This is a genomic window from Paraburkholderia bryophila (genome assembly GCF_013409255.1).
In the GTDB taxonomy this organism is placed as follows: domain Bacteria; phylum Pseudomonadota; class Gammaproteobacteria; order Burkholderiales; family Burkholderiaceae; genus Paraburkholderia.
The window spans coordinates 800610-858280 of sequence record NZ_JACCAS010000002.1 but is presented as its reverse complement, the minus strand read 5'-3'; the positions used below and the strand labels follow the sequence as shown (position 1 = coordinate 858280).

The following is a 57671-nucleotide window of genomic DNA, read 5'->3' as shown; positions in this document are numbered from 1 at the left end:
TAGGCATTCGCTCATACGACAATCCGGACGATATGTTCGATCTTGCCGGAGTCGTGATTTTCTTCGCCTGCCTGATCGTCGTCGGGCTGACCGTGTGGCTCGTCAACATCGGTGCGCGGCACTACCGGAAACAGCGGCAGGCGTAAGCGCCGGAAGGCCGGAAATGCAACCGTGGGGAAGGTCGCGCTTATTCCTGCAACCGTACCGGCGCTGCGGGCGTCTTCATTCATCAATGTCAGATAGGGAACGTCAAAGCTCCGTTCTTCATCCGATGCATCAGTCGGGTCGGGCTGGCGGTCTGTCATCCCGCCGGGTTCCCAAGTCTGCACTGAAGTGCATTAACACGCTCCAGCCCGTCTAACTCAGCGCTCGATTTGCCGGTTCCAGCGCGTATCCCACTGCGCGCGGTGCGCATTGATCGCGTCCCAATCCACCACCGTCACCTTGCGGACCATGTCGTCGATATTGCCGAGGCTTTGCTGCATCGACGGCGTCATCTTCGCGAGGCGGTTGGTCGGAATCTGCTTGCCGGCTTCGGCGGCCTTGGTCTGCGCCGGCGCGGAAAGCAGGAATTGCGCGAGTTTCTGCGCCAGTTGCGGATCGGGGTTGTTGTTGACCACGCACAGATCGACCAGCAGCAGCACCGGCCCTTCCTTCGGATTCACATAAGCCACCGGCAATCCCTTGTCCTGCAGGTCGCCCACGCCGGTCGGCGTCAACGGGAACAGGCCCGCTTCGCCGGTCTGGACCATTTCGGAAATCTTCGCGGAGTTCGGTACGTACTCGACCACGTTCGGTCCGACCGTGGTCGCCCATTTCGTGAAACCCGGCTCGACGTTCTGCTCGCTGCCGCCCATCAAACGGTTGATCGCGAGAAAGCCGTGCAGGCCGAACGTGCTGCTTGAGGCCGACTGGAACACCACCTTGCCCTTGTATTTCGGATCGGCGAAATCCATCCACGAAGTCGGCGGCGCCCAGCCTTTCTCAGCGAACAGCTTCTTGTTGTAAGCAATGCCGGTCATGCCGAGTTGCACGCCTGCGCCCATGTCGTCCTTCATGTGCGCGAACGGGTAGAGCTCTTTCAGGACCGGCGCGTCGTCGAGCTTCTTGCACACACCCATGCTGACCGCGCGCGCCATCACGCCATCGTCGAGAAACACCACGTGGATTTGCGGATTGGCTTTGTTCGCAAGCAGTTTGGCGAGAATATCCGACGACGTGCCCGGCACCACCACCACCTTCACATTGTTGGCTTTCTCGAAGTCGGGCAGCACCTGGCTCGTATAAGCCTTTTCCATCGGCCCACCGTTCATGCCGATGTAGATGGTTTTGGTCTCCGACCACGCCGGCGCGGCCGCGCCGAACGCACACAAGGCGGCGAGCGCCGCAATCGTCTTGAACAGTTTCATGGTGGGGCTCCTGAGTTTCACTAAACGGGACTTAAGCAGTGGAAGAGGTGGCGGATGGCGTGGCCACGAAGTTGGCAGCCGAGTTGGCAGATAAGGCGCCAACGCCGGCAAAGCGGTCAATCGAAAAGGCGTGCAGCGGCGTGGCAGTCTCACCGTCGATCACGAGATCGGCCAGCACTTCGCCCACGCCAGGCGCTAGCAGAAAACCGCCGCCCGAAAAACCGAACGCATGCAGCAGACGCGGCACCGTACGACTCGCGCCGATGATCGGATTGTTGTCCACGGTCTCGCCTTCCACGCCGCTCCAGGTGCGGATCAGCAGCGCCTCGCGCAACGCGGGCAGCAGCGCACAGGCGTCGCGCATCACGGCGCGCGTGGTGTCGGTGGAAGGGTGGCCGTATTCGCCGTCGCCATGTCCGCGTCCGCCGCCGATCACGCAATTGCCGCGCGCCACTTGCCGCGCGTAGATGCCGCCGCCGTACACGCCGAGGTTGTGCGTGATGAAGGGCGGCAAGGACTCGGTGACCCACATGTTCGGGTAAATCGGTTTCATCGGTACGTTCTCGCCGAAGTAACCCGCCACCGTATTCGCCCACGCGCCGGCGGAATTGATCAGCCAGTCGGCGCTGATGCGTGCGTCGCCGGCGCGCAGTTGAAAGCGCTTGCCGTCGTGATGAATCTCGCTGAGTTCGGTTTGCTCGCGCACATCCGCGCCGGCCGCACGCGCGGCGCGAGCGAACGCGGGTGAGACGAGACGTGGATTCGCATGCCCGTCGGTCGCGCACAGCGAGCCGCCGATGGCGGCCGGCCCGAGCCACGAATAGCGCTCACGGAACGCGTTGCCGCTGACTAGCTGCGCGTGCAGTCCGTAATCGCGCGCCATGTCGGCCCACGCTTGCAGCGCGGCGAGATCGGCTTCGCTGCGCGCCAGCCGCAAGTGTCCCGACATCGTGAATTCGCCGTCGATGCCGATCAATTCCGGCAAGCGGTCCCAGATGCGTCGCGCGCGCATGGCGAGCGGCATCTGTTCGACGGAGCGGCCCTGGCAGCGCACGCCACCGTAGTTCACGCCGCTTGCCTGAGCGCCGCAATAGCGCCGCTCGAACAGGCCGACGCGCAAGCCGCGCCGCGCCAGCGCCAATGCCGCCGATGAACCGACCAGCCCGCCGCCCGCAATCGCGACGTCGTAGTGTTGCGTGTCACTCATCGCGTGCCTCCTCGGGGATCTCGGCGAGGTCGTCGTCGGCCACCATCTCGGCTGAGAGGGGAATCGGTTTGATCGGCGCCTGACCGCGCAAGCGGCCCACTTCGGCGAGCGGTTTGCCGGTTTCCTCGGCCAGCAAGGTCAGCGCGGCTTCGCCGCACATGCGTCCCTGGCAGCGTCCCATGCCGACGCGCGTGAGCGCTTTCAGACGGTTGATCTCGCTCGCCTCGCCGCCGCGAATGCAGCGCCGCAACGTGCCCGCGTCGATTTCCTCGCAGCGGCACACGGTCATGTCGTCGGGCCATTGCGCGGCGCAATGCTTGGGCGGCGCGAAGGCGGTTTCGATGCCCTGGCGAAATACGGCGATACGTTTGAGACTGCTTTCGAGCGACGCCGCGTCGCGCATGCCCGCGCCTCGTGGGTGCGCCATGCCGAGGTCGTCGAGCAGCGCTAGCGCAACGCGGCGGCCGGCGAGTTCGGCGGCGTCGGCGCCGGCAATACCCGCACCGTCGCCGGCGAGATAGAGACCTTGCACCGAGCTGCGTCCGGCGGCGTCGAGCTCGGGCAGCCAGCAGCGGTTGGTGGCGTCGAAGCGGAAGCGGCAGCCTGCCAGATCGGCGAGTTGCGTTTCGGGCTTCAGACCGAAGCTGATGCCGACCGCGTCGCAAGCGAGGGTTTCGGTTGACGAGCCTGTTGTTGACGCGCGAAATTCGATTGCGCACACACCTTGTTCGCCGTGAACACCGACCAGCGTCACGTTACGTTCGATCCGCACGCCGCGCGTTTTCAACCAGCCGACGTAGTAAAGCCCTTTGGCAAACGTCGACGGTTGCCGCGCGAGTTTCGGCGCGGCCGCGATCTGCCGCGAGAGCGGGCTGGTGTCGAGCACGGCCAGCACTTGCGCACCCGCTTTCACGTATTGATACGCGACCAGGTACAACAACGGCCCCGTACCCGCCAGCACGACGCGCTGTCCGATCGCGCAACCTTGCGACTTCAACGCGACCTGCGCCGCGCCGAGCGTATAGACGCCGGGCAAGGTCCAGCCGGGCACCGGCAACACGCGATCGGTCGCGCCGCTCGCGATGATCAGATGCGAGAACGGCACGCGAATCTCGCGCCCCGCATGCAGCGTATCGAGCCGGCCCGGTTCGCAGGCCCAGGCGAGCGTGTCGGGCCGATAGTCGAGTTGCGGCAGCAGCACGGCCATCGTCGTGTGCAACGCGTCGGCCTTGTGCGCTTCGAAACCGTAGAGCGTTTTCTTCGAACGTTGAAAGCCGCCATTCGCGGGCGGTTGCCGATAAATCTGGCCGCCCCAGCGCGCGTTTTCATCGAGTACGATCGGGCGGAGGCCGGCCGCGACCAGTGTCTCGGCGGCGCGTACGCCGGCCGGTCCCGCGCCGACGATGACGATGCGGCGTTCGTCGCTCATGAGGCGGCTCCGTTGTCGAGCACTGAAGCCGCCGGGTTGCCAGCTTCAACGCCGAATCGCGACACCACGCGCATGCCCTCGGTCACCTGTGTCGAACACGCGCGCAAGCGCTTGCCGTCTTCGCTGCGCATCCAGCAGTCCTGGCATGCACCGATCAAACAGAAGCCGGCGCGCGGCGCGCCGCTGAATTCGCTGTCGCGCACGCGCCGTTGCTGCATCAACACGGCGGTCAGCAACGTATCGCCTTGCAGCGCGTCGACTTCCCGGCCATCGAGAAAGAACCGCAGCGGTTCACGCTGCATTTCGGCAACACGAACGAATTGCGGTCCGGCGCAGCCGGCAGCCGCGTCAGCGGCATGAGCGGGCGGCAAGTTGGACGACGGATTGGACTGTGAGTCGGACGGCATGGGAACGTAAGCGGAAGAAGACATCAATGCTGGCCGATCAGAATGCGGTTGAGCCCATACACGCGATCGAGCAGCAGCATCGCGCCGGCCGTGATGAAAATCACTAGCGCCGAAACGGAGGCCATCATCGGATCGATCGATTCGGTCGCGTACATGTACATGCGCACCGGCAGCGTGACGGTTTGCGGCGACGTGACGAAGATCGACATGGTCAATTCGTCGAAGCTATTGATGAAGGCCAGCAGCCAGCCGCCGGTAATACCCGGCAGAATCATCGGGAAGGTAATGCGGCGAAACGTGGTCCACGCATCCGCGCCGAGCGAATGCGCCGCATGTTCGACGCTGCGATCCAGGCCGCTGACCGACGCCAGCACCAGCCGCATGACGAACGGCGTGATGATGATCATGTGCGCGAGCACGAGCCACGCGAACGAACCGGTCGCGCCGATCAGCGCGAAGAAACGCAGCAGCGCGATGCCGAGCACGAGGCCGGGAATCACCAGCGGCGACAGCAGCAGCCCGTTGAGAAAGCCGCGGCCCGGAAAACGCGCGCGGCCGATCGCCAATGCGGCGGGCAGCGCGACGATCAGCGACAGCGTGGCCGACGCAAACGCCAGCTTCAGACTGTTGAAGAACGCGGAAATGAAATCGGGGTAGTCGAGGATCGCGCGGAACCAGCGCAGCGAGACGCCATGCGTGGGCAACGTGAGCGTTTCGTCGGGCGTGAACGCGACCAGCACGACGATCACGAGCGGCGCGAGCACGAACGCAATCACGAGCGTGTGGAAAATCAGTGCAATAGGGCCGTTCTTTCTCATGATGATGTCACTCAAGGGGCCGATGAATTAACCCAGGCTTCTGGCGTACTTACGCTCCAGAACCCGGTAGTAAGTGAGCATCACGATCAGATTCGCGACCAGCAGCAGGAGCGCGATGGTCGCGCCGAGCGGCCAGTTCAGCGAGCCGAGGAATTCGTCGTAGACGGCGGTGGCGGCAACCTTCAGGCGTCGTCCGCCGAGCAGGCCCGGAATCGCGAAGGCGCTCGCCGACAGGCCGAACACCATCAGACTGCCGGACAGAATGCCCGGCGTGAGCTGCGGCAACACGATCCGGCGCAGCGTGGTGGCGGGCGACGCCATCAGCGACAGCGCGGCGTTTTCCGTTTGCGGGTCGATTTTCTGCAGCGCGGTCCACACGGGAATCACCATGAACGGCAGCATCACGTGGACTAGCGCAATCACGATCGCGAAGGTCGTGTATTCGAGCTTGTAGGGCCCAAGGCCGATCAGACCGAACGCCTGATTCACGAGACCGTTGCTGTTGAGCAGCATGCTCCAGCCGAACGCGCGCACCACCACGGAGACCAGCAGCGGCGCGAGAATCACCAGCAGGAACAGCGAGCGGTACGGGTCGCGCATGCGTGACAGCACGTAGGCTTCCGGCGTGCCGATCACGATGCATAGCAGCGTGACCAGAAACGCAATGCCGAAGGTGCGCAGAAAGATCTCGTGGAAATATGACGAGCCCAGCACTTCCGCGTAATTGCCGAACTGGAACGCGGCGAGCGGCCCGCTTGCCGGATCGAAGCGATAGAAGGTCAGCACCAGCGTCATCACGAGCGGCACCAGCACCAGCGTTGCGAACAGCAGAAAGGCCGGCGCGCACATCAACCACAGCGGCAGGAACGCATGCCACGGCGCGCGCCGCGCGTCGCGGGTTGTCGTGTTGCTCTTGTCGGTCGCAGGGAGCGTGCTAGACATGTTGCGCGTCCCGTTGAATGAAGCGGATCGCTTCGCTGTTCCAGTCCACGCCGACCGCCGCGCCTTCGGGCAGCGGTTCGGTGCCTTCGTTCTGGCAGCACACCAGCACTTCGCCGAGACGGCTGTCGAGGCGATACAACCATTGGCTGCCGAGGAAGAAGCGGCTCGTCACGGTGGCCGGCACGCGTCCGGCGTCCGGTGCGCACAGGCGCAGCTTTTCCGGACGAATGCACAAGGTCACCGCGTCGCCGACGCCGACCGCACGCTCGCGCGCCGGCAATTGCGCGGTGCGGCCGGTTTCTTCGATGTCGTGGCCGAGGTCGATACAGATCGACTCGCCGTCGCAGGCCACCACGGTGCCCGCCAGCATGTTGGCCTTGCCGATGAACTGCGAGACGAAGCGGTTTTCCGGGCGCTCGTACGCTTCGTACGGCGTGTCGATCTGCGTGATCCGGCCGGCTTCCATCACCACCACGCGATCGCTGATCGACAGCGCTTCCGACTGGTCGTGCGTGACCATGATGGTGGTCGTGCCGATCTTGCGTTGAATGCTGCGCAACTCGAACTGCATGTCTTCGCGCAGCTTGGCGTCGAGATTCGACATCGGTTCGTCGAGCAGCAGCACCGGCGGCGCGATCACGATCGCGCGCGCAAGCGCCACGCGTTGCCGTTGACCGCCGGACAGTTCGCGCGGAAAGCGGTGCGCGAGCGTGTCGAGACGCACCAGTGCCAGCGCTTCGCGCACGCGCTCCTTGCGCTCGGCCTTGTCGACGTTGCGCATTTCCAGCCCGAAGCCGACGTTCTCCGCCACGCTCATGTGCGGAAACAGCGCATAGCTCTGGAACACGATGCCGAGGCCGCGCTTGTTCGGCTTCATATGCGTGATGTCGCGGCCGTCGAGCGTGATACGCCCGCGCGTGGTCTCGACGAAACCCGCGATCATCTGCAAGGTGGTGGTCTTGCCGCAGCCGGACGGCCCGAGCAACGAAACGAACTCGCCTTTTTCCACCGACAGGTTCACGTCGGCGACAGCGTGCAGATCGCCGAACGATTTCGTTACGTCCGTGAGTGTGAGGAACGACATGATTCTCGCCTTTGGATGAGTCGACGCCGGATCGAGCGGGATTGCCTCGATGAAGCCGACTCTAGCTAGCCAAATTACGGGACGTCAATTTCAAATTCCGATCAACGGTATAAGATTTTAAAAAATTCCGTTGATCGGAATTTGTTTGGAGAATCGTCACGAATCGTTCCGCTGCATGGCGTACGGACAATCCCTATGAATTAGCACTCGTTACGCTATACGACGGAATCGGCCCACTATTCCGCTCATGGATAAAACGCTTTATAGTGTTCCGGTCAATGAAATAAACGAGAGCAACCGAGATGAAAGCAGCCGCCCAACGAGATACCGATCACGCCCCGGCCGAAACCGGCGGCGCGCCCGGACCGGGCATGCTGGAACGCGCGTTCGCGGTGATTCGCGCGTTGTCCGAGGCGCAACCCGACGGCGGCCGCGTCACGCGACTGGCGAAAGCCGTGGGACTGACGCAGGGCACCGTGCACCGCATCCTGCATGCGCTGATTGCCGAGGGCATCGTCGAGCAGGACGACAACTCCAAGCTGTACCGGCTGAGCGTCGACTTCTTCGCGCTGGCCGCGCAAGCGGGGAACCCGAGCGGCATGCGCACGCTGTGCCGCCCCGCGTTGCTGCGGCTGTGCGCGAGTCTCGGCGACACGATTTTTCTGCTGGTCAAAAGCAGTTTCGACGCGGTGTGTCTCGACATCTGCGAAGGGCCGTTTCCGATCCGTTCGTTCACCGGCGATATCGGCGGGCGCGTCGCGTTAGGTGTGGGTCAGGGGAGTCTGGCGATTCTCGCGTTTCTGCCCGAGGCGGAACGTGAGGAGATCATCCGCTTCAACGTGCCGCGGATTCGCGGCTACGGCGTGCTCGACGAAGTGTATTTGCGCACCGAGATCGAACGCGTGCGGCGACTCGGCTACGCGGCGAACAACACGGGTGTGCTCGACGGCATGGCGGGCGTGGCCGTGCCGGTTCTGGATCGCACGGGCCTCGCGGTGGCGGCATTGAGTGTGGGCACGCTGGCTTCGCGTCTGGGCGACGACCGTCTGCCGATGGTGGTCGAATTGCTGCGGCGTCAGGCCGACGCGATCGGCCCGCAAACCAATCCGTTCGACGTGGCGTTGCGCCGGCCGATGCACGGTTTGTCGCGGGCCATGACCACTTAGAACACCTTCACCGGCACATTCACCACCAGACGGTATTCCATGTTGTTGCCGTCCGAGTAGTGCGACTGCGCGTTGTGCCACATCGCGATGAACGTGATCTTCGTATCCTTGAAGCGCCCGCTTTGCAGCGTATAGCTAGGAATGAAGCCGAACTCGTGATGATGGCCATGCACCGGCTCGCCGTTCTTCCAGTACAGATTGTGCAGCGACGCCGAAGGCGACGCGTTTTCCGCAGCGCCCGCCGAACCATCCGCGTTCCAACCGTATTGCCCCCAGAACATCGCCTTCAGGCCCGGCAGACCCGCGTATTTACCGTCGAACGTGTAGCGCAATTGCAGCGATTGCTCGTGCGGCGCGTTGTAGTCCACATCCATCGAGTTGGTCAGGTAGATACCGTTGGTCTCGTTGACGTAGTCGAAGAACTGATCGCCGAGCACCTGCTGGTAGCCGAGCAGCAGCGCATGCGGGCCGTGCTGCGCGGAGACCGACACGCTGTACGCATTGCTGTTGATGTGCCCTTGCTTCGACGCGCCGGTGTCGTGCGTCGAATAGATGTTGGCGAGGCCGCTCCACTTGATCGTGGTCGGATCGCCGAACGACTGCGCCACCGAGCCGTAGTACTGACGCCAGACGTCGTCGGCCTGATCGACGTACAGCGCCATTTCGCCGTTCTTCGCGTAGTGCCACGTGCCGCCCACATAAGTCAGCCGATCGATGCGCGTGCCGCCGTACGAGGTGGTCAGATTGCTCAGGTTGGTGTGGCCGCGGGCGTCGACCTTGGTGAAGCTACCGGCTTCGAGCGTGGTGTGCACGAGGTCGTTGCTGACCATCGACACGCCGAGGAAGGTTGGCGGCAGCGCGCGGTTGTCGTGCGGTTCGAGGAACGGGTTCGTGACGGTCTGCAAACCGTACTTCACGACCGTCTCCGAAATGCGTCCCTTGATGTCGACCATGCCGGGGTAGGCCCACGCGAGCTGCTGTGAACCGCCGCCGTCCTTGCCGACGTGCACCATGTTGCCGGCGCCGTTGCCGCCGTCGAGCTTCAACGCGGCGAACAGCGACGCATCCACGCCGAAGCCGACCAGACCCTGCGTAAAGCCGGATTCATAGTTGGCTTGCGCGCCCTGGATCCACGCGTGACGGTAGGTCGTCTTGGGCGCCTGGAAGTAGTCGGAGTAATTGCGGAACTGCAGGTTCAGATGGCTATCGGCGATAAAGCCCTTGCTGGCGGCCTGGCTCGACGGCGGGCTTGGCGGCTCGACGGTCTGGCTGGCTTCGGCATTGACGATCGCATTGGTCGTGTCGGGTTGATCGTTACGCACCTGACCGCCTTGATCCGCACGGCGCTTGCCGGAGGATTTGGCAGACCCAGTGGACTGTGCCGAAGACTCCGGCGAGTGCGAGGCTGAGGCCGTAGGCGAGGGCGACGCTTGCGCGAGCGTCTGGGTTCGCGACGTTCCGGAGGTGGGCTCCGTCACGCCGTCGTCGGCATAAGCACTGGCAGCGAGAGTCAGTGCGGGAAGCGTGAATGCGCAATAAAAAAAGGTGGCAGCTCCGGTTTTTTTTGTCCGGATTTTTGTTCGGCTATCTTTCATTGAGTACGTCTCTGATTATTGTGGTGCTACTTTGGCTGGCGGTTAGCCAGTCCACGCTTATCGCTCGCCCTGCGGATAACAGGGCGAGCGAATCCAGCGGCGCGACGGCCCGTCGCGCCGGGAATACGGTTTTATCGGTAGAAGCTGGGTACTTTTGCGCTGCCTGAGCGCGAGGACTTCAAAGACACTTACTTCGCGACGTCCCCCACGCGAATACAGGCGACGCGCGTTGCGCTCGCGCCATGCGTGATGGCCTGCGGAATTTCCGAGGCGCAGGCTTCGATCGCCTCCGGGCAGCGCGTGCGGAACGCGCAACCGGAAGGCGGGCTGAGCGGCGAGGCAATCTCGCCGCGCAACAGCAGATGACGCCGCGCGCGTTCCACGGCAGGATCGGGAACGGGCACCGCGGACAGCAACGCGCGCGTGTACGGATGACGCGGCGCGCTGTAGACGTCGCGCTTATCGCCGAACTCCATCACGCGGCCCAGATACATCACCAGCACGCGGTGACTGATCGCCTTGACGACCGCGAGGTCGTGCGCGACGAACAGCAGCGACAGCGACAACTCCCTTTGCAGGTCACGCAGCAGATTGACGATCTGTGCCTGGATCGACACGTCGAGCGCCGACACCGGCTCGTCGCAGATCACCAGTTGCGGCTCGCCGATCAGGGCGCGCGCAATGCCGACGCGCTGACACTGGCCACCGGAAAACTCATGCGGATAACGGCGCAGATGCTGCACATTGAGGCCGACGCGTTCGAGCATGGTCAGCACGCGGCGCTGCACGTCGGCACGGGCCACATTCTGGCCGTGCGTGAGCAGCGGTTCCGCGACGATCTGTTCGATCGTCATACGCGGATCGAGCGACGCGAGCGGGTCCTGGAAAATCATCTGCACGTCCCGGCGCAAGCGCGAGGTATCGCGGCGCGCGTTAGGCTGCACGGTTTCTTCGCCGAGCCAGCGCACGCTGCCGCTCGCCACCGGCGTGAGACCGATGATCGCGCGGGCGAGGGTGGACTTGCCGCAACCCGACTCGCCGACGAGCCCCACTGTTTCGCCGCGCCGTACGCTGAACGACACGCCGTCCACCGCACGCAGCGTGGCTTTACCGGACCACGGATAGCCGCCGCGCGGCACGCCGAATTGCACCTTGAGATTGTCCACGGACAGCAGCGTCGCCGCGTCCTGGTTTGCGATAGGCGTGGCGTTCATACGTGTTGTGCCTCCAGGATTTCGCCGACCGGTTTGAAGCACGCGCGCAGCGCGTCCGGATAGCCCTCCACGGCCGCGAGCGGCGGGCGTGCTTCGAGGCAGTGCTCGGTGCAGTACGCGCAGCGCGGCGCGAACGCGCAGCCCTGGCCGACTTCACCGGGCAGCGGCGGATTGCCGGGAATGGTTTGCAACGGCTGGTCGTCATCGTCGTCGGTGAGACGCGGCAGCGCGTTCAGCAGGCCGAGCGTGTACGGATGCGTCGGCGCGGCGAACAGCGCGGCGGCGCTCGCCTGCTCGACGGTCTGGCCGGCGTACATCACCATCACGTCATCGCACAGGCCGGCGACGACGCCCATGTCGTGCGTGATCAGAATGATCGCCGTGCCGCGCTCGCGGTTCAGCTCGCGCAGCAGCTCGATGATCTGTGCCTGCACGGTCACGTCGAGCGCGGTGGTGGGTTCGTCGGCGATCAGGATTTCGGGCTCGGAGAGCAGCGCCATCGCGATCATCACGCGTTGCCGCATGCCGCCGGAGAACTCGTGCGGATACATGGCGATGCGGCGCGCGGCGTCGGGAATGCGCACCGACTCCAGCGTTTCGATCGCACGGCGGCGCGCTTCGCGGCGCGACATCTTGCGATGCAGTTGCAGCGTCTCGGTCATTTGCCGTTCGATCGTCAGGAACGGATTGAGCGAGGTCATCGGGTCCTGAAAGATCATGCCGATGCGGTCGCCGCGAATCTTGTTCAGCGCCGCTTCGTTCATGGTCAGCAGGTTTTCGCCGCGATAGGTGGCGCTGCCCGACACCTTGCCGTTGCCGGCCAGCAGACCGAGCAAGGCCATCACGGTCTGGCTCTTGCCGGAACCCGATTCGCCGACAATGCCGAGCGTGCGGCCGGCTTCGAGCGAGAACGACACGTGTTGCACTGCGTCGACCGGTGCGCCTTCGCGGCGCGTAAAGCGCACGCTGAGGTCTTTGACTTCGAGTAGGGACATGTCAGCGGTCCTTCGGGTCGAACGCGTCGCGCAAACCGTCGCCGACGAAATTCACGGAATACAGCGTAATGCACAGCATCACGGCCGGGCACAGCAGCAGCCAGGGCATCGAATCGAGTTTCTGCGCGCCGTCCTGAATCAGCACGCCCCAGCTCGTCATCGGCTCCTGCACACCGAGGCCGAGGAACGACAGCACCGATTCGGTCAGCACGATATTGGGCACGGTCACGCTCGCGTACACGACGACCACGCCGAACAGATTCGGCACGATGTGACGCGAGATGATGGAGCGCGAACTCACGCCGATCGCGCGGGCGGCGTCGATGAATTCACGCGAGCGCAGCGACAGCGTCTGGCCGCGCACCACGCGCGCCATGTCGAGCCACGAGAACGCGCTGATGGTGAGCACGACCAGATAGAACGCGCGGCCGAACAGCGTCATCATCAGGATCGCGATCAGCATGTAGGGGATCGCGTACATCATGTCGACGATCCGCATCATCACTGCGTCCACACGGCCGCCGAGATAGCCGGCGGTCGCGCCGTACGCGACGCCGATCAGTCCCGACACCAGCGTGCCGAGCAGGCCGACTTCGAGCGACACGCGCCCGCCTTGCAGCGCACGCGCGAGCAGATCGCGGCCGAGTTCGTCGGTGCCGAACCAGTGCATGTTCTGCCACGTGGGCGGCAGGCTGATCGCGCTCCAGTCGCTGTCGATCGGATTGTTCGGCAGCAGCCACGGACCCACCACGCAGGCGATCACGACCAGCAGCAGCACGATGAACCCGGTGAACGCCGCGCGATTGCGCACGAAGCGCGCGGCGGCGGTGGCGAGCGGTCCGCGCGAACGCGGTGCGTTGGCAATGGCCGCGAGCGGATCGAGCGCCGCGGCAGCCGTTTGAAGAGAGCGCGCCATGGATCAGTACCGGATGCGCGGATCGAGCCACGCATACGCGAGGTCGACCAGCAGGTTGAACAGCACGGCGACGGCAGTCGTCAGCACGACGAGGCCGAGCACGAGGGTGTAGTCGCGGTTGATCGCGCCATTGACGACCAGTTGGCCGAGACCCGGCAGCGCGAACACCGACTCGGTGACCACGGCCGCCGTGATCGACGAGATGCAGATCGAGCCGAGCAGCGACACGACCGGCATCAGCGCCGGCTTCATCGCGTGGCGCAACACGATCGTGCGGCCCGGCAGGCCCTTGGCGCGCGCGGTGCGGATGAAGTTGCCCGACAGCACTTCGATCATGCTGCCGCGCATCACACGCGCGATTCCCGCGACGTTGATGATCACGAGCAGCACGATCGGCAGCACGCGATAACGCCACTCGCCGTCGCCCCAGCCGCCGGCCGGCAGCCAGCCCTGGCCTTCGGAAGTCTTCAGCAGGATCGCGAAGATCCACACCAGCACCGGGCCTAGCACGAACGGCGGCACCACGTTGCCGAGGTTGCCGAGCACCATCACGAAGTGATCGATGAAGCGATCGCGCCGCACCGCGGCCAGCGTGCCGAGCGTGACGCCGATCACCAGCGCGATCGGCACCGACACGCCGCCTACGCCGAGACTGACCGGCAACGCTTTCCAGACCAGATCGTTGACGGTCCAGTCGGCGTAACGGAACGATGGGCCGAGGTCGCCGTGTAGCAACGAACCGAGGTAGTGGAGGTACTGCAGCCACAACGGTTCGTCGAGGTGATATTTGGCGTTGAGGTTCGCCATCACGGCCGCCGACAGGTGTTTCTCCGTGTCGAACGGGCCGCCCGGGGTGAGATGCAGCAGCAGATAGCACGCGGTGATCACGGCGAGAATCGTCGGGATCGCCCAGAGCGTGCGGCGCAGCGTGTAAGCCAGCATGACGGTGCTCCCGCGCTTAGTGCTTGATCAGATACATGTCTTGCGTGGCGCGCATGTCGAGGTAGTTGGTCGACTTGTAGCCGCCCACATACGACTTCACCAGGCGGTCCGCCGAGTACTGGAACAGCGCGACCAGCGGGTAGTCGTTCATGGCCAGATCGTGCGCCTGCGTGAGCAGCGCGGTGCGTTTCGCGTCGTCGAGCTGCTGGTTGCCTTCGTCGATCAGCTTGTCGACCTGCGGGTTGCAGTAGTGTTGATCGTTCTGCACGCTGTTGCAACGGATCAGATCGAGGAACGAGTTGGCGTCGTTATAGTCGACGAACCAGCCGTCGCGCGAAGCCTGCACCTTGCCGTCGTGGCGTTGCTTGAGCAGCACCTTGAATTCGACGTTTTCGAGCTTGGCGGTCACGCCGAGCTTGGTGCGCCATTCCGACGTGGCGAACAGCGCGACCTTCTTGTGCAGGTCGTTGGTGTTGTAGGTGAGCGTGAACGTCAGCGGCTTCGCGTCCGAATAACCGGCGGCCTTCAGCAGGTTGCGCGCGTAGTCGACGCGTTTGGCCATCGGCCAGCTTGCCCAGTCCGGCGTGAACACGCCCGCGCCCTGGGTGCCCTTGGCGATCAGGCCGTACATGGGCACTTCGCCGTCGGCGGTCAGACGCTTGGTCAGCAGGTCGCGGTCCAGCACCATGGCCAGGGCCTGGCGTACGCGCTTGTCCTTGAAGGCGGGGTCGTCGTTATTCAGGCTGTAGAAGTACGTGGCGATCTGCAGACCGGTTTTAAGCTCATCGCCTTGGCTCTTGCTCACCTGGGCATAGATGCCCGACGGAATCGCGTACGTGTAGTCGAACTGGCCGGCCTGGAACATGCGCATGGCCGTTTCGTCGTTTTCGATCGGCAGGTAGGTCACTTTCGCGATCACGACCTTGCCGGCGTTCCAGTATGTCGGGCTCTTGGTGGCCACCAGACGGTTGCTCGGCTGCCAGTCGGTCAGCGTGTACGCGCCGTTGCCCACGAAGTTGCCCGGACGGGTCCACTCGCCGCCGAACTTCGTCACCGTCGCACGATTGACCGGGGTCATCGTCGCCATGGAAACCAGTTGCGGGAAGAAGGCGGCGGGCACTTCGGTCGTGACTTCGAGCGTGTACGGATCGACGGCGCGCACACCGAGGCTCGTCAACGGCATCTTGCCGGCGAGAATCGCCTTGGCGTTCTTCACGAATTCGACCAGCACCGTGTACTTCGAACCGGTCTTCGGATCGAGCACGCGCTGCCACGAGTAGACGAAGTCCGCTGCCGTGACCGGCTGGCCGTTGCTCCAGCGCGCGTCGTGGCGCAGCTTGAAGACCCACGTCGTCGGCCCGGTGCGCGTCCACGACTCAGCCACGCCCGGCACGATCGCGCCGCTCGCGTCCATCCGCGTCAAGCCTTCGAACAGGTCGAGTCCGATCGTATTGCCGGTCCACGATTCGATATGCGCGGGGTCGAGCGATTCGGTTTCGCCCGGCACCTGGCGGGTCATCTCCTGGCTGGCAGCGAGGGTGACGCCGGCGGGCACCGTGACGGCGAAGGCGGAGGGCTGAAACGACAGGACGAGCGCGGACAGCGCCGTCGCGAGGACGAACGGGGTTTTCATCGGATGAGATCGCAGGAAAGGTCGAGAGAAGAACGCGCTGGCGCCGGGGCGCCCGGTTATCCGCGGTGCTCGGGCCAGGGCGGCCCTTGTTGTTTGCCCGACATACAGGATTCCTTGCATGTTGTAATGCAGGCAAACCCTGCCGGATCAACCGGAAAAGGCGCCTGCCCTTTAAAACAGTCTTGGCGTGCCCACCCAGACGACGACCGACTCGACCCGAGCCGTGTTCACCCAACTGTGCGGCACCGTCGATTCGTAATGCGCGCTGTCTCCCGCGTGCAACACGAACGTCTTGCCTTCCAGCGTCAACGACACCTCGCCGTCGATCACATACACAAACTCTTCGCCGGCATGCGTGGTCACTTCGGAGCGCTTTTGCCCGGGCGGCATCCTCACGAGGATCGCTTCGAGCTGACGGCCGCCCGTCAGATTGGTCAATCGAGCGAACAGATTGGCCGAGTCCGCAAAACCGAAAAACCTCAACTGCTCGCCGCGGCACACCGAGCGTTCTTCGCTAGGCGTGTCGACGAAATACTGCACCGTGACCCCAAGTGCGTGAGCAATTCCAGCCAGCGAAGTGATGGACGGCGACGCCAGGCCGCGCTCGACTTGCGACAGAAACGGTTTGGAAATACCCGCGGCGGTTGCCGTGTCGTCCAACGTGCGCTTGAGTCGATGCCGAAGCGCGCGGATCTTGCTGCCGATTTCGAGTGCCGGATTGCTCTTTTGAATTGTCGTGACCATAGCAGGAGGAAATTAGCCCGTCAAAATTTGTTTGATATAAGTAAATATGGTTTGATTGCGGTCCCGGCTAGGGCAGTGGGCTGGTTTAGCCCTCCGGGACGCAAGAGCCCGCATTTTGGAGACAACACTCTATGTTGCCAGAACCGAAAACCCGCGAGCCAAATCGACCGGATTATTGTGAAAAAGAAGCTATGAAGCCGGTAAAAGTTGCCGTTTTAGATGACGATTCAGGCATTTATGCAGTACGAGTATCAGGATGAGTAAACCTATGACATCAAAGACTATTTTGGGCGGCGTCGGTCCACATGGTGACGACAGTTGGCGTGTAAGGGCGAGTAATTGACTCCGATTAGGTGAATTCCCTGAGTGACGCGAGATGCTTCTATTCGGAGAATCTGCCCCGCCTGGCGAACGGCGTGCGCATGACCATCCTGTGCGAAGCCTGCCGCTGTTTAACCTTCCGCCCGCAGCGATCCTGCGGGGTGGAGCATTGTCCGACGCGTTCCATCCGAACGGCAGCCGGCTTGAGGACATGACCATCACCGCCGATTTTTTCCGCAGCAGGCGCGCAGTCTGCCACCGCCCAACGAGGCCGCTCTGTTCCGCGTGGCGTGCCTCTATCCCATCCCCTGGTTTTTCTGCTGGTGCCGGCGCATGAGCGTTCTCGCGCGCGCCGGACAATCCGCGAGCGCACAAGCCGCATGGCGCGTGTTTCGCCGACCGTTTTTCCAGATCCAGCTTTTCGCGTCGCGCGGCTAGTTCGCGCGTCGCCGCAACCGTTTGAACAAGAGGTACACGATGATTTCATCCAATCCGCCCGGCGCACGCGTCTCGCAGACCCGTTCGTTTTCGACGGTCTTTCTGATCGAACTGTGGGAGCGCTTCGGCTACTACGGCATGGCCGCACTGCTGGTGCTGTTCATGATCGACAAGCTGGGCTTCACCGACAGCCACGCCACGCTCACGTGGGGCGCGTTTACGGCGCTGGTGTACGCGGCGCCGTCGATCGGCGGCTGGATCGGCGACAAGATTCTCGGCGCGCGCCGCACGATGATCTTCGGCGCCGGCGTGCTGTCGGCCGGCTATTTCATGCTGGCGATGCCGAACGAGCAACTGTCGTACATGTTCGCGTCGCTCGGCGTGATCGTGGTGGGCAACGGACTCTTCAAGGCGAACGCCGCGAACCTCGTGCGCCGCATTTACGAAGGCGACGACGCGCGCATCGACAGCGCATTCACGATCTACTACATGGCGGTCAACATCGGCTCGACGGTGTCGATGCTCGCCACGCCGTGGATCAAGGACCATTGGGGCTGGCACACGGCGTTCGCGGTCTGCTGCGCCGGCATGCTGCTGTCGATGCTGAATTACTTCATCATGTTCCGCACGCTTGCGCATATCGGTTCGGCGCCGGACGCCGAACCGGTGCGCTGGAAGCGCGTCGCCGCGGTGGCGCTGGGCGGCATCGTGCTCGGCACGGTGACGATGTTCGTGCTGCAGCACAAGGCGATCGCGGTGGCGTGCGTGTACACGGCGGGCATCGCGATTCTGGCGATCTTCGGCTACATGCTGCTGAAGTGCGAACGCTCGGAGCGCTCGGGTCTGCTGGCCGCACTGATTCTCACGGCCCAGGTGATTCTGTTCTTCGTGTTCTACGTGCAGATGTCGACCTCGCTCACGCTGTTCGCGCTGCGCAACGTCGATCCGCGTTTCATTCTGTTCGGCCAGACGTGGTTCACGTGGAGCGCCGCGCAGTTCCAGGCGCTCAATCCGATCTGGATCATGTTGCTGAGCCCGCTGCTCGCGCTGCTCTATACGAAGCTCGCGAAGAACGGCAAGGACGTGCCGGTCGCGGTGAAGTACGCATTTGGTTTCGCCGTGGTGGCGGCCGGTTTCTTCGTCTATGCGGCGAGCGGTAACTACGCGGTGAACGGCCGGGTGTCGTCGTGGTTCATGGTGGGCGGCTACGGGTTGTATTCGCTCGGCGAACTGCTGGTGAGCGGCCTCGGCCTCGCGATGATCGCGCGCTACGTGCCGGCACGGATGAGCGGCTTCATGATGGGCGCTTACTTCGTGGCGACCGGCGTATCGCAGTATCTGGGTAGCGTGGTGGCGAATTTCGCGCAGATGCCGGCCGGCAATCTGGACCCGCTCGAATCGTTGCCGCTCTACACCAAGCTGTTTACCGGCCTCGGCTGGCTCGCGGCGGCGGGCGCGCTGGTGGCGGTGCTGCTGTTGCCGCTGATGCGCAAGCTGTCGCGCGAACATCAGCGTTGCACCGACGAAGCGCGCGCGGACGCTCGCCAGAATGCGGCGATGAGCGGCGCGGTGGCGGAGTAATTCGCACGAGCGTGGCGCATGGCGCGAAAGCGCCTTGGTACCGACGTAAAAGCTCGATAGAGAAATGGCACGCCTTGCCTAGCAAGGCGTGCCATTTTGCTTTTCAGGCCGCGCCCGGATGAAACGGTCCTTATCGGTGATGTCCGCGCTTCGCAGGCGACGGCGGAGGTAAGCTTACGGCCGTCAATGGTCACTCGACATCACCCTTTGCCGGATCTTCAAGGTAACCAATCGGATGGACATTCATATCGTCGTCGAGGGACATCACGACCTGTCCGGACAGATTTATCGCCAGTTGCGCGCGGGTATTCTCGAAGGCCGTCTCGGTGGCGGCACGCGCTTGCCCTCCACGCGCGATCTCGCCACGCAACTGGGTGTGTCGCGCAAGACAACGCTCGATGTGTTCGAGCGGCTGCTTGCCGAAGGCTATCTAAGCGCCCGCGCCGGCTCGGGCACCTTCGTCGCCGACGGTCTCGAACGTTTGCCGGTGGCGCGCTCCGCGCAGGCACGCGATGTGGAAGCGGCCCGCGAGCGCACGAAAGCCGGCGCCAGGACTGCCGCGCGCGCCCGGCCGCTGTGGGAGGCGATGCCGCAGAGCTTGCCGTTGCCGCGGCCTACGGTGCCGTCGCCGCACGATTTCATCGGCGGCGCGACCGACAAGACGCTGTTCCCCTTCGACGTCTGGCGCCGCTGCGTGAACCACGCGTTGCGGTCGCAGGCGCGCAGTCCCGGCACCTATCGCGAGCCCGCTGGCGAGCAGGCGTTGCGCCTTGCGATCTCGCGCTACCTCGCGTTCAACCGCGCGGTGTCGAGCAATTGGGAGGACGTGATCGTCACGCAAGGCGCGCAGCACGCGCTCGACCTGATCGCGCGCATCATGCTGGGGCCGGGCGAAATCGTGGCGCTCGAAGACCCCGCTTATCCGCCGGCGCATGCCTGCTTCAAGGCGACCGGCGCGCGCGTCGTGCCGGTGCCGGTGGACCGCGAAGGCCTGATCGTCAGCAAGCTGCCGGATAAGGCGAAGCTCGTCTACGTGACGCCCTCGCACCAGTTTCCGCTCGGTATGCCGATGAGTCTGGAGCGCCGCGTCGAGTTGCTCGAGTGGGCGCAAAAGCGCGGCGCGGTGATTATCGAGGACGACTACGACTGCGAGTACCGTTTCGAAGGCCGGCCAATGGAGCCGCTGAAAAGCCTCGATCGCGCGGGACTGGTCGCCTATGTGGGGACGTTTTCGAAGACGATCTTCCCGGAGCTGCGCGTGGGGTATGTGGTGCCGCCCGCGTCGCTCTACGGGGCGCTGCTCAAAGCACGTCAGATCGTCGACGGACACGGCTGCACGCTCACGCAAACCGCGCTCGCGACGTTCATGCTTAACGGCGATTTCGCCAAGCATCTGCGGCGCACACACAAGGCCTACGCCGCGCGTCGCGCGATGCTGCTCGATCACCTGCACGGCGACCTCGCGCGCTGGTTCGAGCCGATCGTGCCGACGGCCGGCATTCACATGGCGGCGCGTCTCAAAGCACCGCTGACGGAAGACGCCGTGATCAGCGCGGCGCGTGACGTCTCGGTCGGCGTGTACGGGCTCGCGCCATTTTATTTGCGCGTGAAGCCGCAGGCGGGGCTGATCTTCGGCTACGGCAGCATTGCGGTCGACCACATCGACGCCGCGCTCACGAAGCTCGCGACAGCGTTACCGCGTCTCGCGCGATAACACGATCACGCTAACTTGAACATTACTTAAACCTATCTAAAACCATACAAATCAGTGTCACAAAGCGGCCTTACGCTGACGCCTCTGTAATTGTTTGTAATGAAAAGCCGGTCTCACAGCCCGGCACAACAACACAACAAACCGGAGGGCAGTAAGGATGCGAGTGAAGTCGACGGCAGGACAAGGGCTGCGTACGCGCGGCACAGTGGGCACGTGGGGTGCATTACGTGCATGGGGCGCTGTCAGCGCATTGAGCGCGATCGGTTTGAGCGCGTGCGGCAGCAATCTCGACGCCGCGCCGCCGCAAGCCGCGGTGGCGAACGGCACGACCGCGACGCTCGCGTTGCTCGAAACGACCGACATCCACACCAATCTGCTCAGCTACGACTACTACAAGCTGGCCGAGGACAAGTCGCTCGGTCTCGAGCGCACGGCGACGCTGATCGCCGCGGCGCGTAAGGAATTCCCGAATACCATGTTGCTCGACGACGGCGACACGATCCAGGGCACCGCGCTCGCGGATTATCAGGCGCAGGTCGCGCCGGTCGATTGCAAGACCACGCTCGGCGTCTACAAGGTGATGAACCTGCTGAAGTACGACGCGGGCACGATCGGCAATCACGAATTCAACTACGGCCTGCCGTTCCTCGCGCAGGTCACCGGCAATACCTTCGACGTGCCGAACATGAGCCCGGTGGCGTCGCAGCCGAGTTGCGCGGGACCGCAATTTCCGCTGGTGCTCTCCAACGTGCTCGGCGCGAAATCGCAGCAGCCGATCTTCAAGCCGTACACGATTCTCGAGCGCACGCTGACCGCGAAAACGCCCGACGGCAAAACCGTCAGCGCGCCGGTGAAGATCGGCGTGATCGGCTTCACGCCGCCCGCGATCATGGCGTGGGACAAACGCTGGCTCGATGGCAACGTTTACACGCAAGGCCTCGTGGAAAGCGCGTCGAAGTACGTGCCGGAAATGAAGGCGAAGGGCGCGCAGATCATTGTCGCGATGTCGCACGGCGGGCTCGACAACTCGACCTATTCGCCGTCGATGGAAAACGGCAGCTACTATCTGTCGAAAGTGCCGGGCATCGACGCGATGCTGATCGGCCATTCGCACCAGGTGTTCCCCGACAAGAACAGCACGGTCTCGCAGTTCAATCTGCCGGGCGTCGACAAGGTGAAGGGCACCGTCAACGGCGTGCCGACCGTGATGGCGAATTTCTGGGGCAAGCATCTCGGCGTCATCAAGCTCGCGCTGAACTATACGAACGGCACGTGGACCGTGGATCGGAATTCGAGCACCGCGGAAGCGCGCTCGATCCAGAACGCGGATAACAGCTACGTCGCGGTCGATCCGTCGATCTCGCAGGCGATCGCGGCGGAACACGCGGCCACCATCAACTATGTGAAAACGCCGATCGGCGCGACCGATTTCCGCATGACCACCTACTTCGCCGACGTGGGCGACGTGTCGGCCATCGAGATCGTCAACCAGGCGCAGGCCGCGTACACGCAGGACTACATCAGTGCGAATCTCCCGCAATATGCAGGTATTCCGGTGCTGTCGGTGAGCGCGCCGTTCAAGAGCGGCTTTGGCGGCGGCAACGATTTCACCGACGTCGCGCAAGGCAACGTGGCGATCAACAACGCCGCCGATCTTTATCTGTACCCGAACACGATCTACGCGGTGAAGGTGACGGGCGCCGGTCTGAAGGCGTGGCTCGAAACCGCCGCCCAGCGCTTCAACAAGATCGATCCGGCCAACACGGCGGCGCAGGCGTTGGTCAGCAACTATCCGGGCTACAACTTCGACATGATCACGTCGAAGGATTTCAGCTACGAGATCGATGTGACGCAAGCGGTGGGCAGCCGGATCCGCAACCTGAAATATCAGGGTGCCGCGATCTCGGACACGCAGTCGTTTATCGTCGCGACCAATAACTATCGCGCGAGCGGCGGCGGCAATTTTCCGGGCCTCGACGGCAGCAAGACGATTTACGCGTCGCCGGATGCGAGCCGCGACGTGCTGATCGCGTACATCAAGAAGGTGCAGGCCATCAAGGCGGCGAGCAACGGCAGCGATCGGATCTGGCGCTTCACGAAGATCGCGACCGCCGGCCCGGTGACGTTCAAGGCGGCGCCGAATCTGGTGGCGCTCGCCCAGGCCAACGGCATTACCAACGTCGCGCAGGTCCAGGCCGACGACGGCACCGGCAAGGGACTCGCGGTCTACTCGGTGAACCTCAACCAATGAAAACGCGTTTTTCCTTGACGCTGGCGGCGGCCGTCGCCGCTGTCGCGATTGGCGCCGGCACGCTCGCGACGGTGGCGGCGACCCACGTGTCCAACGCGCAGATCGACGACTGGCAGATGCAGGGCAGCTCCACGCATGCGGCTTCGCCGGTGTGGCGGCTGCGGCTGACGGCGGCGTTCGGCAATACGGCGGCGCGCGAGGCGTTGGCCGACGTGCTGGTGAGTTCGGCGCAACTCGACGAACGCCGCGAAGGCGTCGAGTTGTATCGGCAACTTGCGCTCGACGGCGCGCCGGGCGCGCAAGCCACGCTCGGTCGCCTGCTGCTGCGCGGCTTGCCCGGCATCGCGCCGGACTACGCGGAAAGCCGTCGTTGGCTCGCGCCGGCGGCGTTGCGTGAGCCGGTCGACGCCCAGGCCGCCTACGATCTCGCGACGCTTTACCGCAACGGCTACGGCATCGCGCGTGACAACGCGTTGGCGATTCATTGGCTGACGCGGGCGGCGCAAGCCGGTCTGCCGCTCGCGCAATTCCAGCTCGCCAACGAGTATCGCTTCGGCACGACGCTGCCGCACGACGACGCGTTAGCGCTGCAATGGCTGACGCGCGCAGCCAATGCGGAGTTACCCGAAGCCAACCTCGCGCTGGCGATCGCGTATCGCAACGGCGAACTCGGCATGGCCCGCAACGACGACGAATACTGGGCGCATGTGAAGGAAAGCGAGCACGATCTGAAACACGTCAGCCGGCAGTAATCGCGCGTCGAAACCGTCTGCGATTTTCTGTCGCAGATCAAATTTAGCCGCCCCCTGCAGCGTATTTCGCTGCCGGGGGCGTGTTTTTTCCGCTGCGTGACCCGATGTAACGCGCCGGTGTAACGCGCCGGTGTAACGCGCCGGTGTAACGCGCCGGCGTAACGAGCGCTTCTGTTAGCTATCTTTTGCCGTTCTGCCGCGCCGGATTGACACTTGGCCGCAACCCGGCCGACGCGAAATGTGCCGTTATGCATGCATCGAAACGGCTTGTAACGTGCGTTACGAGTTGGTGTTGTCGACCCCGCCGACGCACGTTTACCCGCTAAAACAAGCATCAAAACGCGTTTCGCAGTCTGCGCCGCGCAACAAACCTTGGGCGTTATACACAAAAGAGTCGCGCAAATCGTATTAGCGCTTGTAGAATCCGGCGTTGAAGCGTGCACATACCGTGTGCGCTTCGTGCTATTCACTGACCACAACAGGTAGGAGAAACATGCCGACTTCCGCAAAAAAGGTGGCCAAGAAGGCTGCTGCCCCGGTACCCGCCAAGAAGGTTGCTGCAAAGAAAGTTCCTGCGAAGAAAGCCGTCGCAGCTAAGAAGGTCGCCGTGAAGGCGTCCAGCGCTCCGTCGCCGATCAAGGACACCTTCACGAAGGCCTCGCTGGCTGCACACGTCGCTGAACGCGCCGCGGTGGAACCGAAGACTGCCAAGGCCGTGCTGGCCGCGCTCGAAGACACGATCCTCGGCGCAGTGCACAAGAAGGGCGCTGGTGAATTCACGCTGTCGGGTCTTCTGAAGATCGTCGTGCAAGCTGTGCCGGCGAAGAAGAAGCGCTTCGGCAAAGACCCGTTCTCGGGCGAAGAGCGCTGGTTCCCGGCCAAGCCGGCTAGCGTGCGCATCAAGGCACGTCCGCTGAAGAAGCTGAAAGACGCTGCTGCAGGCTGAGCGTGTTTCATGCGTTGGCGAGTTGAGCCTTCCATGGTTTAACAATGCGGGTTTAACTATCGTTAGCGCTTGAGCCGTTCCGCAGTGCAAGTTGTCCGAATCCCCGTGGGTGCGAACCCATGGGGATTTTTTTTGGGGCGTCCGTTACGGTTCGCGAATCGCGCCGGCTACGCACCGTGTTGCTGCGGGTGCACCGTACTAGCGCATCATGGGCCACCGCAGTACGATGGCAGCGACGCCATGCCGGCCGGGATGCGCTGTTAGCGTGCACGTGTCGTCGTTTCGCACGCGAAAAGCTGAATGGCATAGCGCTTGCTTGATCGATTGTCGAAACACCGAATGCGCAGCGCATTCGCCTTCTATCCGACAACAAGAGCGGGGCGTGACATGCGATGCTATGACGAGATGCGTCATCATGACGATGCCGTGCGGCCACACTACGCGCGCTTTGAGCGGTGGCTGGTGAAGCAGGGCAACGAGGCGATCGCACGCAAGCGTGCGGAAGCCGACCTGCTGTTTCGCCGGGTCGGTATCACCTTCGCGGTGAACGGCGACCTGTCCGGCACCGAGCGGCTGATCCCTTTCGACCTGATTCCGCGCATCATTCCGCGCGGCGAATGGCAAACGCTGGAAGCCGGTTTGCGCCAGCGCGTGCAGGCGCTCAACCTGTTTATCCACGACGTCTATCACGATCGCAACATCGTGCGCGCCGGTATCGTGCCGGCCGAGCAGGTCTATACCAACGCACAATATCGTCCCGAGATGCAGGGCGTGAATGTGCCGCTCGGTGTTTACGCGCATATTGCCGGTGTCGACGTAGTGCGCGCGGGCGACGAGGGCGAGTTCTACGTGCTCGAAGATAATCTGCGCGTGCCGTCGGGCGTCTCCTACATGCTCGAAAACCGCAAGATGATGATGCGGCTGTTCCCCGAACTGTTCGTGCAGAACCGCATTGCGCCGGTCGCGCATTACCCGGATCTGTTGCTCGATACGTTGCGCTCGGTGGCGCCGGAAGGCGTCGACGATCCGGTCGTGGTGGTGCTCACGCCGGGCATGTACAACTCGGCGTACTTCGAGCACACCTTCCTCGCGCAGCAGATGGGCGTGGAACTGGTGGAAGGTAAAGACCTCTTCGTCGACGACAACTACGTGTTCATGCGCACCACGCAGGGGCCGAAACGCGTCGACGTGATCTATCGCCGTGTCGACGACGACTTTCTCGATCCGCTCGCGTTCCGCAACGATTCGGCGCTGGGCGTGCCGGGTTTGCTGACCGCGTATCGCGCGGGCCGCGTCGCGCTTGCGAATGCGATGGGCACCGGTATCGCCGACGACAAATCGATCTATCCGTACGTGCCGGAAATGATCGAGTTTTATCTCGGCGAAAAGCCGATCCTCAACAACGTCCCCACGTTTCAGTGCCGCAAGCCCGACGATCTGGCGTACACGCTCGCGCATCTGTCCGAGTTGGTGGTCAAGGAAGTGCACGGTGCGGGCGGCTACGGGATGCTGGTTGGCCCGGCCTCGACGAAAGCCGAAATCGAGTCGTTCCGCGAGCGGCTGATCGCGCGGCCGGCGGGTTATATCGCGCAGCCCACGCTCGCGCTGTCCGCGTGTCCGACCTTTGTCGAAGCCGGTATTGCGCCGCGCCATATCGACTTGCGGCCGTTCGTGCTGTCCGGCAAGACCGTCAACATGGTCGCCGGCGGCCTCACGCGGGTCGCGTTGCAGGAGGGCTCGCTGGTCGTCAATTCGTCGCAGGGAGGCGGCACTAAAGATACGTGGATGGTCGACTGACGCGGTTGTCGACACGCTTGCCGAGGTAGCGCATGCGAATCATGCATGCGCGCAGCCAGCGAATCATTTTCGCCAGCCAGGCAAGCGCGATTGCAACCCAGCGCGCCGGGGCAGCACGCAACAGGCAGCATGCTCGCCACTGGCGCATACGGATAACCAGCGCGGACCTTTTACTTCGACGAAGGCCTCGCGTCATCAGATACGGAACGCCGTCATGCTAAGCCGCACCGCCGATCACCTTTTCTGGATGGCCCGCTACGTGGAGCGCGCGGAGAACACCGCCCGCATGCTCGACATCAACCTGAAAGCGCTGCTTTTGCCGCAGACGACCGAACAGGAGGCGCGCACGCAACGTTCGGTGCTGCGCATCTCCGAACTCGAAACCGCGTTCGCGCAGCGCTACGACGAGCCGACCCGCGAACACGTGCTCGATTTCATGGTGGCGGATGCCAACAATCCGTCAAGTATTCACTCGTGTCTGCAGGCCGCGCGCGAAAACGCCCGTGCCGTACGCGGCACGTTGACAACCGAATGGTGGGAAACCATCAACGACACGTGGCTCGAATTCAACGAGCGCATAGCGTCAGGCCAGGCGGCCAGTAATCCGGGCGCGCTGTTCGAGTGGGTGAAATTTCGCTCGCACCTGTCGCGCGGCGTGACGATCGGTACCGCGTTGCAGGACGACGCGTTCTTCTTCACGCAGCTCGGCACGTTTCTCGAACGGGCCGACAACACCGCGCGGATTCTCGACGTGCGTTTCGCGGACGTCGAACCGAATTCACGCGACGCCGCGCGCCAGCTCGAAGACTTCTATTACTGGACGTCGATTCTGAGTTCGGTGTCGGCGCTGGAGATCTATCGCAAGGTGTATCGCGACGTCGTCACACCGGCGCGGGTGGTCGAGCTGATGATCCTGAACCAGCAGATGCCGAGGTCGCTGCTGGCGTCGCTCGAAGGCGTCTGCGCGAATCTGGCGATGCTGCGTACCTCGGGCTCGAACCAGTGCGAACGGTTCGCCGGCAAGCTGCGCGCCGAACTGGTGTACTCCGACATCCGGCAGATTTTCGAAGCCGGCCTGCACGCCTATCTGACGCAGTTCCTTGCTCGCGTGTTCGAGCTCGGCAATCTGGTTGCGCGTACCTATCTGATGCTGCCAGTCGCCTGACGGAGTTTTCCCATGTACCTGACGATCCGCCACGACACGTCCTATCGCTACGAAGCGACGGTCCATTATTCGATCCAGCAATTGCGTCTGACGCCGGCAAGCGGCGCGTCGCAGGTGGTGCGGCGCTGGAGCATCGACGCGCCCGGCAAGCTCGACGCGACCTTCGACGCCTACGGCAACGTGCTGCATACGCTGGTCATCAACAAGCCGCACAACGAAATCCGTCTGCATGTGGCGGGTGAAGTCGACACGATTCCGCTGGTCGACGGCCATTTGCCCGACGGCGTCGGGCCAATTCCGCTCGAACATTTCACCTGCTCGACGCGCTTGACCGAAGCGGACGCGGCGATCCGCGAACTGGCCAATACGGTGCCGGCGCTGGCTAGCGCGGCCAACCTGATCGCACTGTCCGAGCAGATCGTGCAGCGCGTGCAATACAACCCGGGCGTGACCGAAGTCACGAGCACCGCCGCGCAGGCGCTCGCGCTCGGCAACGGCGTGTGCCAGGACCATGCGCATCTGATGCTGGCCTGCTGCCGGGCGCGTGGCATTCCGGCGCGCTACGTGAGCGGCTATATCGAACCGGGCGACGTCGAGCACGGCGCGAGCCATGCGTGGGTCGATGTATGGCTCGACGGCAAAGGCTGGATTTCCGTCGACGTCACGCACGCCGCGTTTGCCAGCGAAATCTACTGCCGACTCGCGGTTGCGCGAGATTACGAAGCCGCCGCGCCGGTGCGTGGAAGGCGGATCGGCGGCCTGGAAGAGCAGTTGAAGGTGTCGGTGACGGTGAGTGGGCAGTTGGCGCAATAAAGCGGCTCAGGGGCCGCAGAGGGCCCCTTGAGCGAGCCGCCTGAGCGGCTCCGCCGGCGCATTCAGAGAGCGCCGGCCCACATATCCATTCAGTTTGGGCCTGCCGGAGCCGTAATACGGACAGTGGCGCATGCGCGCCGCATTACAATAGCGCCGTTCAGTTGGCTTTTTAGCAGGTACCTTTTCCTATGACTTACTGTGTAGCGATGTCCGTCGACGACGGGCTCGTGTTCCTGTCGGACACGCGCACCAATGCGGGCGTCGATCACATCAGCACCGCGCGCAAGATGTCGGTGTTCGAGCAAGCCGGCGAGCGCATGCTGGTGCTGCTGGGCGCGGGCAATCTGTCGCTCACGCAGGCGGTGCTGCACGAGCTGTCCGAGCCGCTCGACCCCACCTTGCCCACGCTCTGGAACGCACCCACCATGGCCGACGCGGCCCGCGTGATCGGCCGCGCGGTGCGCAGCGTGCATCAGCGCGAGGCGGAGGCGTTGCAGGAATTCGGCGTCGACTTCAATTGCAGCTTTATTCTGGGCGGGCAGATTGCCGGCAACCGGCCGCGCCTGTTCATGATCTACGCGGCGGGCAATTTCATCGAAGCGTCGGCGGTGAATCCGTATTTCCAGATCGGCGAGGCCAAATACGGCAAGCCGATCATCGACCGCGTGCTGACACCGTCCACACCGCTCGACGAAGCGGCCAAGTGCGCGCTGATCTCGATGGATTCGACGCTGCGCTCGAACCTGTCGGTCGGGCTGCCGCTCGATCTGCTGGTGTATGAGAAGGATTCGCTGCGCGTCACGCGCTTCGTCTCGATCGACCACGACAACACGTACTTCGAGATGATTCACCGCACCTGGGGCGAGCGCTTGCGTCAGGTATTCGGCGAGATTCCCGATCCTGACTGGCAGGAATCGCCGAACGTGCCGCTGTTGCAGCGCGAGCGTGCGCTGGTGCTGCATCGCGCGCCGGTTGGCGCCGACGGCGTCGAGCATGAACTCGACGCGAAGCCCGCGCAGACTTTGGCGCAGGCGGAAAAGGGCAAGTCGCAGCGGCGGTAGATCTGTGGCGCGTCAAGGTCAAGGCGCGCGCAACTGCAACGCGATCAATACCAAAGAAGGTCGTCACGAAGCGCGATAAGCGCTGACTGACGGCCTTTTTTGTTGCCGCGGCGGCTCGCGTGAATGCAAAACCACCGGACGAAAAAACCCAGCCACCGGCTTGCGCCCGTGGCTGGTTTTGAACTGCGTGGTGCTTCAGCAGTCCGTCAAGTTCGCTTAGAACTTGTGGCGGATACCCAGGCTGACGATCGTCTGGTTGATGCTGCTCGAGCTGAAGCCATAGTCAGCCACCGAAGCGACTGCCGACACGACTTGACCCGCTGCATTGCGCTGGTTGCCGTTAGCATGTTGCCATGCGCCGACCAGGTAGACGTCCGTACGCTTCGACAGGTTGTAGTCGCCACCCAGCGAAACTTGATGGTACGTCGCGGTCGAATCGCCGTTGCCGTGCGTGTACGTGTAGCCCAAGCCCAGCAGAGCTGCCGGAGTGACCTGGTAGTTCACGAAACCAGCGCCGACGTTGTACTTCTCGGTCGTGCCGAAGCCCGATGCTGCATCCGGCTTGTACTGAACGTTGCTGTAGCGCAGACCGGTCGTGATCGGGCCAACGACGTATTGCGCTGCCACCGAAGCGATACCGATCGACTTGGCCGTCTGGTACGCGATGTTCTGGATGCCGTCGAACGTGCCGTCCGACGTGCCGCCCCAAGTCGTGCGCGGTACCGAGCTGGCCGCATTGTCCAGGCGGAAGTAACCGGCTGCGACGCTGAACGGACCCGTTGCGTACGTTGCCGCGCCTGCCCACGATTGACCCGAGCCCGTTTGACCTGCAACGCCGCCCAGCGCGTACATGCCTTCGAACTGGAAGCCGCCCCACACCGGCGAAGTGTACTTCACTGCGTTGTTCGTGCGCGAGCTGTTGTCGTTGTTGTCGACGTCGCCTGCGGTCGTGAACGTGCTGCCCCAGTAGTTGTCACCCGTCAGCGGCTGAACCAGGTCGACCAGCGGGTCGTACTGGCGGCCAACCGTGACCGTGCCCCATGCATCGCCTGTCAGGCCGACGTAGGCTTGACGACCGAACATGCGGCCACCTTGACCGAGCGAGCCGTTGTTCGGGTTAAAGCCGTTTTCCAACTGGAAGATCGCCTTCAGGCCACCGCCCAGGTCTTCCGTGCCCTTCATGCCCCAACGGTTGCCTTGAAGGTTGCCTGCAGCCATGTTGTACAGGCTCTTGCCGCCAACATTCGACACGTATTGGATCGAGTCATCCAGCACGCCGTACAGGGTAACGCTGCTTTGAGCATGTGCCACGCCGGTGGCGCCGAGGAGCGCCAGCGAGAGGGTAGACAGTGCGATTCGTTTCATCCATTTCTCCACGCAGATGATTAGTTTCGTTGTTGCGAATCGCAGAATAGCGCAGGGGGTCTACCCGCACGAACTGGAAAAAAAAGACTGTCTCCAAAAACTGACAAAACACGCAAAGCCTTGTATTTAAAGCCTGTTAACGATTATTTCTATTTTTGCAATATTTATTCATCGAGCAAGCATTATTGTTGTTTTGTAGACAGTGAGTGCCTCGGTACCCGCACTTTTGGCACTTGTTTGAATGGCATTTGTAAGTTAGTCGTCTAGTCGTCCTGAGCGCTTTGTAGCGGTCGTATAAAAATGAAATGTGCACCCTTGACCGGGACGCTAGACAGACGTTGTGGGGTGTGAGTTGAAGCAACCCGGTGGACCACCTGAGTGCAACCTTCGCGGTTGCATTCCTCAAGTATTACGGGGCGCGCGTACTGTGGTCGGCGTTGTCGTCGGCGTTGCGGCGCGCGATGGTGGCGGCGGCGAGTCCCGCGGCAGCGGCGAATAACACCGAGGTCCACGGGTGGCGCCTGACATAACGGTCGGCCGCCACCGCTGTGCGGCTTGCCTCGATTAGCGTGACGGCGGCAATGCGAGTGGCCTGAGCTTCGGCCTGTACCACGGTGCGTCCGACCTTGAGCGCGGCTGCGCGTGCGGAAGCCCTGGTGCGCGGCTTCACCCGAAATACCGATGCCGACGCGGGGGTTGCACCGGGCCATGCTCCTGCGGCGCCTGCCGCTGCCGCGCGCGCTGCGGGTAGGGCTACGGCGTTATCGATTGCGGGCTCATCCCTATGCGGCACCGCATTCGCCGAAACGGTCGACGCCGCCAGCACCGAAGCCAGTTTCGCGCGGCTGCCGGGCGGCATGTTGTCCTGCATGCCCCAACCGCCTCGGGGATCGTGCATGCGCCCGCGCGCCGCCGAGAACTCCGCGCCCAGCAGCAGCACCGCCGCCGAGAAGTACAGCCACATCAGCAGCACGGCGAGCGAGCCGGCCGCGCCGAACGAACTGGCCATGCCGGCGTGCGCGATGTAGAGCGCGAAGAGTTTCTTGCCCGCCGAAAACAGAACAGCCGCGACGATTCCGCCGACCAGTGCATCGCGCCAGCGCACGTTGTCGTCCGGCAAGAACTTGAGCAAGCCGGCGAATGCGAACGCGAGCACCAGCAGACCGACGGCGAGTTGCATCAGGTTGCCGATCACCACATACGGCGAATTGCCCCACAACCACTTGCCGACGAACGTGATGACCGTATCGAGCACCAGCGAGACGATCAGCAGAAACGCGACGCCGAGCACCAGCCCGAACGAGATCAGGCGGACCCGCACCATCGCGATCACGCTCGACGAGCGCGGTCCGCTGTAGGGCCACACTATATTGAGTGCGCTATTGAGCGAGGAGAAGGTGGCCGACGCGCCGATTGCCAGCATGCTGAACGAAATGATCGCCGCGACGCCGCCGGCGCTGCCGCTGTGATGCGCGTTCTCGACGATGGTCTGCACGCCCGCGGCGGCCTGGTCGCCGAGCAGGCCGTGAATATGATTGAACAGTTCGCCGCGCGCGGCTTCGGCGCCGAAGAACCAGCCCGCCACCGCGATCACCATGACCAGCGTGGGCGCGAGCGAAAACGCCGCATAGAACGCGATGCTGGCAGCCATGGCCGCGCAGCGGTCGTCGGAAAACTGTTTGAACGCGCCGATGGCCCAGTTCGCCTGCCTGCGGGCCACGTGTTGAAGGTTCTCGGCGGAGAGCGTGTCGATGTCCATGGTGGTGTTTCTCAATGGGGTTCCGGCGCCGCGACGGGCGGATGCGAGAGCCGTTGAGGTCGCCTCGACGCGGAGTTCGCCTCGAAGTCTTTCGCAAACCTTGTGCCTGTCACTATAACAAGCGCGGCAGGCGTGCGCCGCCGCTGCGATGCATCGCAAACGCACCCCTGGTTAGAATGCCGGGGCACCCTCACTCACATCGATCACTATGCACTCGCACGAACTCGACCCGCGGCTCGACGTCATTCCTTCCGGGCAATTGCAAGCACATTTGCCCGCTCACGTCGTCGAGCAGTTGCCCGCTGAAGGCGTGACGGTTTTCGCCGTCAGCGACGACGCGTCGGACACCGCCGCATTCAGCGCGCGCTACGGCTTCGGCCTCGAAGACTGCGCGAACACGATCGTGGTCCGCTATAAGAAAGACGGCGGCGAGCATTACGCGGCATTGGTCTCGCTCGGATCGCTGCGGCTCGATATCAACGGCGCGGTGAAGGCCGCGCTGGGCGCGCAACGGCTTTCGTTCGCCAAGCGCGAGGCCGCGGTCGAGCACAGCGGCATGGAATTCGGCGGTATCACGGCATTCGGCTTGCCTGACGATTGGCGCGTGCTGGTCGACGCCGAGGTGATGGCGCGCTCGCAGATCGTCATGGGGGCGGGCGTGCGAGCCGCCAAGCTGCTGCTGGCGCCCGACGTCTTGCGGCAATGGCCGCGTTGCGAAGTCGCTGCGCTCACGTTGCCGGCGGAGTGACGTTTCGCAGATCGTTGCGCATGCAATCAAAACGGACGACCCCGCGCCGGCGTTCGAACCGCGCGTCTATTTCTACTCGGAACGCTGCTGCCTGAAGGCGGCGAGCAAGGCATCCGTCGACCCAGCCTGAAGTTTTCCCCCGTTCCGCCGTTAATCCGGAGAGTGACATGCACCGCCGGGGCGTCCGCCTCGCGCGGCGATCATAAGGACAAGGGACACGGAGATGGAACGGTTTCGCCTGAAAGTGCGGCTTTGGCTTGCGCTAGCGGTAATGTGCATGGGCATTCTGGCGATCGGCCTATGGGGTGCTTTCAAAACGCGCGACACGATGATCGCCGACCGCCAGGCTGAATTGAAGAGCGTGGTCAGCGTCGCGTACAGCGTGCTCGACCGCTATAACGGCCTCGTCGCGGCCGGCACGATGCCGCTCGCCGACGCGCAACGCACGGCGATGGCCGACCTGCGCGCCATGCGCTACGACGGTGCCGGCGGCTACCTCGTGATCGAAGACGCGCACGCCCGGGTCCTGATGCACGGCGTGCGCGGCGACCTCGAAGGCAAGGACATGAGCGGCTTCACCGATCCGCAAGGGCGTCACGTCTTCAAGGACGGTTCGGATCTCGCCGAACGCGACGGCGATGGATTCATCCATCTGGAGTTTCTCAAGCCGGGCTCCAATCAGATGGCGCCGAAGATCAACTACGTGCGGCTTTATAAACCGTGGGACTGGACGATCGTGACCGGCGTTTTCACCGACGACATCGATGCCGCGTTTTATTCGACGCTTCTGCAATACGTCGGCGCCGCGCTGATTTTGTGTCTGCTGGTGTCAGTGGTGATCGGTGTGATCCTGCGTAGCATCTTGCGGCAACTCGGCGGCGAACCCGCGTACGCGGCGCAGATTGCCGCGCGAATCGCCGACGGCGAACTCGATCTCGTGGTCGACACGAAACCCGGCGACGAAACTAGCCTGCTCGCCGCGATGCAGCGCATGCAGCATCGTCTCGCGCACGCGATCACGCAGATTCGCAGCGGCGCGACGCTGATTTCGTCGGTGTCGCACGAGATCGCGGCGGGCAACGCCGATCTGTCGCGTCGTACCGAACAGCAGGCTAGCGCGCTGGGTGAAACGGCGTCGAGCATGGAGCAGATCACCGCGACCGTGAAACAGAATGCCGACAACGCGAAGCAGGCCAGCCAGCTCGCGCACAACGCATCCGAGACGGCGGCGCGTGGCGGCGAAGTAGTGGGTCAGGTGGTCGAGACGATGCGCGGGATTTCGCAGTCGTCGCATCGGATCGGCGACATCATCGGTGTGATCGAAGGGATCGCGTTTCAGACCAATATTCTCGCGTTGAACGCCGCGGTCGAGGCGGCGCGCGCCGGCGAAGAAGGCCGCGGTTTCGCGGTGGTGGCCGGCGAAGTGCGGACTCTTGCGCAGCGCAGCGCGGCGGCCGCCAAGGAGATCAAGGCGTTGATCGAGGAATCCGCGGCACAGATCGCAGGCGGCTCGCAGTACGTGGGACGTGCCGGCGAAACCATGCAGGAAGTGGTGCATGCGGTGCGCCGCGTGACCGACATCATGGGCGAGATCAGCGCGGCGTCGGTCGAGCAAAGCTCGGGCATCGAGCAGGTCAACATCGCGGTGGCGAGCATGGATCAGACGACCCAGCAGAACGCCGCGCTGGTCGAGGAAGCGAGCGCTTCCGCCGAGGTGTTGAAGACGCAGACGGGCCAACTGGCCGAAGCTATCGCGGTGTTCTCGTTGCCGCCGGTGCGTTGAGTGGGGTGGGGTGTTAGGGGCGCGTTTGCGTTGAACGCGCGTCAGGCGTGAACGAAATATTCTTCGAGGATGTCCGCCACGCGCCATAGCGAGCAGGGGCGCCGACAGTGGCCGTCGAAACCGGCTTCTTTCAGCGGCCCGATCGGATCGAGCGGCCAGATGTTGCTCATGGCCAGCATAAGGATGTCGGCATTCGCGGGTTCGGCGCGCAAGGCGCGGGTGAATCCGTAATCCGAAACCGAATCGAGCCGGGTGTCCAGCAGAATGGCGTGCGGTCGCCACCACGTCAGAAAGGACTGCAGTTTGTGCAGATCGACGACGTAGATTGCGTCGTAGCCCTTGAGCGAAAGCAGTAGCACCAGCGACTCGCCGATCGCCTTGTCGCGATGTCCGATCAGCACGCGGCGCGATACTTTCACGTCCGCTGCGTGCCGGCGTCTCCAGATCGCGAACTCGGATTCATCATCAAGCGAAACGCGTCTTGTCACAGTGGACTCCAGAAGACGGCGGCCGAACGTCTAATGTAGTAAAAAAGAAAAGGCTTCGGGAGAATTTACCTTCGATGAACCGTTGCATAACGCTTATTGCTTGACGATACGCAAAGAAAAACGCGAAGCACGTTAAATGCGTTTCGCTAGGGCTCGGGGGATTTGTCTGTTTAGTGAGCGGAGTGCTCGGGGAATGGGGCAACAAGCTGACGCCGCGCGCAAGGGTTAACGCTGGCTTACTGCGGGGTTGGTGCGATTTTAGCGCGCGGCCTGAGCGAGTTGGGGAGGGCACCACGCAACCGCCCTGCGATTGCGTGGCACGACGTTCAACCTCAGATCATCAGGCGCGAAACTTTGGTGCCTTCCAGCGAGACGCCCGCCATCAGACCACCGTTCGTCAATACGAAAGCTTCGACAGGGCTCGTGGCCGTCGACGTATCGACCGCACCGTTCGCGCCGACTTTCAGCACGGCAACGGTTGCGTCCGCACCGGCTGCCCAACCCTGGCTGCCGAGGAATTTGTCGAGCGCGTCTTGCGTCATGAACAGAAACACGAGCGCTTTGGATTGCGCGCCGATCTGCAAACCGAACGAACCCGCGACGGTGCTGTAGTAGCCCGACGTGCGGCCGCCCACGCGCAGTGCGCCTTCGCCATACTGGCCGCCGACCCAGAAGCCCGCTGAGATCACCGACGGGAATACCAGCACGCCACGTGCTTTGCCCACCAGTTCACGCGAACCGGCGACGTTGGCAAAGAGTCGGGACATCGTCGAGTCGACGCCTGCGTTGATCGTGTCGCGCTTGCCCGCGTTTGCCGACGGCGATGCGCTCGAGGACGGCGACGTCGTCGTACAGCCGGCGAGGCTGAGGCCGGCGGTGGCGAGAGCGGCGCTGCCGGTGAGGATGAATTGTCGTCTGCGCATGATGGTTTCCTTTGCGTTATTGAAATTGTGTTTGCTTATGTGCTGTCGTTGTTGCCGCTCTGCGAGAGAGCGGTCGTGCCGTGACGTTAACAATAGCCTACGTCGCCTCTTAACCAGCATTTCGCGTGCCTGACCTCGGCGCATGAATGGGGTTTGCGTGTTGAGCGGCTGGAAGGGCGCGCCGTGTTCTCGTGCTCTCGCGTTCCGTGGCGCGCGGCGTTTGTCTAGCCCTTCACGAGGCCGCCGTCGACGATCAGATTCTGGCCGGAGACGGCGGCCACGGAGACGGCGGCCACGCCGAAACCCAGCCACCTCCCCGGAGGCAAAAAAAGAGCGGACAACTCACCGTCCGCTCTTCTCCGACCAAAACCCCACACTCTTCACCCGCCCACTACACAGCAATCACCCTTTCCTCCACCACCAGAAAAACCTTCTCCCCCTCCACCGGTTCATGCGCCCGCGCCCCACCGGTAAAACTCCCAAACGCCGGCAGCACCGCACACACCGCCCCAAATCGAAAACACGGCACTCGCACCGAATCGACCCGCGTCGTCACCCGATAAACCGGATGCACATGTCCCGCGAGCACATACGCGCCGTCCACCGTCTGCGGGAAATGACATGCCGCCCAAGGCCCAATCCGCCACGGCTCCTGCACACTTTGAACATCCATCGAATCCGGCAACGCGCCGGCATGCCGATCATGATTCCCTTCAACCAGTACGACCCGCAGCCCAGCATGCCGCGCACGCCAGCCCTGCAACGCGTCCAGCGTCTCAGCGGAGTGCGCCTCGCGCGCGTGCAGCAGATCGCCAAGAAACACGAGCATCGCCGGCTCGAACTCGCTGATCAAAAGATCGAGCCGCCGCAGATTGTCCGCAGTCGAGCCAACTGGCACGGGAATGCCGCGCGCGCGAAACACTGCGTCCTTGCCGAAATGCGCATCGGCGACGAACAAACACCGCAACGCGGGATCAAAAATCGCACGTAAGCTCGACAACACAAGAGCCTGTCCGGCAATCTCCATCCTCAACGACGCAGTCTTCATACACGAGCCGCCTTCTCAAGCTCCGCCAACATCCGCTCCACACGATCCGCGAGCTTCTCCGTACTGACCTTCTCACGCAAGCGTCCGACGATCAACGGAAACGCGAACGGAGTCGGTTTTTTAGGCCGCATCACCACCACGCGGCTGGCATTCATCCGTTCGAGCGCAACGCGAATGCGCTGGGCGTCGAGCTCCTGCAGCAGTACTTCGGCATCGGCCTGATCGAGCAGCAGATTATCGCTATCGTGATTGCGGAAGATCTCATAGAACAGACCACTCGACGCCTGCAACTGCCGCGCGCTTTTCTGCTGCCCAGGGTGTCCTTGAAAAACCAGCCCCGACACGCGTGCAATCTCGCGAAAACGCCGCATCGAGAGTTCCGACGAATTCAGGCTCGCGAGAATGTCATGCTCGAGCGCATTGGAAGAAAGCAATCCGCTTTCGAGTTGCGCGGCCCAATCGAATGGTTGCGCGGACAACAGCTCGAAACCATAGTCGTTCATTGAAATCGAAAAAGTACCGGGCTGCTCACGCGCGACTCGCCACGCCAACAACGCACCGAGACCGATATGCGCCGTGCGCCCCGCGAACGGATAGCAAAAGAAATGGTGTCCCTCGCGCGATTTCAGCAACTCCACCACCAGCACGCCCGGCTCGGGCAACGCCGACCATTTCTGCTGCAAGTCGAGCAGCGGCCGCACGGCGCGCATTTCGGGTTCGTCGTAGACGCCGGCGGCAGCACGCGCCAGCATCGTCAGCGTTGCATCGGCGAGTTCGGACGATAACGGCATGCGGCTGCCGGCCCATTGCGGCATCGCTCCGCGTGACGAGGTCGCGCGACGCACCCACGCGGTCATGTCCTGCACGCGAATCAATTCGAGCGCGCGTCCACCGAAGGTAAAGATGTCGCCTGGTTTCAGACGCGAAATGAACGACTCTTCAATCGCGCCGATTCTCCCGCCCGACAGATAAGCGACATGCAAGGTGCCGTTCGCGACGATCGTCCCGATGTTGTTGCGATGTCGGCGCACCAGATCGTCGCGCGGCACGCGGTACACGCCGTCGCTGTCGCGCATCACGCGATGGTAGTCGGGATAGGCGCGCAACGCGGTGCCGCCGCCTTCCACAAAGCCGAGCGCCCAGTCGAACTCGGCCTGCGTCAAATGCCGGTACGCGTACGTGCTGCGAATCTCGCCGATCAGTTCGCGCGCGTCGAAACCGCCGCCGATCGCCACGGTCACCAGATGCTGCACGAGAACATCGAACGGTTTGTCGGGCGTGTCGCGGCCTTCTATCTGGCGCTTCGCGACGGCCTCCCGGGCGGCGGCGGCTTCGATCAGTTCGAGCGCATGCGTCGGCACGATCGTCACGCGCGACGGTCGGCCGGGCGCATGCCCCGAGCGTCCCGCACGCTGCATCAACCGCGCGACGCCTTTGGGCGAACCGATCTGAAACACGCGCTCCACCGGCAAGAAATCGACCCCGAGATCGAGGCTCGATGTACACACAACCACCTTCAGCAAGCCGCTCTTCAGGCCGCGTTCGACCCATTCGCGCACTTCCTGATCGAGCGAGCCGTGATGCAATGCGATCAGGCCGGCCCATTCAGGCCGCGCTTCGAGCAACGCCTGATACCAGACTTCGCATTGCGAGCGGGTATTGGTGAAAACGAGCGATGTCCGCGCGTCGCCGATCGCATCGGCGACCGCGCCAACCTGGCGCATGCCGACGTGGCCGCCCCACGGAAACCGTTCGATGGTGTCGGGAATGATCGTGTCGACAATCAGCGCTTTGGGCAGCGCACCGTGCACGTCGACGCGCGGCGTGTTGACGGGCGCGAGCAGAACATCGGCGGCGAAAGGCAGGTTGCCGAGCGTGGCCGACAGCCCCCACACCTGCAATTCAGGCCGCCAATGCGCGAGACGCGCGAGTGCGAGTTGCGTCTGCGTGCCGCGTTTGTTGCCGAGCAGCTCGTGCCATTCATCGACAACCACTAGACGCACCTGCGCGAGCACGCCGCGCGCGTCGGGCCGCGTGAGCATCAGCGACAGGCTTTCGGGCGTGGTGACCAGCGCCGACGGCATGCGCCGGTTCTGCCGCGCGCGCTCGGCCGACGACGTGTCGCCGGTTCGCAGCCCGACGCTCCACGGTACGGCCAGTTCGAGCGCCGAACTCTGCAAGGCACGGGCGGTGTCGGCGGCGAGCGCGCGCATCGGCGTGATCCAAAGCACGGTGAGCGGGGCCGGTTGCGTGCGTGGGGGGCTGCGTTGGGTAGAGGGTCGGACAGCGGACCCAGCCGCGCACTCAATCGCGCCGGAAGTAATACCCGAAGTAGCGCCCAAACCAGCATCGGAACCAGCACCTGAACCAGCACCTGAATCAGCGCTTGCACCCGCACGCGCACCTGCGAAAGTTGCAAGCGCACCGAACCACACCGCCCAGGTTTTACCGGCACCCGTAGTCGCGTGCAGTAACCCGCTCGCACCGCGACTAATCTCGCGCCAGACCTCGCGTTGAAACTCGAACGGCTGCCAGCGGCGCGCCTCGAACCATGCATCGAGTTTGTCGGCGAATGGACGGCGCGCGGCGGCCTCGTCGAGTGCAAAGGGAATCGGTTCGAAAGCCGGTTCGCGCGCGTCGAGCCGCGCTTGCTGCTCGCGGCTGCGTGGAATCCGGCGAGCCCTGGGCGCGCGCCGCCTTTCGGGCAGCACATCCGGCCCGGAAGCCTCAGGCTCGTCGGGATCAACCGGCTCGATCATCGAAAGCGCTCTTTAGCATGGGATTCGCGGCGTGATGAATGCCTCGCGGTGCGTGTTCTCTGTGGACACAGGGAACGCGCCGCAAGTTCATCATCATTACACCGGACGTATCGCCGTGTTTAAATGCCAGAGCTTCGCGCGCCAGATGTAGAACATAGAAAGCGGGCGGGCAACCTGCAACCTACCGCCCATTCAAAACGGAGTTCGCGTTGAATCGTAATCAGGCATCGCTGCCGCAAACGTCCCTGCGGATTGCCGCCGCGCAAGCGCAACCGGTATCCGGCGACATCGCCGCCAATATCGCCAGAACGGTCGAACTGACCGGTCTCGCCGCCGACCGTGGCGCGAAACTGGTGGTTTTTCCCGAGAAATTCCTGAGCGGCTACGAACCGGACCTGATCGCCGGCGACCCTGCGAAGTACGCTTTCGAAGCCCACGACGCGCGCCTCGATCCGATCCGCGAAGTGTGCCGCCAGCGCGAGATCGCCGTGATCGTCGGCGCGGCGACTCGCCATGCGGGTGCCCTGCACATTTCATCGCTAGTATTCAACCGGTCCGGCGAGCAGATCGAGCCGTATCACAAGCAGTACCTGTATAGCAGCGAGACGAGCATTTATCAGCCTGGCACACAAGGCTGCATGCTGGAACTCGACGGCTGGCGGCTCGCACTCGGCGTGTGCTACGACTCGGGTTTTCCGGAGCACGCGAGACTCGCGGCGGTCAACGGTGCGCACGCTTATCTGGTGAGCGCGCTATTCAGCCTGAAGAGCGGCTACCACCAGTCGCGCATCTGGTTCCCGGCGCGTGCTTTCGACAATACGATGTACGTGCTGCTGTCGAATCACGTCGGCACCACCGGTGGCTGGTCGACGTGTGGCGCGAGCGCAATCTGGAGCCCATACGGTGACGTCGTGGCGGAGGCGAGCCGCGATCGCGACGACGTGATTACCGCGCTACTCGACCCGGCGGTGCTCGCCGACGTCCGCGAACGCGAAACCGTGCTTGCGGATTTCAACGCGCGCGAAGAAGCGCCGGCCGGCAGCTATACGGTGCACACTCTGGGCTGACGCACGGCGGCCGCCCGCTGTCGTTATGTCGAAAGTTACTTCGAAACAGCAGCCCGCACCGCGCCAAGCGTTTTTGATTGCGGCGCGGGCACGGCCCACAGCAACGCAATCATGCCCGCAATCAGCAGCACGGCGACTACCGCGAAACCGGCATAAACGCTGCCGGTTTGCGTCTTCAGCATACCGATCAGCGAAGGACTCACGGCGCCGCCAATCGCACCGATCGCGGTAATCGTCGCAATGCCGGCTGCCGCGGCCCCGCCATCGAGATACGCGGTCGGGATCGTCCAGAAGATGCTGAGCGTCGCATAGATGCAGATCGACGCGACCACCAGCAACGCGACCGTGAACGGCACGCTATGCGCGGCGAGCGGCAGCAACAGAAAACTGGCGGCTACCGCGAAGCCGCAACCCGCGACATGCCAGCGCCGTTCCGCGCGACGATCCGAACTATGGCCGATCGCGACAATGCCGATTGCCGTACACACCGAAATGCCACCGCTCAGCCAGCCGATATGATCGAGTTGCTGCACGCCGACGTGCCTTAGCAGCGTCGGAATCCAGAAGCCGATCGCATTGAGTCCCATGAACACGCAGAAATAAATCGCCGACAGCAGATAGATGCGTGGATTGCGCAGTACATCCGCGAGCCGTGCCGGCGGCGCGTGATGTACGCCACGTTGCTTGCGGTCCGCTTCCAGCGCGGCGCTCACCTGGGCCTTTTCGGCATCGCTCAGCCAGTTAGCGTTCGCGGGACGATCGTCCAGATAGAGCAGAGCCATGATGCCGAGCGCGATAGCCGGTACGCCTTCAATCAGGAACAGCCACTGCCAGCCGCGCAAGCCGAGCGTGTCGTGGAAATGCACCATGATCCAGCCCGACAGCGGGCCGCCGATAATCCCAGCGAGCGGCACTGCCATGATGAATAGACTCGTAATACGTCCGCGGTGCCGGTCGGGAAACCAGTAGGTGAGGTACAGAATGATGCCGGGAAAGAAGCCGGCTTCGGCGGCGCCCAGCAGAAAGCGCAGCAGATACAGCATGTTCGCGCTCTTCACGAACATCAGCAGTACCGTCAGGCTGCCCCACAGCACCATGATGCGCAACAGCGTCTTGCGTACGCCGACCTTCTCCAGCAGTAGATTGCTCGGTATCTCGAACACCAGATAGCCGACGAAGAACATGCCCGCCGCGAGTCCGAATACAGCGTCGTCGAGTTTGAGGTCTTGCAGGAACTGCAGCTTCGCGAAGCCGATGTTGACGCGGTCGATGAAATTGACCACGTAGCACATGAACAGAAACGGAACGATGCGCCGCGCGATCTTGCGATAGATCGCGTCTTCGGGCGCGAGGTCTGACGAACGCTGCATCATGTGTCTCCTGACGTGCCGGCCGGATCGGCCGGCACGCCTGTGGTGTGATCTTATTGACGGACTGGATTCGTTGTTATTGCCGCCTACGTCGCATTGCTCTTTACCATTCGCCGAAAAAAACGCCCCAATCCTTGTGCGTGTTGGTCTTGCTTTCCACGGTCGGATTGTCGATCGTGACGCGCTGTTTCAGCGAGCCGTACCAGTCCGCGAGTTTTGCGTGCATCCGCTCGCGAATCGCGGCATGACTGGCGTCGGCGCCGAGGTCGGCGTATTCGTGCGGATCGTTCGCCAGATCGAACAGTTGCGGCCGGTAGCCCAGCCAGTGAATGTACTTCCAACGCGAGTCGCGCACCATCCAGCCGCGGCATTCGTCCGGTTGACGTCCGAGCGCGAGCCGCGCGCCACGGAAACTGTAGTCGAGTTCGGCGACCACGTAATCGCGCCAACCCTGCGCGCCATCCGCTTCGTTGCGTGTGAGCGGTAACACTGAGCGTCCTTCGATACGCTCTTCATAAGCCGGCAGACCAAGCGCGTCGAGTACCGTCGGCACCACGTCGATACCGGACATAAAGCGCGTTTCGACGCTACCACGTGTTGCGTCGGCTTGGGTCGACGGATCGTAGACGATCATCGGCACGCGCTGCACGGTGTCGTAGAACAGTTCTTTTTCGCCGAGCCAATGGTCGCCGAGAAAATCGCCGTGGTCGGCGGTGAATACGATCAACGTGTCTTCCCAGCGGCCGAGGCGTTGGAGGGTTTCCCACAATTGGCCGAGATGATCGTCGATCTGCTGGATCAAACCCTGGTACACCGGTCGTACCGTGTTCGAGACTTCTTCTCGCGCGAAATTGACGCACTCTTCCTGGGTACGATACGCGGCGACGACCGGATGCGCGTTGTCGAGTTCGGCGGCCTGGCGTTCGAGCGGCAGACATTGGTCGAGCGAATAGAGGTTGTGATACGGGCGCGGCGCAACATACGGCCAATGCGGTTTTACGTACGACAAATGCAAGGCCCACGGCTCGTCGCCTTGTTGCTCGATATAGCGGATCGCCTGATTGGTCATGTACGCGGTTTCGGAATGAGGTTCGGACACGCGCGCGGGCCAGCGAACGTTGCGCATTTTCCAGCCGGAGTGGACCGCGCCGCGATCGTCTTCCACGCTGATGGCGAAATCGCTCCACGGTTTGTCGCTCACGTAACCGTGTTCGCGCAGAAAGGCCGGATAGCCGCTTTCCTTGCCGGGCTCGTGGTGACCGTCGTAACGGTCGAGTTCGTCGAACGATCCTGTCGACAGGCGGCGGCCGAGCGGACTTTGCCGGGCGATATCGAGCCGTTCCATGCCGTGGGCGTCGGCCATGACGTGGGTTTTGCCGGCCAGCGCGAGCGAGCGGCCGTTGAGCCGCAAGTACTCGCCGAGCGTCATTTCGCCGATCGAGAGCGGCACGCGGTTCCAGTTGGCGCCGTGACTGCTCATCGTGCGGCCGGTGTAATACGACATGCGCGACGGACCGCAAACACCGGAACTGACGAAGGCATTGTCGAAGCGCACGCCGCGTGAAGCGAGTGCGTCGATATGCCGGGTTCGCAGGTAAGGGTGTCCGTAGCAGCCCAGATGATCGCGGCGTAGCTGGTCGCACATGATAAAGAGAACGTTGCGGGTGTCCGCCATCTGTAAGCACCGTCTGCGGCCTTGCGGCCTGAATGGAATAGAGAGAAGAAGCGGTAACGAACCGGAAAGATGTTCGATGCTAGAAACGAACGCCACGATTGACCTAATCAAATATATGTGCGGATGCACAATAGGCCGGGGCTGTTGCGGGAAAAGCGCGTCATAATGGCCGGCGAGCCAACAATTTCCCTACACTCACCGTGTCCGATCCTTCATTGCCGCCTGTGTTGAAGCATCCCGAGCACATCGACGAATTCCTGCTGTACCGGCTGCATAACCTGGCGCGAGTGGCGGTTCAGGGTGCCGGCCTGATGTTCCGGCGAGAACTCGGCATTACCCGACGTGACTGGCGCATTCTCGCGTTCGTCGGTAAATACCCGGATGCGAGTCTGACGCAGCTCGCCGAACAGGCAGCGCTCGATATGGTGGTCGCAAGCCGCTGCGTCGCGAACATGGTCAATAAAGGCCTGATTGCGAAAACGCGCCTGCCGGAGAACAAGAGACTGACCGTACTCGCGCTGACCGAAGCCGGCCGTCAGGTCTACGAGCACGCCCGAAAGAGCGGGCAACGCTATAACACCGAGTTCGCCGCCTGTCTGAGCGATGAAGAAGCCGTTCTTCTCGACGGACTACTCAAACGGATGGAACAACAGGCGGTGGTATTGAATCAGCGTGAAATGGCGAAAAGCGGTCCACTGCTGGACCACAACGAGAACGAAGACACCGACGCCGAATAGATCCGTGCCGGTGAAAGCGCTGCCAGAACAGGGCTCTCATTGGGTCTTTCGCGAAGCCCCCTGGCGACGCGCCAATGCATGGACTACCCGGCGCGGGGTGCACGCCAGGCGATCCGTTACAATGAGGCGCACCCTTCACCTGGAGACTTGCTTTGAAATCTATCGTTGCTTTGGTCGCCGCAGCCGTGTTGTCTTCGACGGCAATGGCCGCCGCGCCCACCACCGAAAAACTGCCTTCCGGCGTGATCGTCGAACAACTGAAGCAGGGCACCGGCGCCCAACCGGCCGCGACCGACGTCGTCAAGGTCAACTACCGTGGCACGCTAGCCAACGGTACCGAGTTCGATAGTTCCGCGAGCCACGGCGGCCCGGCTACGTTCCCGCTGAACCGCGTGATTCCGTGCTGGACGCAAGGCGTGCAGAAGATGAAAGTGGGCGGTAAGGCGAAGCTGACCTGCCCGGCGGCGACCGCTTATGGCGATCGTGGCGTCGGCGCGATTCCGCCGAATAGCGACCTGACGTTTGAAGTTGAGCTGGTCGACATCGTCAAGCAATAAAGCGCGACCTGCGCAAAGAGAAAGCCCCGCTGCGGAAATCGCAGCGGGGCTTTTTTTTATTCAACGTACTGTGCGTGTCAGAAGGGTGTCTGAAACGTGTCGACGCGAGAGGGCTTTATTTAAAGTCCGGCCGGACTTCTTCGTTTACTCTCTACCCGTGCGCCGACGCGGATTCTACCTGGCCGCACCAACCTGTACGATCCCACCGTCATTCGACGCGCGTCTGGAGCGCCTGCCATGAATATCGACTTTCACTATGGTGTGGTCTATATCGCCGCTCGCATTGGCGGCATGGCGGCAAGCGACGCGCTTACCGTTGCGCACGCCTGCCAGTATGTCGACGATGCGACGACGGCGGGAATACTGCGCTTCGAAGGGGGCGAGACGTTCGAACGCTTCGCCACCGCGCACAAGATGTTCGACTATGCCAACACGGAGAATGACCAGAACCGTCTCGTCTGGGCGCCTTTTCATTTTCTGCCGGCAGGCGAGGGCGACACGCTGCAGGAAAAAGCCGTGTGCCGTCCGGATAGCGAGGTGGCGCGCGAAATGGTGCGCAGGGCGATCCGGCAGCGGGGCGCCGAAACGGCATTGCACCGTCTGGGCGTGACGCTTCACACCTACGTCGATACCTGGGCGCACCAGGGATTCTCCGGTATCGAGAGTCCGGCGAACCGGGTTCATTTACTGGAGTCGCAGGATTGCACGCGTAAAGGCTGGTTTGCCAGATTGAAGCTGGCCACCCAACATCTGATCGAGAACATCGAAGAAGACGTGCTCACGGTGGCGCTACCGGTCGGTCACGGCGCCGCGTTGCACTATCCCGACCAGCCGTGGGCCAAATGGCATTACATCGACGGCAGAAACGAGTTCATCGAAAGACACAATTTGCCGGAGTTCGTGCAGGCGGCCGAGATGGCTTGCCGCGCGGTGCGCGCCTATGTCGCTGACCGGGAAGACTTTGAAACGCAACCCGGTTTGCCGCCGAACGTGAAAGAGGCACTCACCGAGCTTCTCGATACCAATCGGAATCTGGACGATAACGAGCGTCTGAAGACGATTTGCGACGCGGTGAGCTCGGGTGGCATTCCGGGTTTGCAGGAATCGATTCCGCAGTATGTGGCCAAAGGCCCCGGTTCCTGGAAGTGCAACGCCACCGGTTTGCAGTGTGATGACGACACGGGCGACAAGCCCCAATGGACGGATGCGTTTGAAAAGAGTGATTACCGTCTATTTCATGACTCGGTCAAAGAACACCGCTTCGTGACGACGCAGGAGATTCTGCCGGCTCATGGCGTGCGCATAGCGTAATTGCGCTGGCCTGTTGGCCGGTTCGCCAGTGTTCGCCGGGACACGGCGGCGGCCGTGCAAACCGCCGCCGCCGCGCCGCCGTTTTAGTACTTTCCCGCTATTCCGCTCGCATCTGTTGGCGCTGCGCCGCCTGTTCCTGCGCGTGTTTTTTGGCCAGATGGTGTCCCACGATGCAGCCACCCACCGCGCCCACTACCGCATGATGCCCGGCGTAGTGCCCCGCCACGCCGCCCACGACTGCCCCCTTGATACAACCCGCCGCATTTGCCGTGCCGATCGCCGCCAAAGTGAGTGCCGCCGCCGCGAGGGTCGTTTTGATGTAACCAGCTTTCATCTGAAAGTACCGTTCTGTTGAGTTGTCCCAAGGTGGCGCTAATCGACGCCATTTCAATAGCCCGTTCAGCAACCCGGCTTGCCGGCAATGGGATTTTTTAAAGCCGTTCAGCGTGCAAACCCACTCAAACGATAAAAAAACGACCGCTCTCCTTTGAATCTCCGAATGCTTGCCTATAGTAGAAGCGACTATTGCCGCCGCACGCGGCGGCGGCCTTCGCTTGACGCGTGACACGGGGAAACGCAAATGATGTTATCGAACGCTGCAATCTATCAGTCTCAGACTTGCACGCCGGAGTCGTTGCGAACGCTTGCCGGCTATCTCGAACTGGCGCTCGATGAGGGAGAGAGCGTGGTCCTGATGCGGATCGGCACGCACGTGCGCAGTGTTTATATCGGCGATCCGTCCGGCGCGCTGGAGCAATTGACCGGTCACGGCGTAGTGGCCGCCACCCAGGCGGACGATATGCTGGCGCTCACCCGCCTGGGACTCAACCGGATTACCGCCGACGATCAGCAATACCGCTTCATACGCAGCGTGAGGTACATCGCGGATCGCCAGGCGGTAGTGTTTACGCCTGCATGAGTCGTTCGGAAAAAATGATCGGAAGCAAAAAAGAGGCGACAGACAACGTAACGGGTAGGGAAGTAAAAGGATGGCTATCGAGTAGTGACGATTAGAGAACCCGAAAGGTTCGGACTCCACGGCATGCATGATCGGGTAAGGCTGCTGCTTTATAGCCACATAGATCTGCCTTTCTCATGTCATTCATGGCATAGTTCGACGATCAACCTATAAGGAGCAATCAAATGCCTTCGTTAGAGCAAATCCAAGCAAAGCTTAAGAAGCTCCAGGCGCAAGCGGACGTCCTTATTGCCAGGAAAGCACAAGATGCGGTCGACCAGATTCGCGGACTGATGCTCAAGCATGGCCTGACTACCACGGATATCGAAGCCAAAGCAAAAGCGCGGCGCGCGGCAAAAGGCCTGAACGGCCATGGCGGAAACGGCCATGGCGGAAACGGCAAGGTAAAAGCGGTAACGGGCGGTAAGCCGGCCAAGTATCGCGATCATAAAACCGGTGCAACCTGGACCGGTCACGGCCGCGCGCCGGGTTGGATTGCCGGTGTCAAAGACCGTACTCAATACCTGGTTGAAGGCGCGAGTGAATTGAAGTCCATTGCGAAAGCGGCGGTCACGCATGCGAAAGGCGGTAAAGGTCAGCCTAAAGGCGCGCAACCGGCCAAGTACCACAACCCGAAAACCGGCGCGACCTGGAGTGGACGTGGCCCGGCGCCGGCATGGCTCGCAACGGTCAAAGACCGTAGCAAATTCCTGATCGACAGCGCGGCAGCCGGAGCGAAAGAAGCGGGTAAAGCCGTGGCTAAAACGGCCGGTAAAGCAAAAGCGGCGGCAACCAGCGGCGCGGTGAGCAAGAAGGCAGCGGCAAAGAAAGTCGTGGCCAAGAAAGCGACGGCTTCCAAAAAGACCGCCGCAAAGAAGGTCAGCGCAGCGAGCAGAAAAACAGCGGCAGCGAAACCCGCAGCGAAGAAAGCCGCCGCAACCCGGGTAGCGAGAAAAGCGCCGGGTCGCAAACCCGCGGCGAAGGCAGCCGGTTCGGCTGCCGCCGCGCCGCAAGCCTCGACCGTGCAAGCCGGCGCATAAGCGCTACGGAGTCGCGAAGTAGATGACCAGCACGCTTGCATCATCCCAGCAGGAGGACCAGGTCGTCCTGCTGGACTCAGTTCCTCAGCCCGCGGCGAACGCCGCTGAACCCTTCATCGTCGCGAGTGCCCGCCGGGTAATTCTGGCTTATCCGATTGCGGAAGCCGACTTTGAACGCTTCGGGCCATTTGATCCCGACGACGACCCCTACTGTACGGTGCTCTTTCCGGACGCAGTATTTCATCGGCTGGGACCGCCCGGCGATGTCGATCTGGAAATTCATCCGCTCGCCTCGCAAGGTTTGACCGGCTTGTCGGTTCATGAAGTCATGAATTCGTCGCTGGCGGCCGAGATTTCGGCAGTCGAGTCGCCCATTCCTGCACAGCGGCATTTCGTCATCACGTTCAACGAATCCACGTTCGAGTGTGTGGCGTCGGACTATACGGTGGTCGGCGTTTATGGCGCTGGTGAAATTGCCAGCCGCGAGGCGTTCTCGCTCGTCAGATAAAGCAGTCAAGTAGCAAGGCGCGGGCCTGCAACGGGCACGCGCAATGCGTCCTGCGTTCGTGACAAAAACCGGGCCTTGGGTCCGCGTCTGTTCATCGAACCGCAGGGCGTGCATTCGGCACGCCTCGCCGGTTAGCATCGAGGCCACGCATGCTGACAATACCTATCACCGCGTTCGTTACGCTCATTATTGTTTTGCTGATTGCCAATCTGTCGAGTGGCGAGAAGAAGATCGAACACAAAATAGAGCGGCGTTACGCCAGCGACGATCCGCAATTCCTGCGTTCCATGGGACTGTTGCTGGGGCCGCCGGTTATTGCCGGCAACCGCTTCGAGATGCTGCTCAACGGCGACCGCATCTTTCCTTCGATGCTCGAAGGCATTCGATCCGCGCGCCACACCATCACCTTCGAGACGTTCATTTACTGGTCCGGTGAAATAGGCGAGCAGATCGCCCAGGCTCTGGCGGATAAAGCACGCGAAGGCGTGGCGGTGCATGTGCTGCTCGATTGGGTCGGCTCGTCGAAAATGGACAAGCGTTATCTGAATCTGCTGCGCGACGGCGGGGCCGAAGTCATTCAGTATCACAAGCCGCACTGGACCGGTCTTGGTCGAATGAACGACCGCACGCACCGCAAACTGCTGGTGATCGACGGACGGATTGGTTTCACCGGCGGCGTGGGCATAGCGCCGGAATGGACCGGCCACGCGCAGGATGAAAAGCATTGGCGTGACACGCATTTCCGCGTTGCCGGCCCCGTGGTCGGTCACATGCAAGCGGTGTTCATGGACAACTGGGTCAAAGCGTCGGGCAATGTACTGCATGGCGCGGACTACTTTCCAAAAGTGGAAGCCGCCGGCGAGGGCCTCGCGCATATGTTCAGCAGCTCGCCTTCGGGCGGCAGCGACGACATGCAGTTGATGTACCTGATGGCGATCACGGCGGCCACTCACAGCATTCATCTGGCGAGCGCCTACTTCGTGCCCGACAAGCTGACGATCAACGCGATCGTCGAGGCCGCGAAGCGCGGTGTGAAAGTGCAAATCATCACACCGGGTAAGCGCATCGACACGCACACGGTTCGCGAAGCATCGCGTGCGTGTTGGGGCGATCTGCTTGAAGCGGGTGTGGAGATCTTCGAGTATCAGCCCACCATGTTCCATTGCAAATTGCTGGTGGTGGATGAATACCTGGTGTCGGTCGGCTCGACCAATTTCGACAGCCGTTCGTTCAAGCTCAACGACGAAGCGAATCTGAACATCTACGACCGCGACTTCGCGAAGCAGCAAACAGCGGTTTTCGCCGACGACCTCAAAGAGTCGCAACAGATCACGCTCGAAGCCTGGTTGCACCGGCCGTTCACCGAGAAGCTGATCGAGAAATGTATCCCGTTACTGGAGTCGCAACTCTGACAAATAGACTACATTCGCCTAAACATCGCATTTCTCATGCCGTCTGCATGAATAAGATTTTCTGAAAAAATAGTTTTGAAATTGTTTTAAAAACCGGTTTGCTATCGTATATTGACATCTAGTCTTAACGCAGAAGCGACAGACTGGTATTCAATGAATAGCACGGTTGGCCGTTTCTAGCGTGCATTCAATTAGTGCATATAAGATAGTTCACGAGGCATCGAAAGCTAAGGCTTCGGTGCAGGAGCGGTCGTCGCGGATCAGACTTGCCGGCGCAAAGGCAAGTCGCATGGGCCTGATCCGCGGTGGCACGGCCGCAAGGCGCCCGCGAGTGCGGGCGCGGTATCGGTACGCATTTGCTTCGACGCAAGTGCATGCGAATACGCCATGCCCATCGAAAAACTCCTTGTTCCGCTGCCGGCGGGCCTGAAAGTCTACGTTGAACGTCACGTATTCGATCCGGCCTTCGAGAGTGTCATTCTGATCAACGGCGCGCTGGCTACCACAGCCTCGTTCGGTCAGACAATCAAATATCTCGGCGAACGCTATAACCCTATCTGTTTTGATTTGCCTTATGCCGGGCAATCGAAAACGCATAATAAATGCAGCTTCGTTCTGTCTAAAGACGACGAAGTCGACATTCTGCTTTATCTAATACGCTTATTCGAACCGAGTTTCCTGTTATCGGTTTCCTGGGGCGGCGTGGCCTCGTTGCTGGCGCTGTCGCGGGAACGCACCAGTGTGAGGCGCGCGGTGATCGCGTCGTTCTCGCCGCGCCTGAACGAGGCGATGACCGCCTACGTTACCGCCGCGCGCGACCATATAGCGGCCGGCGAAAACCTGAAGGCCGCGCAACTGCTCAACGACACGGTGGGCAAGCATCTGTCGCGCATCATGAAGCTCTACAACTATCGCTATCTGACGACGCTGCCGCGCGAAGAGCAGGAGCAGGTCGCGTTTCACGTCGAGCAGATCCTGGCGATTCGTCCCGAGCAGTACCTGCATGAATTCCGCAATATCGATTGCGGGCTGAAGTTCATCAACGGCGATCTCGATGAGTACACCACGCCGGATGACGTCCGTTCGTTGAGCGTGCATCTGAAGCGTGCCGAGTTCGCGACGATCGGACAGGCCGGCCATTTCCTCGACCTCGAAGGTAAGCCGGCGTTGCGCCAGGTGCGCACCGCGATTCTCGACTACTTCGGGCCGCCGCCGGTCCAGCGCGCGCTCGATTGCTTCGAGACGCTTGCCGCACGATCGTGCCTTTTGCCGGCGTCGCAAGCGCCTGTCGCTAACGTGGCCGGCATGGCCAACGTCGGCAGCGTGGCGTTTGAGACAACCGCCGATCACTCGTTCCAACAGGCCGAACTGCCATGAATCTCGCTCAGAGCATTGCCATCGTCATGCCGTGGACGGCGTGGGTCGTGTATTGGATCGCGACGTCGAACCGGGTCAAGGCGACCGCGCGCAAGGAGGCCTCGCGATCGCGCACGTTGCAGTCGATTCCGCTGATGGTAGGCGGCGCGTTGATCGTGCTGCCGGACTTCAATCGCGCGGCATGGTCGTTCGATCCGCAGTCTTTCGGCGTGGTGCAGCTCGCGGGTCTCGCGGTGCTGTTGGCCGGTCTGGCATTTTCCGTGTGGGCGCGGCTGCATCTCGGCACTAACTGGAGCGTGTCGGTCACGCTGAAGGAAGGGCACGAACTGGTGCGCAGTGGACCTTATGCGTTGGTCCGACATCCTATCTATACAGGGTGTCTGCTGGCGCTCGTCGGCGCTGCCGTCATCGGCATGCAATGGCGCGGCGCGGCCGGGCTGTTGCTGATCTTCGCGTCGCTCGCGTACAAGGTGCGTGTCGAGGAGAGCTGGTTGACCGGTCACTTCGGCGGTGCGTACGCACAGTATCGCCGCGACGTGGCCGCGCTGATTCCCGGTCTCTTCTGAGTCGCCGGCATGACCAAGGTCATCATCACCGCGATCGGCTCGGCGGGCGACGTTCATCCGCTGCTCGGTATCGGCGCGGCGCTGGCGGCGCGCGGGCACGAGATCGTTTTCTGCAGCCATCCGCCGTTCGAGGCGGCGGCGCGTCGGCAAGGTTTCGCGTTCAGGCCGATCGGCACAGCGGATGAATACGCGGCGGCCATGGCGAACCCGGCGCTCTGGAATCCGCGCACCTCGTTTCGCACGTTGTGGGCGGTGATTGCACCGACCTTGCTGCCGCACTTCCAGACGCTCGTGTCCTTGACCGACGACGACACGATCCTCGTCGGCACACTGTGGGCGTTTTCCGCGCGGCTGATGCAGGAGTTGTATCGCGTGCCGCTGGTGTCGGTGCAGGTGTCGCCGTCCACCTTGCTGTCCGCGCATGCGCCGCCGACTCATCCGCGTCTGACGATTCCGCGCGGCTTGCCGCTTGTCGTGAAGTCGGCGCTGCTGCGCGTGATCGAACGGCAGGTGCTCGACAAGGTGTGCGGTCCTGCGCTGAACACGTTGCGCGCGCAACTGCGGCTGAAACCGGCCACGCGCATTTTCGGCCAGTGGCTTCACTCGACCGACGGCGTGCTGTGCCTCTTTCCCGAGTGGTTCGCGCGGCCGCAGCCGGACTGGCCCACGCCGCATCGGCTGAGCGGTTTTCCGCTGTTCAACGAGATGGGCGAGCCGGCGCCCGATCCGCAACTGGACGAATTTCTCGCGGCGGGCGCAGGCGAGCGGCCCGTGGTGTTCACGCCCGGTTCGACGCTGATCGACCACGGGCGCTATGAAGACGCCGTACGTGGCGCATTGCGTGAAAGCGGACTGCGAGGCGTGCTGCTGACGTCGCAAGCGCCGGAGCCAGACGACGCTGGATCGTCTGTGCCCAGCGTGCTGCTGAAGCGGCGTTACGTGCCCTTGCAGACGCTTCTGCCGCGCTGCCGGGCGTTGGTGCATCACGGCGGCATCGGCACGGCGGCGCTGGCGTATGCCGCGGGTATCGCGCAGGTCGTCACGCCGTTTGCGCACGATCAGTTCGATAACGCGCAGCGGGTGGTGGCGAGCGGTTGCGGCGTGCGGCTCGACGGACCGTTGCACGCACAAGCGCTTGCGCGCGCATTGAAGCAGGTGCTCGGCGATCCATCGATCGCGACGCAGTGCGGGCGCATGCGGGACCAACTGGCGGCGTCGCCGAACGGCTGCGAGGCTGCCGCGCGCTTTATCGAAGGCTTCATGCGCGGCGGCGCGCGCGTGCCGAGTCGCGAGCGGGTGCCCATTTTCGCCATGGCGGCGAGCGGGCACGGCGTATGAGCGCGGCCACGCCACGGCCGGAAGGCGCACGTTGGCCTGACGCGGAGCGGCAGCTGGACGGCACGCATCCTGGTTCCGGCAGCGTAGGCAATGTGGGTAGCGCGTCAGGCACGCGACGCTTGCGCGGCATGCGGCTCGCGTTGCTGACCTTTGCGTTATCGCTGGCGACTTTTATCGAAGTGCTGGATTCGACCGTGACCAACGTCGCGGTGCCTACCATTTCCGGCGGTCTCGGCGTGTCCAACAGCCAGGGCACCTGGGTGATCAGTTCGTACTCAGTGGCCGCGGCGATTGCGGTGCCATTGACCGGTTGGCTTTCGCGCCGACTCGGCGAAACGCGGCTGTTCCTCGCGGCCGTGATTCTTTTCACGCTGACCTCGCTGCTCTGCGGCGTGGCCGGCGACTTTCACCTGCTGGTGGTGTGCCGCGCGTTGCAAGGGCTTTTTTCAGGGCCGATGGTGCCGCTATCGCAAACCATTCTGCTGCGCACCTTTCCACCTGACAAGCGGATCGTGGCGCTCGCACTGTGGGCGATGACGGTGCTGCTCGCGCCGATCTTCGGTCCGGTAGTCGGCGGCTGGATCATCGACAACTTCTCGTGGCCGTGGATCTTCCTGATCAATCTGCCAATCGGCATCTTTTCGTTCGCGGTGTGCATGACGCTGTTGCGCGCCGACGCGCGTAACCCTGGCGCCGCCCGCGCCGCGCCGATCGATCTGCCGGGTATCGTGCTCCTGATCGTAGGCGTCGGGTCGCTGCAAGTGGTGCTCGACCTCGGCCACGACCGTGGCTGGTTCGATTCTCCATTGATCCTGACGCTGGCGATCGTCGCCGCGCTGGCGATTGTGTCGCTGCTGATCTGGGAAGCGGGCGAACGGCACCCGGTGATCGATCTGAGCCTGTTTCGCGATCGCACGTTTTCGTTCTGCGTGTTGATCATCTCGCTCGGCATGATGAGCTTCTCCGTGGTCGGCGTGATCTTTCCGCTATGGCTGCAGGCGGTGATGGGCTACACCGCGTATCAGGCCGGACTCGCCACCGCGCCGCTCGGCGTGCTGGCGTTGGTGTTCTCGATTCTGGTCGGCATTTACGCGGCGCGTTTCGATGCTCGCGTGCTCGCCACGTTCGGTTTTCTCGTGTTCGCGGCCGTGCTGTGGTGGGACGCGCATTTCACGCTGACCATGACGTTCACGCAGATCATCACGCCGGGCTTGATCCAGGGCATCGGGCTGCCGTGTTTCTTCATTCCGCTTACGGCCGCGACGCTTTCGCGTGTCTCCGACGACAAACTCGCCGCCGCCGCCAGCCTGTCGAACTTTTTGCGGACGTTGTCGGCGGCGTTCGGCACCGCGATGAGCGTCACGCTATGGGATAACCGCGCGCTGTATCACTACGACGTCGTCGCGCAGTCCGTGACGAAAGCGTCGGGCAATACGCAGCGTTTCGTGCAGAGTCTGCACGGCATGGGTATCGACGGCGCGCGCGAACTCGCCACCTTGCATCACGTGGTGCAGCAACAGGCCTACATGATGGCCACCGGCGATATGTTCCAGATGGCGAGCGTCACGTGTCTCGTGCTCGCCGCGATGATGTGGCTCACGCGCCCGAAGCGGGGCGCGGCCATGACCATGGGGCACTAGGGAGATCACGATGACGACGCTGGGCGCACTGATCGTGCTGTTTCATCCGAGCGACGAGCAACTCGCGCGCGCAGTGGCCATGCGCCACCTGTGCGATCGCCTGCTGGTGGTCGACAACTCGCCGCAGCCCGACCTGCGCGCGGCGTCGCTGTTGAAAGAGGCGGGCGTCGCGCTGTTGCATCACGGCAACCGGCACGGGATCGCGGGTGCTTTCAATGGCGGCCTGCAGGTGCTGTTCGAGCAGGGCGTGGATGCCGTCGCGCTGTTCGACCAGGACTCGGAGACCCCCGCCGACTATTTCACCGTGATGCGCGAGCGTTGCGCGTCGCTCGGCGGTCACGCGTATCTGCTGGGGCCGCGTATTTTCGATGAAAACGACCAGCGTTTTCTGCCCGAACTCGCCACCAGCGGCCTCGCGGTTGAACGGCTGTCGGTGCGCGCCGACGCCGCGTTGCAGCGCTGCGCGTTTCTGATCTCGTCGGGTTGCGTAATCTCGCGTGACGCGTTCGCGCGCCTCGGCCGTTTCGACGAGGCGCTGTTCATCGATCACGTCGATACCGAGTACTGTCTGCGTGCGTTGTTACGTAATGTGCCTTTGTACGTGGTGCCGCAACTGGTGCTGTCGCATCGGATCGGCGCGCGGCGTCGCCACAAACTGGGCGCGTTCGAAATGACCACGATGAATCATCCGGGATTTCGCCGCTACTACAGTGCGCGCAACGCGATGCAACTGGCGCTGCAATATGGACTGCGGTTGCCCGTTGCCGTCGTGCCGAACCTGCTGACGTTGTGGCAGATCGTGCAGATCGTGCTGGCGGAGCAGGACAAGCTGGCGAAGCTCAATGCGATCGCGCTAGGTCTGTGGGACGGTCTGTTCGGGCACATGGGACCGCTCGAAAAAACGCGTCCACGCCTCGCGGCTAAAGCGGCCCGGGCGCGCACGGCGATCGCGCCGGCCGGCGGCGAAGGTGCGTTGCATCAGCCGCACCATTCCTGATGCGGCGCGAGACGCAGGACATGAGCCGACGCCTGAAAGGCCGCTTCTCCACGCGAATTACGTTGCCGCTTCTTCTTGCCACGGCGCTCAACGGCTGCGTGAGCGATGCCGGTCTGCACACCAACGTCGAGCCGCTCAAACCTTCCGCCGATTCGCTTGCGCGAACCGTCGGCCCAGGCGCGAACGGTGCGTGGCCCGCGCCCGATTGGGTCAAGCGCTACAACGATCCGCAACTGAACGAACTCGCCGCCGAAGCATTGGCGAACAATCCCGGTCTGCAGATCGCCAAGGCGCGAGTTGGCGGTGCGCAGGCGCAACTGGAACAGTTCGCGTCGCTGACCGGCTTGACCGGCACGGCGGTCGCGTCGGTCAGCAAAACCCGTTTGCCGCAGCCGGACAATGTGGCCGACGTGTCGGTCGGCGGTCAGCAGATTCCGGTGCAGTTGTTCAACGATTCGACGGTGTCGCCCTCCGCGGTGATCGCCGGTTTGAGTTATCAGCTCGATCTGTGGGGCAAGAATGCCGCGCTGACACGCAGCCTGCTATCCACGCGCGACGCCGCTCGCATCGACGCGGAACAGGCGCGCCTCACGCTGACGGTCGCTCTGGTAACGCTCTACTGCGAACTCGACCGTGCATTCGCGATGCAGGAAATCCTGTTGCAGAAGCAACAGGCCGCGGACCACGTCGACGCCGTGCTGCGCGAGCGGGGCGCGCGCGGGATCGACAACGCGTACGACGCGGCCGACGCCTCGCTCAAACGCAGCCGCCTCGCGTCGCAGCAGGTGCTCAACGACGAGCGTATCCAGTTGACCGAGTTGCGGATCGGCGTGTTGACGGGGCGCGGTCCGGAGCGCGGCTTGTCGTTGCATCGTCCGAGACTTGCCGCGACTGCCGATACTCCG

General features: G+C 62.8%; 49 protein-coding genes and 1 pseudogene (1 of these 50 only partly in view). 26 read left to right on the top strand and 24 right to left on the bottom strand.

Annotated features, from left to right (window positions below; all coding sequences use genetic code 11):
• Positions 1 to 11: 11 nt before the first annotated feature.
• The 8 genes from GGD40_RS25170 to GGD40_RS25135 are packed head-to-tail and all read right to left on the bottom strand — an operon-like array spanning position 12 to position 7296.
• Positions 12 to 305 carry a hypothetical protein gene (locus GGD40_RS25170; RefSeq protein ID WP_179745469.1) on the bottom strand — a complete coding sequence of 98 codons (294 nt, stop codon included), beginning with the start codon at positions 303 to 305 and terminating at the stop codon, positions 12 to 14.
• A gap of 57 nt (positions 306 to 362) precedes the next feature.
• Complete coding sequence (locus GGD40_RS25165) at positions 363 to 1409, bottom strand: ABC transporter substrate-binding protein (protein WP_179745468.1); 1047 nt, start codon at positions 1407 to 1409, stop codon at positions 363 to 365.
• Between the two features lie 31 nt (positions 1410 to 1440).
• Positions 1441 to 2616 carry an NAD(P)/FAD-dependent oxidoreductase gene (locus tag GGD40_RS25160; protein ID WP_179745467.1) on the bottom strand — a complete coding sequence of 392 codons (1176 nt, stop codon included), beginning with the start codon at positions 2614 to 2616 and terminating at the stop codon, positions 1441 to 1443.
• Positions 2609 to 4045, bottom strand: coding sequence for an FAD/NAD(P)-dependent oxidoreductase (locus GGD40_RS25155; RefSeq protein WP_179745466.1), 1437 nt, complete (start codon positions 4043 to 4045; stop codon positions 2609 to 2611). The genes GGD40_RS25160 and GGD40_RS25155 overlap by 8 nt, the downstream gene beginning before the upstream one ends.
• Positions 4042 to 4476, bottom strand: coding sequence for a (2Fe-2S)-binding protein (locus tag GGD40_RS25150; protein WP_179745465.1), 435 nt, complete (start codon positions 4474 to 4476; stop codon positions 4042 to 4044). Before GGD40_RS25150 ends, GGD40_RS25155 begins: the two co-directional genes overlap by 4 nt.
• The gene (locus tag GGD40_RS25145; RefSeq protein ID WP_120344644.1) at positions 4476 to 5270 is read right to left on the bottom strand and encodes an ABC transporter permease; all 795 of its coding nucleotides are present in this window, start codon (positions 5268 to 5270) and stop codon (positions 4476 to 4478) included. The genes GGD40_RS25150 and GGD40_RS25145 overlap by 1 nt, the downstream gene beginning before the upstream one ends.
• Positions 5271 to 5297: 27 nt before the next feature.
• Positions 5298 to 6212, bottom strand: a complete 915-nt coding sequence (locus GGD40_RS25140; protein ID WP_179712075.1) for an ABC transporter permease — start codon at positions 6210 to 6212, stop codon at positions 5298 to 5300.
• A complete protein-coding gene (locus GGD40_RS25135; protein ID WP_179712077.1) occupies positions 6205 to 7296 on the bottom strand; it encodes an ABC transporter ATP-binding protein in 1092 nt (363 codons plus the stop codon). The genes GGD40_RS25140 and GGD40_RS25135 overlap by 8 nt, the downstream gene beginning before the upstream one ends.
• Positions 7297 to 7598: 302 nt before the next feature.
• Between GGD40_RS25135 and GGD40_RS25130 the strand changes: the two genes are divergently transcribed.
• Positions 7599 to 8462, top strand: coding sequence for an IclR family transcriptional regulator (locus GGD40_RS25130; protein WP_179745464.1), 864 nt, complete (start codon positions 7599 to 7601; stop codon positions 8460 to 8462).
• Here GGD40_RS25130 and GGD40_RS25125 read toward each other — a convergent pair.
• The 7 genes from GGD40_RS25125 to GGD40_RS25095 form a co-directional block, all read right to left on the bottom strand.
• The gene (locus GGD40_RS25125; protein WP_179745463.1) at positions 8459 to 10057 is read right to left on the bottom strand and encodes an OprD family outer membrane porin; all 1599 of its coding nucleotides are present in this window, start codon (positions 10055 to 10057) and stop codon (positions 8459 to 8461) included. The genes GGD40_RS25130 and GGD40_RS25125 overlap by 4 nt on opposite strands.
• 188 nt (positions 10058 to 10245) lie before the next feature.
• Complete coding sequence (locus GGD40_RS25120; protein WP_179745462.1) at positions 10246 to 11271, bottom strand: ABC transporter ATP-binding protein; 1026 nt, start codon at positions 11269 to 11271, stop codon at positions 10246 to 10248.
• Positions 11268 to 12266 carry an ABC transporter ATP-binding protein gene (locus tag GGD40_RS25115; RefSeq protein WP_179745461.1) on the bottom strand — a complete coding sequence of 333 codons (999 nt, stop codon included), beginning with the start codon at positions 12264 to 12266 and terminating at the stop codon, positions 11268 to 11270. Before GGD40_RS25115 ends, GGD40_RS25120 begins: the two co-directional genes overlap by 4 nt.
• Position 12267: 1 nt before the next feature.
• Positions 12268 to 13182, bottom strand: coding sequence for an ABC transporter permease (locus GGD40_RS25110; RefSeq protein WP_051980987.1), 915 nt, complete (start codon positions 13180 to 13182; stop codon positions 12268 to 12270).
• Between the two features lie 3 nt (positions 13183 to 13185).
• Positions 13186 to 14124, bottom strand: coding sequence for an ABC transporter permease subunit (locus GGD40_RS25105; protein WP_179712092.1), 939 nt, complete (start codon positions 14122 to 14124; stop codon positions 13186 to 13188).
• A 16-nt stretch (positions 14125 to 14140) separates the two neighbouring features.
• Positions 14141 to 15757, bottom strand: a complete 1617-nt coding sequence (locus GGD40_RS25100) for a peptide ABC transporter substrate-binding protein (RefSeq protein ID WP_179745460.1) — start codon at positions 15755 to 15757, stop codon at positions 14141 to 14143.
• 171 nt (positions 15758 to 15928) lie between these two features.
• Positions 15929 to 16501 carry a cupin domain-containing protein gene (locus GGD40_RS25095; protein ID WP_179745459.1) on the bottom strand — a complete coding sequence of 191 codons (573 nt, stop codon included), beginning with the start codon at positions 16499 to 16501 and terminating at the stop codon, positions 15929 to 15931.
• 798 nt (positions 16502 to 17299) lie between these two features.
• Between GGD40_RS25095 and GGD40_RS25090 the strand changes: the two genes are divergently transcribed.
• The 9 genes from GGD40_RS25090 to GGD40_RS25050 all read left to right on the top strand — a co-directional run bounded on the left by GGD40_RS25090 (position 17300) and on the right by GGD40_RS25050 (position 29340).
• Entirely contained in the window at positions 17300 to 18841 is a 1542-nt protein-coding gene (locus GGD40_RS25090) for a peptide MFS transporter (RefSeq protein ID WP_179712096.1), read from the top strand.
• A gap of 235 nt (positions 18842 to 19076) precedes the next feature.
• Positions 19077 to 20555, top strand: coding sequence for a MocR-like pyridoxine biosynthesis transcription factor PdxR (gene pdxR / locus GGD40_RS25085; RefSeq protein WP_179745458.1), 1479 nt, complete (start codon positions 19077 to 19079; stop codon positions 20553 to 20555).
• A 205-nt stretch (positions 20556 to 20760) separates the two neighbouring features.
• Entirely contained in the window at positions 20761 to 22806 is a 2046-nt protein-coding gene (locus GGD40_RS25080; RefSeq protein ID WP_373565421.1) for a bifunctional 2',3'-cyclic-nucleotide 2'-phosphodiesterase/3'-nucleotidase, read from the top strand.
• Positions 22803 to 23558 (top strand): tetratricopeptide repeat protein, encoded by a 756-nt coding sequence (locus tag GGD40_RS25075; RefSeq protein ID WP_179745456.1) that lies wholly within the window; start codon positions 22803 to 22805, stop codon positions 23556 to 23558. Before GGD40_RS25080 ends, GGD40_RS25075 begins: the two co-directional genes overlap by 4 nt.
• A 493-nt stretch (positions 23559 to 24051) precedes the next feature.
• Positions 24052 to 24504 carry an HU family DNA-binding protein gene (locus tag GGD40_RS25070; RefSeq protein ID WP_035559188.1) on the top strand — a complete coding sequence of 151 codons (453 nt, stop codon included), beginning with the start codon at positions 24052 to 24054 and terminating at the stop codon, positions 24502 to 24504.
• A 387-nt stretch (positions 24505 to 24891) separates the two neighbouring features.
• Positions 24892 to 26301 carry a circularly permuted type 2 ATP-grasp protein gene (locus GGD40_RS25065; protein ID WP_035559187.1) on the top strand — a complete coding sequence of 470 codons (1410 nt, stop codon included), beginning with the start codon at positions 24892 to 24894 and terminating at the stop codon, positions 26299 to 26301.
• 214 nt (positions 26302 to 26515) lie between these two features.
• A complete protein-coding gene (locus GGD40_RS25060; RefSeq protein ID WP_179712104.1) occupies positions 26516 to 27466 on the top strand; it encodes an alpha-E domain-containing protein in 951 nt (316 codons plus the stop codon).
• A gap of 12 nt (positions 27467 to 27478) precedes the next feature.
• The gene (locus GGD40_RS25055) at positions 27479 to 28279 is read left to right on the top strand and encodes a transglutaminase family protein (protein WP_179745455.1); all 801 of its coding nucleotides are present in this window, start codon (positions 27479 to 27481) and stop codon (positions 28277 to 28279) included.
• Positions 28280 to 28467: 188 nt separating this feature from the next.
• On the top strand, positions 28468 to 29340 hold the full coding sequence (locus tag GGD40_RS25050) for a proteasome-type protease (RefSeq protein ID WP_179712108.1): 873 nt from the start codon (positions 28468 to 28470) through the stop codon (positions 29338 to 29340).
• Positions 29341 to 29556: 216 nt separating this feature from the next.
• Here GGD40_RS25050 and GGD40_RS25045 read toward each other — a convergent pair whose 3' ends face one another.
• Together GGD40_RS25045 and GGD40_RS25040 are read right to left on the bottom strand one after the other, a co-directional pair.
• Positions 29557 to 30705 carry a porin gene (locus GGD40_RS25045; protein ID WP_179712110.1) on the bottom strand — a complete coding sequence of 383 codons (1149 nt, stop codon included), beginning with the start codon at positions 30703 to 30705 and terminating at the stop codon, positions 29557 to 29559.
• Positions 30706 to 31114: 409 nt separating this feature from the next.
• Positions 31115 to 32464, bottom strand: coding sequence for a YihY/virulence factor BrkB family protein (locus GGD40_RS25040; protein ID WP_179713959.1), 1350 nt, complete (start codon positions 32462 to 32464; stop codon positions 31115 to 31117).
• Positions 32465 to 32672: 208 nt separating this feature from the next.
• Between GGD40_RS25040 and GGD40_RS25035 the strand changes: the two genes are divergently transcribed.
• A complete protein-coding gene (locus GGD40_RS25035) occupies positions 32673 to 33212 on the top strand; it encodes a YbaK/EbsC family protein (RefSeq protein WP_179712112.1) in 540 nt (179 codons plus the stop codon).
• Positions 33213 to 33435: 223 nt separating this feature from the next.
• A complete protein-coding gene (locus tag GGD40_RS25030; RefSeq protein ID WP_179745454.1) occupies positions 33436 to 34995 on the top strand; it encodes a methyl-accepting chemotaxis protein in 1560 nt (519 codons plus the stop codon).
• A 41-nt stretch (positions 34996 to 35036) separates the two neighbouring features.
• Here the strand turns inward: GGD40_RS25030 and GGD40_RS25025 are convergent, their stop codons facing one another.
• From GGD40_RS25025 to GGD40_RS25010, 4 genes are all read right to left on the bottom strand, one after another.
• A complete protein-coding gene (locus tag GGD40_RS25025; RefSeq protein ID WP_373565357.1) occupies positions 35037 to 35414 on the bottom strand; it encodes a histidine kinase in 378 nt (125 codons plus the stop codon).
• A 401-nt stretch (positions 35415 to 35815) separates the two neighbouring features.
• Complete coding sequence (locus GGD40_RS25020; protein WP_179712118.1) at positions 35816 to 36406, bottom strand: BPSL1445 family SYLF domain-containing lipoprotein; 591 nt, start codon at positions 36404 to 36406, stop codon at positions 35816 to 35818.
• Between the two features lie 391 nt (positions 36407 to 36797).
• Complete coding sequence (pdeM, locus tag GGD40_RS25015; RefSeq protein WP_179745453.1) at positions 36798 to 37454, bottom strand: ligase-associated DNA damage response endonuclease PdeM; 657 nt, start codon at positions 37452 to 37454, stop codon at positions 36798 to 36800.
• Positions 37451 to 40213: a ligase-associated DNA damage response DEXH box helicase gene (locus tag GGD40_RS25010; protein ID WP_179745452.1), complete on the bottom strand. Its 2763-nt coding sequence runs from the start codon at positions 40211 to 40213 to the stop codon at positions 37451 to 37453. Before GGD40_RS25010 ends, pdeM begins: the two co-directional genes overlap by 4 nt.
• 209 nt (positions 40214 to 40422) lie before the next feature.
• Between GGD40_RS25010 and GGD40_RS25005 the strand changes: the two genes are divergently transcribed.
• Positions 40423 to 41280, top strand: a complete 858-nt coding sequence (locus GGD40_RS25005) for a carbon-nitrogen hydrolase family protein (RefSeq protein WP_179745451.1) — start codon at positions 40423 to 40425, stop codon at positions 41278 to 41280.
• A 35-nt stretch (positions 41281 to 41315) separates the two neighbouring features.
• On the opposite strand, the gene GGD40_RS25000 is transcribed toward GGD40_RS25005, so the two are convergent.
• Both GGD40_RS25000 and GGD40_RS24995 read right to left on the bottom strand, forming a co-directional pair.
• Entirely contained in the window at positions 41316 to 42653 is a 1338-nt protein-coding gene (locus GGD40_RS25000; RefSeq protein ID WP_257030574.1) for an MFS transporter, read from the bottom strand.
• A gap of 100 nt (positions 42654 to 42753) precedes the next feature.
• The gene (locus tag GGD40_RS24995) at positions 42754 to 44325 is read right to left on the bottom strand and encodes a sulfatase-like hydrolase/transferase (protein ID WP_179745450.1); all 1572 of its coding nucleotides are present in this window, start codon (positions 44323 to 44325) and stop codon (positions 42754 to 42756) included.
• 200 nt (positions 44326 to 44525) lie between these two features.
• On the opposite strand from GGD40_RS24995, the gene GGD40_RS24990 reads away from it, so the two are divergent.
• The 3 genes from GGD40_RS24990 (at position 44526) to GGD40_RS24980 (ending at position 46930) form a co-directional block, all read left to right on the top strand.
• A complete protein-coding gene (locus tag GGD40_RS24990) occupies positions 44526 to 45062 on the top strand; it encodes a MarR family winged helix-turn-helix transcriptional regulator (protein WP_373565356.1) in 537 nt (178 codons plus the stop codon).
• 203 nt (positions 45063 to 45265) lie between these two features.
• Entirely contained in the window at positions 45266 to 45619 is a 354-nt protein-coding gene (locus tag GGD40_RS24985; RefSeq protein ID WP_257030708.1) for an FKBP-type peptidyl-prolyl cis-trans isomerase, read from the top strand.
• A 237-nt stretch (positions 45620 to 45856) separates the two neighbouring features.
• The gene (locus GGD40_RS24980) at positions 45857 to 46930 is read left to right on the top strand and encodes a DUF6765 family protein (RefSeq protein ID WP_179712130.1); all 1074 of its coding nucleotides are present in this window, start codon (positions 45857 to 45859) and stop codon (positions 46928 to 46930) included.
• Positions 46931 to 47027: 97 nt separating this feature from the next.
• On the opposite strand, the gene GGD40_RS24975 is transcribed toward GGD40_RS24980, so the two are convergent.
• Positions 47028 to 47264 carry a hypothetical protein gene (locus GGD40_RS24975; protein ID WP_179712132.1) on the bottom strand — a complete coding sequence of 79 codons (237 nt, stop codon included), beginning with the start codon at positions 47262 to 47264 and terminating at the stop codon, positions 47028 to 47030.
• A gap of 246 nt (positions 47265 to 47510) precedes the next feature.
• On the opposite strand from GGD40_RS24975, the gene GGD40_RS24970 reads away from it, so the two are divergent.
• The 10 genes and pseudogenes from GGD40_RS24970 to GGD40_RS24925 all read left to right on the top strand — a co-directional run.
• Entirely contained in the window at positions 47511 to 47849 is a 339-nt protein-coding gene (locus GGD40_RS24970; RefSeq protein ID WP_179712134.1) for a hypothetical protein, read from the top strand.
• Between the two features lie 224 nt (positions 47850 to 48073).
• On the top strand, positions 48074 to 48928 hold the full coding sequence (locus tag GGD40_RS24965) for an H-NS family nucleoid-associated regulatory protein (protein WP_179745449.1): 855 nt from the start codon (positions 48074 to 48076) through the stop codon (positions 48926 to 48928).
• A gap of 22 nt (positions 48929 to 48950) precedes the next feature.
• Complete coding sequence (locus GGD40_RS24960) at positions 48951 to 49436, top strand: hypothetical protein (RefSeq protein WP_179712138.1); 486 nt, start codon at positions 48951 to 48953, stop codon at positions 49434 to 49436.
• 149 nt (positions 49437 to 49585) lie between these two features.
• Complete coding sequence (cls, locus tag GGD40_RS24955; protein WP_179745448.1) at positions 49586 to 50848, top strand: cardiolipin synthase; 1263 nt, start codon at positions 49586 to 49588, stop codon at positions 50846 to 50848.
• 387 nt (positions 50849 to 51235) lie between these two features.
• A pseudogene (locus GGD40_RS24950) lies at positions 51236 to 52135 on the top strand (alpha/beta fold hydrolase); the annotation flags it as partial.
• An 86-nt stretch (positions 52136 to 52221) separates the two neighbouring features.
• Positions 52222 to 52791, top strand: a complete 570-nt coding sequence (locus tag GGD40_RS24945) for a methyltransferase family protein (protein WP_179712142.1) — start codon at positions 52222 to 52224, stop codon at positions 52789 to 52791.
• Positions 52792 to 52800: 9 nt separating this feature from the next.
• Positions 52801 to 54129: a glycosyltransferase gene (locus GGD40_RS24940; protein WP_179745447.1), complete on the top strand. Its 1329-nt coding sequence runs from the start codon at positions 52801 to 52803 to the stop codon at positions 54127 to 54129.
• A 128-nt stretch (positions 54130 to 54257) separates the two neighbouring features.
• Positions 54258 to 55769, top strand: a complete 1512-nt coding sequence (locus tag GGD40_RS24935) for a DHA2 family efflux MFS transporter permease subunit (protein WP_257030707.1) — start codon at positions 54258 to 54260, stop codon at positions 55767 to 55769.
• Between the two features lie 10 nt (positions 55770 to 55779).
• Positions 55780 to 56766 (top strand): glycosyltransferase family 2 protein, encoded by a 987-nt coding sequence (locus GGD40_RS24930; protein ID WP_179745445.1) that lies wholly within the window; start codon positions 55780 to 55782, stop codon positions 56764 to 56766.
• Positions 56767 to 56786: 20 nt separating this feature from the next.
• Positions 56787 to 57671, top strand: partial view of an efflux transporter outer membrane subunit gene (locus GGD40_RS24925; protein WP_179745444.1) — the 5' portion only. 663 nt of this gene lie beyond the right edge of the window; only the first 885 of its 1548 coding nucleotides appear in the window; it begins with the start codon at positions 56787 to 56789; the stop codon falls past the right edge of the window.

What these genes read in the sequence shown, in the direction of transcription:
- GGD40_RS25060 (WP_179712104.1), top strand. Translation starts at nt 26,516, where the DNA reads ATGCTAAGCCGCACCGCCGATCACCTTTTCTGGATGGCCCGCTACGTG.
- GGD40_RS25040 (WP_179713959.1), bottom strand. Translation starts at nt 32,464, where the DNA reads ATGGACATCGACACGCTCTCCGCCGAGAACCTTCAACACGTGGCCCGC.
- GGD40_RS25045 (WP_179712110.1), bottom strand. Translation starts at nt 30,705, where the DNA reads ATGAAACGAATCGCACTGTCTACCCTCTCGCTGGCGCTCCTCGGCGCC.
- GGD40_RS24960 (WP_179712138.1), top strand. Translation starts at nt 48,951, where the DNA reads ATGACCAGCACGCTTGCATCATCCCAGCAGGAGGACCAGGTCGTCCTG.
- GGD40_RS25125 (WP_179745463.1), bottom strand. Translation starts at nt 10,057, where the DNA reads ATGAAAGATAGCCGAACAAAAATCCGGACAAAAAAAACCGGAGCTGCC.
- GGD40_RS25145 (WP_120344644.1), bottom strand. Translation starts at nt 5,270, where the DNA reads ATGAGAAAGAACGGCCCTATTGCACTGATTTTCCACACGCTCGTGATT.
- GGD40_RS25135 (WP_179712077.1), bottom strand. Translation starts at nt 7,296, where the DNA reads ATGTCGTTCCTCACACTCACGGACGTAACGAAATCGTTCGGCGATCTG.
- GGD40_RS25090 (WP_179712096.1), top strand. Translation starts at nt 17,300, where the DNA reads ATGATTTCATCCAATCCGCCCGGCGCACGCGTCTCGCAGACCCGTTCG.
- GGD40_RS25140 (WP_179712075.1), bottom strand. Translation starts at nt 6,212, where the DNA reads ATGTCTAGCACGCTCCCTGCGACCGACAAGAGCAACACGACAACCCGC.
- GGD40_RS25105 (WP_179712092.1), bottom strand. Translation starts at nt 14,124, where the DNA reads ATGCTGGCTTACACGCTGCGCCGCACGCTCTGGGCGATCCCGACGATT.
- GGD40_RS25075 (WP_179745456.1), top strand. Translation starts at nt 22,803, where the DNA reads ATGAAAACGCGTTTTTCCTTGACGCTGGCGGCGGCCGTCGCCGCTGTC.
- GGD40_RS25065 (WP_035559187.1), top strand. Translation starts at nt 24,892, where the DNA reads ATGCGATGCTATGACGAGATGCGTCATCATGACGATGCCGTGCGGCCA.
- pdeM (WP_179745453.1), bottom strand. Translation starts at nt 37,454, where the DNA reads ATGAAGACTGCGTCGTTGAGGATGGAGATTGCCGGACAGGCTCTTGTG.
- GGD40_RS25130 (WP_179745464.1), top strand. Translation starts at nt 7,599, where the DNA reads ATGAAAGCAGCCGCCCAACGAGATACCGATCACGCCCCGGCCGAAACC.
- GGD40_RS25165 (WP_179745468.1), bottom strand. Translation starts at nt 1,409, where the DNA reads ATGAAACTGTTCAAGACGATTGCGGCGCTCGCCGCCTTGTGTGCGTTC.
- GGD40_RS25110 (WP_051980987.1), bottom strand. Translation starts at nt 13,182, where the DNA reads ATGGCGCGCTCTCTTCAAACGGCTGCCGCGGCGCTCGATCCGCTCGCG.
- GGD40_RS25115 (WP_179745461.1), bottom strand. Translation starts at nt 12,266, where the DNA reads ATGTCCCTACTCGAAGTCAAAGACCTCAGCGTGCGCTTTACGCGCCGC.
- GGD40_RS24940 (WP_179745447.1), top strand. Translation starts at nt 52,801, where the DNA reads ATGACCAAGGTCATCATCACCGCGATCGGCTCGGCGGGCGACGTTCAT.
- GGD40_RS25100 (WP_179745460.1), bottom strand. Translation starts at nt 15,757, where the DNA reads ATGAAAACCCCGTTCGTCCTCGCGACGGCGCTGTCCGCGCTCGTCCTG.
- GGD40_RS25055 (WP_179745455.1), top strand. Translation starts at nt 27,479, where the DNA reads ATGTACCTGACGATCCGCCACGACACGTCCTATCGCTACGAAGCGACG.
- GGD40_RS25095 (WP_179745459.1), bottom strand. Translation starts at nt 16,501, where the DNA reads ATGGTCACGACAATTCAAAAGAGCAATCCGGCACTCGAAATCGGCAGC.
- GGD40_RS24975 (WP_179712132.1), bottom strand. Translation starts at nt 47,264, where the DNA reads ATGAAAGCTGGTTACATCAAAACGACCCTCGCGGCGGCGGCACTCACT.
- GGD40_RS24995 (WP_179745450.1), bottom strand. Translation starts at nt 44,325, where the DNA reads ATGGCGGACACCCGCAACGTTCTCTTTATCATGTGCGACCAGCTACGC.
- GGD40_RS25150 (WP_179745465.1), bottom strand. Translation starts at nt 4,476, where the DNA reads ATGTCTTCTTCCGCTTACGTTCCCATGCCGTCCGACTCACAGTCCAAT.
- GGD40_RS25155 (WP_179745466.1), bottom strand. Translation starts at nt 4,045, where the DNA reads ATGAGCGACGAACGCCGCATCGTCATCGTCGGCGCGGGACCGGCCGGC.
- GGD40_RS25010 (WP_179745452.1), bottom strand. Translation starts at nt 40,213, where the DNA reads ATGATCGAGCCGGTTGATCCCGACGAGCCTGAGGCTTCCGGGCCGGAT.
- pdxR (WP_179745458.1), top strand. Translation starts at nt 19,077, where the DNA reads ATGGACATTCATATCGTCGTCGAGGGACATCACGACCTGTCCGGACAG.
- GGD40_RS25030 (WP_179745454.1), top strand. Translation starts at nt 33,436, where the DNA reads ATGGAACGGTTTCGCCTGAAAGTGCGGCTTTGGCTTGCGCTAGCGGTA.
- GGD40_RS25020 (WP_179712118.1), bottom strand. Translation starts at nt 36,406, where the DNA reads ATGCGCAGACGACAATTCATCCTCACCGGCAGCGCCGCTCTCGCCACC.
- GGD40_RS24930 (WP_179745445.1), top strand. Translation starts at nt 55,780, where the DNA reads ATGACGACGCTGGGCGCACTGATCGTGCTGTTTCATCCGAGCGACGAG.
- GGD40_RS25170 (WP_179745469.1), bottom strand. Translation starts at nt 305, where the DNA reads ATGACAGACCGCCAGCCCGACCCGACTGATGCATCGGATGAAGAACGG.
- GGD40_RS24945 (WP_179712142.1), top strand. Translation starts at nt 52,222, where the DNA reads ATGAATCTCGCTCAGAGCATTGCCATCGTCATGCCGTGGACGGCGTGG.
- GGD40_RS24935 (WP_257030707.1), top strand. Translation starts at nt 54,258, where the DNA reads ATGCGGCTCGCGTTGCTGACCTTTGCGTTATCGCTGGCGACTTTTATC.
- GGD40_RS24965 (WP_179745449.1), top strand. Translation starts at nt 48,074, where the DNA reads ATGCCTTCGTTAGAGCAAATCCAAGCAAAGCTTAAGAAGCTCCAGGCG.
- GGD40_RS24980 (WP_179712130.1), top strand. Translation starts at nt 45,857, where the DNA reads ATGAATATCGACTTTCACTATGGTGTGGTCTATATCGCCGCTCGCATT.
- GGD40_RS25120 (WP_179745462.1), bottom strand. Translation starts at nt 11,271, where the DNA reads ATGAACGCCACGCCTATCGCAAACCAGGACGCGGCGACGCTGCTGTCC.
- GGD40_RS25035 (WP_179712112.1), top strand. Translation starts at nt 32,673, where the DNA reads ATGCACTCGCACGAACTCGACCCGCGGCTCGACGTCATTCCTTCCGGG.
- GGD40_RS25160 (WP_179745467.1), bottom strand. Translation starts at nt 2,616, where the DNA reads ATGAGTGACACGCAACACTACGACGTCGCGATTGCGGGCGGCGGGCTG.
- GGD40_RS24970 (WP_179712134.1), top strand. Translation starts at nt 47,511, where the DNA reads ATGATGTTATCGAACGCTGCAATCTATCAGTCTCAGACTTGCACGCCG.
- GGD40_RS24985 (WP_257030708.1), top strand. Translation starts at nt 45,266, where the DNA reads ATGGCCGCCGCGCCCACCACCGAAAAACTGCCTTCCGGCGTGATCGTC.
- cls (WP_179745448.1), top strand. Translation starts at nt 49,586, where the DNA reads ATGCTGACAATACCTATCACCGCGTTCGTTACGCTCATTATTGTTTTG.
- GGD40_RS25070 (WP_035559188.1), top strand. Translation starts at nt 24,052, where the DNA reads ATGCCGACTTCCGCAAAAAAGGTGGCCAAGAAGGCTGCTGCCCCGGTA.
- GGD40_RS25000 (WP_257030574.1), bottom strand. Translation starts at nt 42,653, where the DNA reads ATGATGCAGCGTTCGTCAGACCTCGCGCCCGAAGACGCGATCTATCGC.
- GGD40_RS25050 (WP_179712108.1), top strand. Translation starts at nt 28,468, where the DNA reads ATGACTTACTGTGTAGCGATGTCCGTCGACGACGGGCTCGTGTTCCTG.